Raw genomic sequence first — 57,671 nt, 5'->3', positions numbered from 1 at the left:
GCAGATCTGTCTGCTGAACCACGTCGGTTCCCCCTCGCGGGTGGCGGCTTTCGTGGACGCGGCCCGCGCGGCCGGCGTGACTCTCCCGGTGGTCGCGGGGGTCGCCGTCTACACCGACGAACGGTCGGCGCAGGCCCTGGGTCTTCCCGGTCTCGGGCTGGATCCGGTTGCGGTGCAGAGGGTTCTGAACGCGCCGGATCCGGTCGAGGCGGGGATCGCGGCGGCGGTCGCCGAGGCCAGGGCGCTCCTGCGGGTGGACGGGGTGGTCGGGGTGAACCTGTCGGGTCTGGCTTCGGGGCGGGGCGAGGTGCTGGGCGCGCAGATCAAGGCCGCGGTCGGGAACGCCCTGCGGGACCGGCCGTGAACGAGGCGATGGAGACCGAGTTCGGGCTGATGGCCGCCTGGACCGCCGACGCCGTGCGCGAGATCGGTTCCCGGCACGCGATTCCCGCGGCCTGCCGGGGCAGCGCCGGACCGGCGATGCTGCGCTGGCTGGCCCGCGAGTGCCGGTTGCGGGCGAACACCCTGATGGTGGACGTCGGGGGCGGCCTGGGTGGGCCCGCCGCCTTCGCGCAGCGGGAGTACGGGGTGCGTGCCCTGGTGCTGGAGCCGATGCCCGAGGCGAGCCGGGAGGCTCGGGTGCTCCTGGGCGTCCCCGGCTGGACCGCTCGGGGAGATGCCCTGCCACTGGCCGACCGGTCGGCCGACGCGGCGTGGTGCCTGGGGGTGCTGTGCACGACGCCGGACCGGACCGCGCTGCTCGCCGAGATCGCCCGCGTACTGAAACCCGGTGCCCGACTGGGTGTTCTGGTGTTCACCGCTGACGTGCCCCGCCCGCGCGGGGCCCCCGAGGGCAATGATTTCCCGCAGGAGGCGGAGCTGCCCGGGCTGCTCGGCGATCAGGGGCTGGAGATGGTCTCGACGATCGCCGGCGACCTTCTGCACGACCGCCAGGAGGGGGAGTGGCGTCAGCTCGCCGACGAGGTCGAGGCCCGGGTGCGGCAGCGGCACCGCGGCGACCGGCGGCTCGATGCGGCGCTGGAACAGGAGCGCCGCATCGGCCGCCTGCTGAAAGACGGTGTGGTGCGGCCGGTTCTGATCAGTGCCGAACGCCGGACCGATCAGAACCGGTGATCAGGCCGTCTGCCCCATGACCTCGGCGGTCATCTCGACCGCCCGCAGCCGGGCCGCGGCGTCGTTGTGCCCGAACGCCACGATGAGCTCGTCGGCGTCGGAGGACTTCTGGAACTGCTCGAGGTAGTCCTTGACCTCGGCCGGCGTGCCGACGGCGGAGTACTTGGCCATCTCCTCGAGCTGCAGCGCCTCACCGGAGTCGACGATCTGCTCGGCCTCCGCCTCGGTGATCGTGCGGCCCCGGCCGTAGAGCAGGCCGACCCGCTGGATCTTGGCCTGGCGCAGCGCGGCCAGCGAGGCCTCGGTGGTCTCGTCGGTGTACACGCTCAGCGCGGCGATGACGTGCGGCGCGGCCAGGTCGGCCGAGGGCTGGAAGTCGCGGCGGTAGATCTCGACGGCCTGGTGCAGCGCGGCCGGGGCGAAGTGCGACGCGAAGGCGTAGGGCAGGCCGAGAGCGGCGGCCAGCTGGGCGCCGAACAGTGACGAACCGAGGATGAACAGCGGCACGTTCGTGCCCTTGCCGGGGATGGCCTGCACCCCGCGGACCCGGGACTCGCCCTTCAGGAATCCCCGCAGCTCCTGCACGTCGGTGGGGAAGTTCTCGGCGGTGGCCGGGTCACGGCGCAGCGCGTAGGTGGTGGCCTGGTCGGAGCCGGGGGCGCGGCCCAGGCCGAGCTCGATCCGGCCCGGGTGGATCTCGGCCAGCGTGCCGAACTGCTCGGCGATCACCAGCGGCGAGTGGTTGGGCAGCATGATCCCGCCCGAGCCGAGCTTGATCGTTCTCGTGTTCGCGGCGACGTGGGCGATCAGCACGCTGGTGGCGGACGACGCGATCGCGGCCATGTTGTGGTGCTCGGCGTACCAGACCCGCTTGTAGCCGGTGCGCTCCGCGGTCTGCGCCAGGGCGACGCTGGCGGCGATCGCCTCGCCGGGACTCTGGCCCTTCGCCACCGGGGCGAGGTCGAGGATCGACAGGCCGGTCTGGGGAGTGGCCACGGTTGCTTGCCCTTCGTCGTGAGGTTCTTCCTCCAGGTGCCAACCGCGACCGTGCGGTGAGTAGTCCCGGATCCGGCCAAGTGTTTGACGGGCATCGATCACTCGCCGCCTGCCGCCCATCGGTCACAGAAGGTCCGGGTGACGTGCGCACCTGGTTCGTGGTGGCCCGGTCGGTGCCGACCCGAACCGGCCTAGGCCTCCACCGGCTCCCGCAGGTCGACGTCCGCCGACTCCAGGGCCTGTGCCAGCGTCTCCAGTTCGCGCGGGTCGCGCACGGCGTCGGCGATCACCTCGTCGAACGGCCAGTCCCAGGTCTGGCCGTCGCGGGTGACCAGCGTGATCCGCAGCGGGCCGCCGGGGGAGAAGTCGGGTTCGGCGCGCACCCGCCGTTCCTGGGCCAGCGCCACGATCACCGCGGCGCGCAGCGAACCGGGCAGGTCGTCGGTGAGGCGCTGGGCGCGGCCCGAGGCCACGGCCCGCAGCAGGCCGTCGAGGGTCGGCGGCGACCCGGGGTTCATCCGGTGGAGCGCGTCGAGCAGGTCGCCCGCCTTCTCCCGGGAGTCCTTCACCAGCTGCCGGGTGAGCACGGTGGCCCAGCTGGAGAACCGCTCGTCCGGATCCGGGGCGACCGCGTCGATCTCCACCTCGTCGAACAGGCCGGGCGCGTCGTTCAGCCAGGTCCAGGCCGGTTCGTGCGGATGCTCCAGCGGCAGCCGGGGCCGGTCGTGGAACCGCAGGCTGCGCAGCGTCGCGATGCGTTCCTCGTCGGGCGGGTGCGCGTCGTACTGCGACATGCCGAACAGCCGCCGGTGGGCCTCGGTCTCGACGAGTTCGCGGGAGTCGTGCATCAGCTCGGTCAGGGCCTCGGCGAGGCTCGCCCGGGGCCCGCGCGGCACCAGCGCCCGGCCGTACTGCTCGAGCACCCGCCGCCAGGCCTCGTCGACGAACTGCCGCTGCCGCAGGGCCTGCGCCGCCACCTCGGGCCCGGCCAGCCGGCCCGCCCAGATGTCGGCGCCGAGTTCGTGGTGGGCCCGCGCCGGGCCCGAGACCGCGCTGTACAGCTTGAGATACAGGGTGATCAGGCGGCGCAGAGGGCTGCGCCGCAGCGTGCCGACGGTGGAGCGCAGCCAGTACTGGGCGCGCAGCACGAACCAGGTGCCCCGGGTGGTGCCGTGGGCGAAGTGGGCCATCTCGTGCGTCATCAGCGAGCGCAGCTCCACCCGGCTGAGCCCGACGAGCAGCGGCAGGCCGATGACCATCTCGCGCAGGTCGTGCTGCTCGGTCACGGCGGTGCGGGGACGCCCGTCGATCACCAGGTGGTCGGGCGGGTCCTCACCGAGCACCTCGCAGATGTCCTCGATCTCGCCCCACAGGCCGGGTTCCTCCTCGGGGAGGATCTCCAGGCCCTCGGGCCGCGGCACCGGACGCCGCCCGGGCAGACCGTGCAGCACGACGAGCCCGACCAGGCCGAGCAGGAAGGCCGGGGCCAGCGCCTGCGGGCCGATGCCGGCGTTCTCGTAGCCCAGCAGAACGGTCGCCGCCAGGGCGCACAGCACCAGCAGCGTCCCGACCGGGACGAGCAGCAGCGTGAGCAGACTGGCCCAGACACGTAGCCGAACGCCCATCCGCCCTGGATGCTCCTGCCTCTGTCGCACCCGCATCCCTGACGCACGGATCGCGGAGTGACTCTAGAGGTTTCAGAGCGAATGTGACCAGTTCGCACGTGATTGCGGGACCGGACAAGTTTTATCCGTTACGCACAGGCACTCCACCCAGCGCTTCGGTGAGGTGCTCGGCCCGCACCGGCTTGGACAGGTACCCGTCCATACCGGCCTCGGCGCAGGCGTCCCGGTCCTCCTTGGTCACGCTGGCGGTCATCGCGATGATCGTGGGCTGCCGCTCGGCGGGCAGCTGGGCACGGATCGTCCGGGTCGCCTCCAGCCCGTCCATCACCGGCATGTGCATGTCCATCAGCACCACGTCGTAGTCGAACCGGCCGACCGCCTCCACGGCCTCCGCGCCGTTGGCCGAGACCTCCACCGTGTGGCCGAGTTTGGCCAGCATCAGCTTGCCCACCTTCTGGTTGATCTCGTTGTCCTCGACCAGCAGGATGCGCAGCTTCCCGGCGGTACTGAGGTCGCGGTCGCGAGGTGCGGTGCGGGTGCCCTGCGGGGGCACGACCGGCTTGCGGACGGGGTGGTCGCCCTCGTTCGTGAGCCCGGGGACCGGGGTGGTCGGCCGGGAGGCGACCACGTCGTCCGCCGTTGCCTCGGGAGCCAGCACCTGCCCCAGCACCTCGGCCAGCGCCGCACTGCGGATCGGCTTGGTGAGCACCGACGCGAAGACCTTCTCGTGGCTGCGGTCACGGCGCCCGATGCTCGACAGCAGCACCAGCGGCAGGTCCTTGCCGCCGGGCAGCTGGCGCAGGGCGAGGGCGAGCTGCACGCCGTCCATGACCGGCATCGCGTAGTCGAGCACGGCCAGGTCGAACTGCACCCCGCTGCCGATGAGGGCCAGGGCGGACAGCGGGGAGGCGCTGTCCTGGCAGGACATGCCGTAACCCTCGAGCTGCAGCCGCAGGACGCGGCGGTTGGTGTCGTTGTCGTCGACGATCAGCACGTGCCGCCCGGCGACGTTCGCCGGAGGCCGCTTGCGCAGCGCCTGCGGCCCGCTGAACCGGCCCAGGGCCACGGTGAAGGTGAACTGCGAGCCGACCCCGACCTCACTGGTGACCGTCAGCTGCCCGTGCATGGCCTCGACGATCGCCTTGCTGATGGCCAGACCCAGCCCGGTGCCGCCGTACAGACGCGTCGTCGACGCGTCCACCTGACTGAACGACTTGAACAGGCGTCCCATGTTCTCCGGGGAGATGCCGATCCCGGAGTCCGCGACCGTGAACCGCAGCCGCAGACGGGGACTCGGCTCCTCGGCGTCCCAGCTGGTCTCCTCGATGTCCACCGGATGCTGCGGGCCGTCGTCGAGCAGCTCGACCCGCAGCAGCACGTCGCCCTCGGGGGTGAACTTGATCGCGTTGCTCACCAGGTTCGTCATCACCTGGCGCAGCCGGATCACGTCACCGACCACCACCGCCGGGCAGTCCTCGTCCACGTGCGAGATCAGGTCGAGATTCTTGACCGACCCGGCGAACTGGGCGATCGCGCCCTCCACACAGTCCCGCAGCTCGAACGGGTGCTCCTCGAGCTCCAGGTCGCCGGCCTCGATCTTGGAGAAGTCGAGGATGTCGTTGATGATCGCCAGCAGCTGGTCGCCGCTCGAGCGCACGGTGTGCAGCAGCTCGCGCTGCTCGTCGTTCAGCGGGGTCTCCAGCAGCAGCCCGGTCATCCCGATCACGGCGTTCATCGGGGTGCGGATCTCGTGGCTCATCGTGGCCAGGAACGCCGACTTCGCCTTCGTGGCCGCGACCGCCGCGTCGCGGGCCCCGGTCATCGCCTCCATCGCCGCGGCCTTCTCGGCCTCGGCCCGGCGCCGTTCGGTCACGTCCAGCGCCACCGTGCAGATCGCGGTGACCTCACCGGCCTCGTCCTGCAGCGGGATCCGCACGGTCTCGTACCAGTGCCGGCCGTCGGGCAGGTCGGCGATCTCGTCGACCGGCACCGCGCCGTTCAGGCCACGCAGGTCGTTCGCCCGCCAGCGCGTGGCCAGCTGCGGGTCGATCAGGTCGTCGGTGGCCCCCACGATCTCGGCCTCGGGGATACCGAACGCGCTCTCGAAGGCCCGGTTCACCATCAGGTAGCGGCCGTTCAGGTCCTTCACGGTGATGATCGACTGGTTGTTCTGGATCACCGCGCGCAGCATGTGGCTCTGCGCGTCCCGCTCCTTCTCCGCGTTCACCCGGGCGGTGATGTCCGTGACCACGCCGATGTAACCGGTGACCAGGCTGGGGTCGCCGTCGTGCATCGCCCGCATGGTCACCGAGACCGTGCGCCTCGTGCCGTCCTTCGCGATGTACGTGCGTGGCCGCATCAGCGCCGGGTGCCCGGCGTGCTCGACGAACATGGCCAGCCCGAACGGCACCCCGATCTCGGCCGCGATCCGCTCCATCTCGGCCGGGTCGTGCCAGGTCAGGCCCTTCTTCGTGCCCAGGACCTCATCGGCCGTATAACCCAGCATCAGCTGCGCGCCCCGGTTCCACATGGTGATGTGGCCCTCCGGGTCGATCGCGATGAACGCGTGCTCGGTGGAGTCCAGCACCTGGGCGAACAGGTCCCGCGCGCTGCGCAGTTCACGCTCGGTGCGGCGCAGCTCGGTGATGTCCTGGATGGTGCCGACGATGCGGTGTGTTCCGCTGTCGCCGTCGGACTCGCGCCGCCCGCGGGCCAGCACGGTGCGCTCCTCACCGTTCGCCCGCACGATCCGGTACTCGATCTGCTCGGACGCGCCGCCCTCGATGATCCGGGCGGTGGCCTCGCGCACGCGCTCGCGGTCGTCGGGGTGGTTGTAGGCGCGGGCCTGCTCGATCGAGGGCGTCACGGAGTGCGGGTCGGCGCCGAACAGCCGGAACAGCTGCGGCGACCACCACGACTCGCCGGTGCCCAGATCGACCGTCCAGCTGCCCAGTTCGGCGATCTCCTGGGCCTCCTCGAGCTGGTTGCCGCGCCGGATCGCCTCCGCCGTGGCCGCGCCCAGGGCCTGCTGCACCACCATCTTCTCGGTGACGTCGCGCCCGGTCAGCATCACCTCGGTGACGGTGCCGTCGGCGTCCTGCAGGGGCAGCATCGTCACCTCCAGCTGGCGGTAGGTGCGGTCGGTGGTGCGCAGCAGCCGGGTGGTGAAGTCGCGGCGGTGCCCGGCCTTCACGTCGGCCAGGGCCTGCTGCGCGGTCTCGAGCTCGTCGGGGTGCACCAGGGTGTCGACGATGTCCTGGGTGGAGGTGGCCTGCTCCGGGCTCACACCGAGCACGGCCTGCAGCGCGTGCGAGGCGTAGCGCACGTCGCCGTCGGGCGAGAGACGGGCGATCACGTCGGGGGAGCTCTCGACCAGCATCCGGTAGCGGGCCTCGGACTCGGCGACCCGGCCCATCAGCCGCTGCCGCTCGGCCAGCTCCTGCTCGCGCTCGAACAGGGTGCGGCGCAGGGTGAGCTGGGCCATCACCTGGTCGGCGAGCACCCGCAGCAGTTCCAGCTGGTCGGCGGTGAGCTGCCGGGGCTCGTAGTCGATCACGCAGAGGGTGCCGAGGACCTCGCCGGTCGGGGTCTCGAGCGGGAAGCCGGCGTAGAAGCGGATCTCCGGCTCGCCGGTCACCAGGGGGTTGGCGGAGAAGCGGGGGTCGGTCGAGGCATCGGTGACGATCACCGGGGCCCGGTCCTGCACCACCCGGTCGCAGAACGCGGTGCGCCGGTCGCCCTCGCGGTTGGCCATCCCGATCGCGGCCTTGAACCACTGCCGGTGCTGGTCGATCAGGGTGATCGTGGAGCTGGGGGTGCGGGCGATCGACGACGCGACCTTGACCAGGGCGTCGAAACCGGGCTCGGGATCGGTGTCGAGCACGCGGTAGGTGTCCAGCTCGGCCAGGCGCCGGGCCTCGTCTTCGCTCGTCTGGTCGCTCACTCTGTGCCTATCGGCTGCCCTCCCGGTGTGCTGGACCTCCGGATCCGGAACCCCCGGTCGGTGACTTCCGTTTTCTTCCGAAAGCGTTCGCTACCCCAGGAGGCAAGACCGTGAGATCCCGGCAGACCGTGGCGGTTCGTTCTCTGGTGGTGCTGCCCCTGGCCGCACTGCTCCTGGCCGGGTGCGGCGACTCCGCCGACAGCGCGGCCGAGCAGATCAACCAGCTGAACGACACCGCGAACCAGCTCAACGACACCGCGCAGCAGCTGGAGGACGCGACCGAGAACCTCGACCTCGGGGAGGCCGAGAAGCAGCTGCAGGACGCGGCGGGCAACCTGGGCGAGGCCGGGCAGGCCAAGCTCGCCTGCTCCACGGTGAAGGCCGTCGTGGGCACCAGCGAGGGCGGCGACACCGAGGCCGCGGTGACGCAGCTCGCGGCCACCGTCTCCACCATCTTCACCACGATCGGTGAGGACGAGGGATCCAGCTTCGACCTCGACACGGTGATGAAAGAAGAGTGCCCGGCCGTACACGCCGACGCGCTCGAGCTGGTCGAACGGGACTCCCTGAACGAGCTCTACAGCAACTGACCGTTGCCCCGGGTAACTCATCGTTCAGGATTAACCGGTTGAGACCATCGGGAAGGGCGAGAAAGACGCGAACCGGGAGACGTACGGGTAGCCTGCGTATCGGCCGAGCGTGCGCTCGTCCTGGTCGACGGCGACGAGGCGGGCTGGCGAGCGCCTTCGGCCTACCGTCACGCACCCGGTCTCGATGTGTGGCGGTGGTTCCACACTGTCGAGACCGACCCTGGACGGCACGAGATGGCCGAGCCCGGAACGCTCGGGCCCGGTGCCTGACAGTCTGATCCTCCGGAGAGCTGATCGTGTTACCTGGTGTACGCAAAGCGGTAGTGGCGCTGGCCGTGGCCCCGCTGTTGGGCCTCGTCCTGGCCGGGTGCGGCGGTGGTGACGACACCGAGAGTTCGGCGGCGACGACCACCACGGCGTCCGTCGACGCCGAGACCAGTGCGGCCGCTGTGCCCACGCCCAAGTCGACCGTGCGCTTCGACATCTCCGCCGTGATGGTCTGCGGCGTGGTCGAGACCACCCTGGCCCAGGGGGCGAACGGCACGAAGCTGGCCTCCCAGCTGGTGGAGAGCCTCGAGGCGGCGTTCGACGGGTCCAGCACCCCCAACGCCACGATCCGGTCCGCGAAGGTGGACGCCCTGATGAACGACGGCTGCCCGGCCCTGCGCGCGCAGGTGCTGGAGTCGTCGGGTGTGCCCACGATGGCCGAGCTCGCCGAAGAGCCCTCCTGATCAAGGCAATGACGACGGCCCGGTTTCCCGGGCCGTCGTTCGTGCGTCCAGGACCTTGACGCGTCGAGCCCTGACCAGGGCCGGCGGCCCCGACCAGGGGCCTGCGACCCCGTTCAGACGCTGACGCTCTCCCGGGCCGGCGCGGCGGCCGCCGATTTCCTCCGCGGCAGCCAGGCGGTCTCGACGTAGCGGTGACCGAGCTCCGCGGCGATCAGCGAGCCGCTGACCGTGGCGATGATGACGAACGCGGACACCTTCGCCCCTCCGGTCTCGAACCCCCGCAGCTCCAGCAGCAGTTCGACCGTCATCAGGACGGGGCCGTGCAGGGCGTACAGCGCGAACGAGCGGCTGCCGAGCCACTGCGACACCGGCCGGTCGAGCACCCACTTCACCGGGCCGCCGCCGGGCAGGGCCAGGCTCAGCACCAGCAGCGGGGCGACCACGAGCATCGGCAGGAACCGCAGCTCGCGCACGACCTCCCGTTCCCAGACGGCGAGAACCAGCAGCCCGAGCGCGATCACGCTCACCGGCACGGCCCAGCCCGGGGCACCGGCACCGACGCCGACGCCGGAACTGGCCCGGTCGTGTCGGGACCGGCGCCGCATCAGCATCAGGAACAGCTCGTAGGCCACCATGCCCGCGCCGAGCCCGGCCAGACCGCGCCCGAACGCCGCCGCCCCGACGCTGTTCTCGGCCGCGGGGGGAGTCCAGGCCAGCAGCACCGCCCCGGCCAGCACCGCGGCGGGCCCGACCAGGCGCCGGTAGGAGGCGCCGGGCATCAAGGCGATCACGGCGACGATGAGGATGTTGCTCCACAGCTCGACCGACAGCGACCAGGCGGCCGGGTAGCCGGCGAACTGCGGCCCGAAGAGTCCCTGCAGCAGAACGAAACTCGAGGCCCAGGCGATCGGCCCGGTGTCCTCGCTGTCGAACGCGCCCCGCTCGGGCGTGTGCAGCAGGTCGAACTGCTGGCAGACCGCGAGCACCACGACCCCGGCCAGGGCCACGACCCAGCCGGTCAGGTGCAGCGGCATGAACCGCCGGATGCGCAGCTCGGAGAACCGCAGGGCCTCGCCGGCGCCGCGGGTGCGCAGCATGGTGCGGGCCAGCACGAAACCGCTGAGCACGAAGAACAGGTCGACCATGAGGTAGCCGCCGGTGACCAGGCGGTCGAGGTGGTCCGGCATCCCCACGTCCCGCAGTTCGCGCCGCAGGTGGAAGAAGATCACCGCCAGGGCGGCCAGCCCGCGAAGTCCGTCCAGCGCGGTGAAGCGCCGCGGGATCGCCGGGGCCGGGGTGGTGCCCTGCTGACCCCCGCCGAGCGGCCGGGCCGTGACTCCCGTCTCGAGGGGTGCCTCGGGGATCGGGGGCTGGGTGCGGTCGAAATCGTCCGACGAGATGTCGGAGGCGGGCATCGTCAACCTTTCACCGGAATTCCAACAAGATGGGAATGCTAGGTGAAAGCTTTGAAAATCGCAGGTTCAGCTGTGTGGCGAACAAGAATCAGAACGCGGATTTGACCCCCTTATAACGGAAAACACCGATCCGTGAGGGGTCAGTCACCGGCTGCTCGCAGCATCCGGTGACCGAGCCGCTGCACCGCGGCGGCCAGCTCGGGCGGTCCGAGCACCTCGAACTCGGCCCCGATCAGACCCAGCCACGGTGCCATCGACTCGGCGTCGGCGCCGCCGAGCATCACCACGCAGCGATCCGCGCCCTCGGCCTCCACCGACTCCGCGGCACTGCCGAGCCGCTCGCTCACGGTGGTGGCCGGTTCGTGCACCCGCACCCGCGCCATCACCGCCCACTGCACCGACCGGGTGCCGCGCCGCACGAACGCCGCGGCGTCACCGCCCGGCACCTCCCGGGCGCCGAACCGGGCGCCCACCGCCGCCGGGGCGCCGATCCGGTCGGCCCGGAAGGTGCGCCAGTCGTCGCGGTCGCGGTCCCACGCCACCAGGTACCAGCGCCGGCCCCAGCTGACCAGGCGGTGCGGCTCGACCGTGCGCTGCGTCGAGGTGCCCGCGTGGTCGGCGTAGGCGAAACGCACCCGTTCCTGGTCGCGGCAGGCCGAGGCCAGCAGCTGGAGCACCGACGCGTCCACCGCCGTGACCCCCGGCGCACCCGACCCGACCCGCACCGTCGAGGCGACCACCGCGTCCACCCGCCGCCCGAGCCGGGCCGGAAGCACCTGCTGCAGCTTGCTCAGCGCGCGCAGCGCACTCTCCTCCAGCCCGGCCACCGAACCGCCGGCCACCGATCGCAGGCTGAGGGCGATGGCGACGGCCTCGTCGTCCTCGAGCAGCAGCGGGGGCAGCGCCGCGCCCGCCCCGAGCCGGTAGCCACCGACCGAGCCACGCGTGGCGTCGACCGGATAGCCCAGCGAGCGAAGGCGTTCCACGTCGTGCCGGATCGTGCGGGTGCTCACGCCGAGCCGGCCGGCCAGCTCCGGGCCCGACCATTCGCGGGGCGTCTGGAGCAGCGACAGGAGCGTCAGCAGTCGCCTGGAGGTATCGGCCATACGTCGAGGGTGACACGGCATGCGGAAGGTTTCGTTCCGCATGGGTTCAGGGCTGGCCAAGGGGCGGCCAAGGGAGGGGCGGCCGGAGGGCCGCTCGGGTGCTCCACCAGGAAACCCACTGGTCACGGGGCTAGCGTCAAGACGTGGACCACGAGATCAGGGTGCTGACCGACGCCCAGGAGATCGGCCGTTCGCTCGAGGGTTTCCTGACCCCGGTGGAGCACGAGGGGTTCCGGACGCCGGTGGAGAGCGATGGGTTCCGGACGCCGGTGGACGACCCGTCCCGACCCGGTGGGCCCGCCCCCACCACCGGCGCGTACCGGCAGGCCCTGCGTCCCCAGGCCGCCCGCGCCTACGGCACCGCCTACGACCCGGCCACCCCGCAGAGCACCCAGACCCCGGAACGCCTCGGCGGACCGGCCACCTCGTTCACCAGCTGGATGGTCGTGCCCGGGGGCCGCAAGGTGCCGCAGGCCGCGGTCACCGACGTCGGTGTGCTGCCCACCCCCACCCGGCGCGGCCTGGTCAGTGCCCTCGTGCGTCACCAGCTCGAGCAGTGCCTGGCCCGCGGCGAGATCCTGGCCGCGCTGCGGGCCGACGAGGCCACCATCTACGAGCGCTGGGGTTTCGGCATCGCCAGTCAGGTGGCCTCGGTCGAGATCTCGGTGGACCGCGCCCGGTTCCGCGCGGGCGTGCCCCAGGGCGGTGACGTGCGGCCCGTGGACCTGCGGCAACGTGCCGACCAGGACCTGCTGGCCCGGATCTACACGGGCGCGAACTGGGTCGGGGCGGTCGACCGCCCCGGCTACTGGTGGCGCGCCCAGGCCCACATGCGGCACCTGAGCACCGAGCAGCACTACGCCGTGGTGCACGGGATTCCCGGCCACGAGGACGGTTTCGCGATCTACCGGCCCCAGGACGCGGCCACCTGGTTCCGCTCCACCGACCGCGGCATCGTGGTGAACGACTTCGTCACCACCACCTCCCGCGCCCACTTCGGCCTGCTCCGGCACCTGCTGGCGATCGAGAACGTGCAGCGCGTCGTGCTCGACCCGATGCCGGTCGACCACTCGATCGAGAAGCTCCTCACCGACGAGCGCGCCCTGACCACCCGGGGCGGGCGGGACGAGACCTGGCTGCGCCTCGTCGACGTGCAGGCCGCCCTGACCGCCCGCTCCTACCGGGCGCCCGGGGCGGTCACCCTGGAGGTCCGCGACGAGGTGCTGCGCGAGAACAACGGCCGCTACATCGTTTCCGCCGCCGGTCCGGCCCGCACCGAGCAGCCGCCCGACATCACGCTCGACGTGTCCCAGCTGGCCTGCGCCTACCTCGGTGGCACCGCGTTCTGGCAGCTGGCCCAGGCCGGGCGGATCGCGGTGCACCGCGACGCCGGGCTGGCCGCGGCCGACCACCTCTTCGGCCTGCGCCGGGCTCCCTTCAGCGGCACGGCGTTCTGATCACGAGCAGAACGACGGACGCGTCGGTCCCCTTCGGCTCCGGCCCTGCGGAAGTGGCTCCCGGGAGCGAAACCCGACCGACGCGTCCTCAATACACCTCAGTGAAGCCCGTGCACCGCGGCCCGGGCCGCCGCGAGCACCGCCCCGGAACCCACCGCCGCGCTCACCCAGGCGATCTCGGGCGCCAGGAACCGGTCCGGCCCGGGCCCTTCCACCCCCGTGCGCAGCAGGTCCCGCACCGCCGCGGTGCCCACCGCGGGCCGCAACGGCGCCCGCAGGTCCAGTGACCGCGCCGCCGTGAGCAGCTCGATCGCCAGCACGTCGCGCAGGCACTCCACCGACCGGCGCAGCTTGCGGGCGGCGTGCCAGCCCATCGACACGTGATCCTCCTGCATCGCCGACGACGGGATCGAGTCCACCGACGCCGGGGCCGCCAGCCGTTTCATCTCGGCGACCAGCCCGGCCGCGGTGTACTGCGCGATCATCAGGCCCGAGTCGACGCCCGGGGTGCCGGCCAGGAAGGGCGGCAGCCCGTCGTTGCGCTTCGCGTCGAGGTGCCGGTCGGTGCGGCGCTCCGAGATGCTCGCCAGGTCGGCCACCGCGATGGCCAGGAAGTCGAGGGCGTAGGCCACCGGGGCGCCGTGGAAGTTGCCGTTCGACTCGACCCGGTGATCGAGCGTGACCACCGGATTGTCGATGGCCGCGGTGAGTTCGCGCAGGGCCACCAGGCGGGCGTGCTCGAGGGTGTCGCGCACGGCGCCGTGCACCTGCGGGGCGCAGCGCAGCGAGTAGGCGTCCTGAACGCGGGTGCACGAGGGATCCCGGTGGCTCGCGATGATCGGCGAATCCTCCAGCAGCGCGCGCAGGTTCGCGGCCGAGGCCTGCTGCCCGGGATGCGGGCGCAGGCGGGCCAGGTCGGCGGCGAACACCGCGTCGGTGCCCAGCAGCGCCTCCACGCTCATGGCGGCGGCGAGATCGGCCACCGTGACCAGGTCGGCGAGGTCGTGCAGCGCGAGCACCAGCATGCCGAGCATGCCGTCGGTGCCGTTGATCAGCGCCAGGCCCTCCTTCTCGGCCAGCCGCAGCGGTTCGATGCCGGCGTCCGCGAGGGCCTCGGCGGCGGGGCGGGTCACGCCGTCCGCGTCCACCACGGGGCCCTCGCCCATGACGGCGAGCGCGCAGTGGGCCAGCGGGGCGAGATCTCCCGAGCAGCCCAGGGATCCGAACTCGTGCACGACCGGCGTGATCCGGGCGTTGAGAAGGGACGCGTAGGTGCGGGCGACCTGCGGGCGCACCCCGGTGCGGCCGGTCGCCATGGTGGACAGGCGCTGCAGCATGAGCGCGCGCACCACCTCGGTCTCCACGGCCGGGCCGGACCCCGCGGCGTGCGAGCGGATCAGGCTCGCCTGCAGCTGGGCGCGGTCCGCCAGGGGGATGAAGGTGGTGGCCAGGGCGCCGAACCCGGTGGAGATGCCGTAGTGCGGCTCCGGGTCGCCGGCCAGTTCCTCGATCACGGCCCGGGAGCCGGCGATCACCTCCAGCGCGGCTTCGGTGAGACGCACGGGGGCGCCGTGGCGCGCGACGGCGACCACGTCGTCCGTCGTCAGAGGACCGGTCCCGAGCTCCACCGGGACCTGCAGATCTTGCGGGGCAGGCGAATTCGTCACGGCGCGATTCGACCGCCTGGGGGGCGGGGCGGCAACTCCCGCCGCGGCCCGTCCACAGATTTCCGCTGTTCGGTGAGTGAGCTACCGGCGATTCGCAAGGGGACCCCGGGTCTCAGGGTGACATTCTGTAAGAATGTTGTGGCTGAGAGTGAGCGATGCGTGTCATGGGGTTCGGATGGCGGCGGCCGTCGGCGTCGCCGGAGCCGGTCTGGTTCTCGGGAGCGGAGCCGGAACGGCCTGGGCCGCTTCCGATTCCGGGGTCGTCGGGGTGAGTCCCGCGCGCGAGGTGGTGCAGTTCGCACCGAATGCCGTCTCGGTCACCTTCAGTACGGAACTGCGGGACGCGGGGGCGTCGATGAGCATCCACACGAAGGACGGCGAGGTCGGTGAGGGCGACGTGTCCACCGGCGCGAAGACGCTGCGCCGGTCGGTGGTGATGGGGGCGCCCAACGGGCAGTACACGGTGGACTGGACCGCGGTGGCGGCGAACGGCGACAAGCTTTCCGGGACCTTCAGTTTCACGGCCGGTCACCCGAACAACGACCCGCTGATCACCGGGGTGCCGCTGCCCGAGGTGTCGGCGGCGGCGACCCCCTCGGCCGCTCCTTCTGCCGGTGCGACGCCGTCGGTGTCCCCGTCTGTGTCCCCGTCGGTGAGTGCGCCCGCGGCGACGCCCTCGGTCAAGGACTCGTGGGCCCACGACGGTGAGGTCGTCACGGCCGTCCCGCGTCAGGACCCGCCCGCCGGTGGAGGCGTCTCGTACGGTTTCCCGCTGCTCGCGCTCGGTCTGGGGTCGGTGCTCGTGGTCGCGTCCGGACTGGTCAGCCGCCGGCACAAGCCGGTCGTGGCCGAGCGGCTGACCATCCGCACCCGCCGGGGCGTCTACTCGGTCTGAACCTTCCCGCTCTCCCGCTGCTCCTTCTGCCCCGATCGCCGGGGCAGGGGGAGCAGTTTCAGTTCGGCCGGGATGGCGTCGAGGTCGATGACCCGGCCGCTGCGGGCGACGTAGGTGCGGGGTGTGGGTTCGTCGGTGTCGGTGTCGGTGTCGGTGTCGGTGTCGGTGTCGGTGTCGGGGTTCGTGGGGTGGGTCTTCATCTCGGGGGCTCTCTGCTGGGGGACGTTCGGGCCGACGGGGGTGGTCGCGCCGGCTTCGGTGGGGGGCGGGGTGCGGACGTCGACCACGGTCACCTGACCGGGGTCCGGTTTCGTCGCCGTCTGGGTCGCCGTTTGGGGGGCCGTCTCGGTCACCTTCGTGGTCGTCGTGTGGGGCGCCGTCCTGGTCGGCTTGAGGACGTCGTGGTCGCCGGGCGTCTCACCGTCGTCCGGCGCCGTGGTCGGTTCGGGGGTGGCCGGTGCCGTGTCCGGCTGGGTGTCCGGCTGGGGGTCCGACTGGTTCTTCGGCCGGCTTTTCGGGGAGGTGCCGGGCGCGGTGGCCGGTGTCGTGGCTGGTGTCGTGTTCGGTGTCGTGGCCGGGTTCGCTGCGGTGTCGGTGTTCGCCGTGTCGGCCGTCTGTTCGCCTCCCAGAACCCGGGGGACACGCGTCCTTCGTGGGACCGTCCGGCCCAGGACACCGAGCGCCCGGGTGAGAGGGGAGTGCGGGGCGCGGATCAGGGTGGCGACGAGCCAGGCCGAGAACAGGTGCACGGGCAGGAGATAGGCGGCGGTGAGGGCGTCGACGCGGACGGCGCAGACCAGCAGGGCGATCAGGGCCAGCAGGGGAGCGGTGCGGGAGGTGCGCACGCGCTCGGGCCGTTTCGGGCTGTGGGCCGGGGGAGTCAGGGATCCGGTGTTCGCGCGCAGCCAGTAGACGGTCAGGGTGCCGGTGCCGGTCCCGGCCAGGATGCGCCCGGCGGCGGTGAGTGCGGCCACGACTGCCGTCAGTGGTTCGAGTGCGGTGATCAGGGCGGCGCCGCTGAGCAGGGCCAGGCCGGCCACCAGGGGGATCACGCCGAAACGCCAGAACCGGCGCCGGTCCGCGGGGTTGTGCCAGGCCAGGGTCACGCCGGCGAGCACCAGCAGGACGTCGAAGGCGACGGCGCAGCCCGCGAGCACCGACCCGGCGGTGCTCGTGCCGGTGGCGCCCGATCCGTCGATGCCCGAGCCGGGCAGGCCGGGGCCGGAGGTGAAGAGGGAGCCCACCTCGCCGGCTACCGCGAACGGCAGGCAGAGCACGGCCAGGCCGGTCAGGGCGGGGAGCAGGGGAGGTGGGGTGATCCGGCCGCTGACGGGCGAAAAGGGCGTAGTCGTGGGCGCTTCGGAGGTGGCACGGTCTGCCTCGGCGGCGTGGACCTCGGGTGGGGGCGCGGCCTGCGCGGGGAGAGGGTCGGGGCGGGTCGCGGCGCTCATCCGGGCAGACTAAGGATCAACGCGAAGTAATCACCGATCACACAGCGTTGACACGTGCGGAGGCGTGGATATCCACCGTTCGCCCCACCATTCCCTCCCGTGCTCACCCCGGGCGTCGGGCTTGATCGGGCCGGGGAACCCTGAGTGCGTTTTGAGCCGGCCCTGACTCGGGCCTGACCTGGCCCTGACCCAGAATGTCGGTGGGGGCGGTTAAGGTTTTGGGTATGAGTCCGGGGCGCGGTGCGATCCGGCTGGCCCGGGCGGCGATCTTCTCGCTGTCCGCCGTCAGCCTGGCCGTCGCTGCGCACGCGGCCGGGGGCGAGCGGGTGAGTCTGCCCGTCGCTGCGGCCTGTGTGCCCGGGGTCATGCTGGTGGTCAATCTGCTGGCGGCCCGCCGCCGGGGCCCGGTCTCGCTGGTGGTGGCCATGGCCCTCACCCAGGCCACCCTGCACGCGGTGCTGATGGCGGCGATCATGTCCGACGGTTGCCGCATGGCCGGTGGCCACGCGACCTCCGGCCACGGCGCCGTGGGCGTCACCCCCTGCGACCCCGCCATGGCCGGTCACCAGGCCTCCGACATGTTCGCCATGTCGCCGCGCATGTTCGCCGCGCACGCCGTCGCCGCGCTGGCGCTGGCGCTGCTGCTGGAGCGTGGTGAAGCCGCGGTCTGGGCCCTGACCCGCGTCGTGGCCCACCTGCTGGCCGGCGGCCTGGGCCTGGCCCACGCCCTGAGCCGCCCGGTCGCCCTGGCCCCGGCAGCGCGTCCGCTCCCGGTCCCGGTGCGCGAGGCACTCCTCCCGCGCGCCGACGTCCCCCGTCGCACAGTGCGCCGCCGCGGCCCGCCGGCGCTCGTCGCCTGTCCTGCCTAGCGGTCTGTCCTGCCTAGCGGTCTGTCCTGCCTAGCGGTCTGTCCTGCCTAGTGGTCTGTCCTGCCTAGTGGTCTGTCCCCGTCTAGCGGTCTGTCCCATCTAACGGTCTGCCCTGTCTAACGGTCTGCCCCGTCTAACGGTCTGCCCCGTCTAACGGTTAAGCCGGCTTGACGGTCTGATCCGTATGACGGTCAGTCCGGGCTGAGAGCCTGGCCTGTCTGATGGCCTGGCCGGTCTGACGGCCGGTCAGTGCTGAGGCCTGGTTCGTGTCACGGTCTGATCGTGTGACGGTCAGTCCGGCTCGATGGCCTGATCCGTGTGACTGCCAGTCCGGGCTGAGAGCCTGGCCTCTGTGACGGCTTGCCCGGTCTAAACGGCTGGTCGGTGCTGAGGGCTTGGTCCGTGTCACGGTCTGGCCGGTGCGATGGCCAACCCAGCCTGACGGTCTGATCGGTGTGACGGCCGATCCGGTCTGAGGGCCGGTCCGGTCTGAGGGGCGGTCTGGTCGGAGGGGCGGTCTGGTCGGAGGGGCGGTCTGGTCTGAGGGTCGGTCTGGTCTGAGGGCCGGTCCGGTCTGAGGAGCAGTCCGGTCGGAGGGCCTGATCCGTGCGACGGTCTGATCGGTGTGACGGCCAGTGCGGCCTGACGGTCTGACCGGTGCGACGGGCCAGCCTCGCCCAACGACCTGACCACCTGGCGGCACAGTGTCGCGGGAGAGGGCAGTTGTCTTCGTCCGGCCAGTCGTCCGACGACTCCGCCTCCGACGACAGACCAGGCTTCCGGCGGTATGGCTTCGCCCAGCTGGGCGGCTGGATTCGGCACGGCGGCGAAGGGATCCGTCACCGCGTAGTGACCCGGCCCGTTGTGGTGGGCCGTCTCTTCGCAGTGACTGGGCTCTTCGCAGTGACTCGGTCTGTCGCGGTCGGTCAGTTCTTCGTGGCGGTCCGGTTCCGAGAGTGGTCCGGCCGAGAGTGGTCCGGCCGACGTGGTCCAGCCGATGTGGGCCTGGTGACGATGCGCGCCGGTCTGCTCGTCCGGCCGTTGTGGTGGTCGGTTCCTCGAGGCAGCCGGGTTTCTCGGGGTGGCCCTGGCTCGGGTCTGCCCCGGTCTCATGATTCGTAGCTCCACCCGGCCACTCGTGAAGGGGCCGGACCTGGCGAACGTGTTCGTTCGTCCATCATTTTCGAACTTCAACAGAAAGACGCTTGAACTCATGTCGCAGTCACGCACCCCTCTGGCCCTGCGGGCCGGGGCCGCCCTCCTCGCCGCCGCCACGCTCACCGTCGCGGGCGCCGCCGCCGCGCAGGCGCACGTGCGCGTCACCCCCGACAACACCGCCGAAGGCGGCTACTCCCGGCTGACGTTCCGGGTGCCGAACGAGTCGGACACCGCGGGCACCACCGAGATCGAGGTCTCGCTGCCTACGGACACGCCCTTCTCGTCGGTCATGACCAAGCCGGTGAACGGCTGGACGGCGGAGGTCACCGAGTCCGACCTGCCGGAACCCGTCGACCTGGACGGCACCACCGTCACCAAGGCCGCGACCAAGGTGACCTGGACCGCGGACAAGGGCACCCAGATCAACCCGGGCGAGTACCAGGAGTTCTCGATCTCGGTGGGTCCGCTGCCGAAGTCGGGCACCACGATCGAGCTGCCGACCAAGCAGACCTACTCCGACGGCGAGATCTCGGACTGGAACGAGCCCACCGTCGAGGGCGCGGACGAGCCGGAGAACCCGGCCCCGACGTTCGAGGTCACCGCGGCCGACGCCACCGGTGGCCACGGCACCATGGCCGCGGGCGACACGACGGCCGCGACCACGGACAGCGCTGCTGACAGCTCCACCGACTCGGCCGCCCGCTGGCTCGGCGCCGGCGGCCTGGTCGTGGGCGTGATCGGCGTGCTGCTGGCCGCTGTCGCCTGGCGTCGGGTGGCCGCGCTGCCGAAGGCCGCCACGACCAGCGCGACCAAGACCGGGAGCTCGGTGTGACCACCGGTACCACGCGAAAGCTCGGCGTGCGGGGGCGGTTCGCCGCCGTCGCGGCTCTCGTCCTGGCCGGTCTGGTGGTCGGCGCCGGTCCGGCCCTGGCCCACGACCAGATCGACGAGTCCAACCCGGAAGACGGCTCGACCGTCGCCACGGTGCCCGACGAGATCACCATGACCTTCAACAACATCCCGCTGGCGATGGGGTCGGTGGCCAAGGTCACCGGTCCGGGCGGCGATGTCACCGAGGGCAAGGCCACGATCGTCGACCACACCCTCACCCAGCCGGTGGCGGCCGGGGCCCCGGCCGGTGAGTACACGGTGCAGTGGCGGGTGACGTCCTCGGACGGGCACCCGATCTCGGGCCAGTTCACCTTCACGGCCGAGGCCGGTTCCGAAGGGGCCGCGCCCGCGGCGACGGCGACCGCCGGCGCGGGGGAGACCTCGACCACGGTCACCACACCGGCGGACGCGGGTGCGACGGCGTCGGTGTCGGACGCCGTGGCCGCTGCCGACCAGAACGACGACAGCGGTACCTCGCCGGTTCTGATCATCACGCTGATCGTGCTGGCGGTTCTGGTGATCGGCGCGGTCGCCTACGTGTTCGTGCTCGCGCCGAAACGCTCGAGCGAGAACTGATTCCGGTGCGGCGCCCGTCCTGGGGCCTCGGGCTCAGGACTCTGGGCTCAGAGCTTGGGCCTTGGGCTCAGGTCTCAGGTCCTGGGACGGGCGCCGCGTCCCGGTCGGCCGGTGGCGTCCGCTGATGGTCGGGCCGGAGCGTACGGGGTCTCGTGTCTGAGATGGCGTGACGATCCGTAAAGTTGGGCCGGGTTCTCTTCATGGATCGTCCGGCCATCTCTCAACAGGTCCGGGCTGTCCTTCCGCCCTCGCGCTGAGGCCGATACCGCCGAGGGCTGCCCGACCTCTCCGGGAGCACGACTCACTCCGGGAGCACGACTCACTCCGGGAGCACAACGATGACGCGGCGGTTGAGGCGGCGTCCGTCGTCGGTGGCGTTGCTCTCGCGGGGGTTGCTCTCGCCGAAACCCTGCACCCGCAGCGTGACCTCGACCCCGGGCAGCTGCTCGCTCAGTGCCTCGGCGACCGCCTGCGCCCGCTGGCGCGACAGCCGCAGGTTGAGCGGCTCGCTGCCGATGCTGTCGGTGTAGCCGTTGACCTGGATCTGGCCCCGGACGCCGGTGTCGCGGATCTGGGCGGCGAGCTGGTCGAGGCGCCCGTGGGCCTGCCGGGACAGTTCGAACGACCCGAAGGGGAAGAGAACGTCCGACAGGAAGGTGATTTCGCGCCCGGCCTGAACCGTCGGCATCACGTCGGGCTCGGCGGTGGAGATGACGGGGGCGCCGGAGCGGCCGGTGGTGTCGGCCGAGCCGGAATCGGCCGAGCCGGAATCGGCCGAGCCGGAATCGGCCGAGCCGGAGCCGTCCGAGCCGGAGCCGTCCGAGCCGGAATCGGCCGAGCCGGAGCCGTCCGAGCTGCTTGAACTGCCCGAGCTGCTTGAGGACGACGTGGCGGAACCGTCCGCTGTGGTTCCGGAACCCCGTGCGGTATCGGCGCCGCGCAGACGCCCTTCGCCCGAGGACGAAGCCGAGGACGAACCGGAGCCGGTGTCCTGCCAGAGGGGCACCAGCACGTTCAGCCCGACCCAGCCGAGCAGCACCGCGGCGGCCAGGGCCATGACGCCACCGGCCAGTGTGGTGCGGTGCAGCTGCCACCAGACGGCGCCCCGGCTCATGGGTTCCGGGCGTTCGTGCGCTGCGTCGGAGGCCTCGGGCGGGGGCGGGATCGTCGGGGCGGCGGGGGTCTGGAGCACGCGCAGTCCTCGCTCGTCGCGGGAGCGGGCGACGGTGACCAGGGCCCGCGCCGTGCCCTCGGCCGAGCCGGTGCCGTGCGGGCCGGAGAGTGCGGCCCAGTCCAGCCAGAGGGTGAGCGCGCTGATCAGGCCGTCGGTGGTGAGGGTCGCGACGGCACGCAGCGGCACCCGCAGCTCGGACGAGCCCGGTGTGAGCGTGGTGCCTGGCCGACGGGTGGGGCCCGGCTCAAGGGTCGAGTCCGGCCCAGGGGTCGAGTCCGGCTCAGGGGTCGGCTCTGGCCGGGAGGCCGGGGCGGGTGGGGACACGGGCGCCCGGTCGGCCCGGGCGGTGCGGTTGACCCGGGCGGTGCGGTTGACCCGGCCTCCGCGAGCGGCGCGGCCGGGGGACCGGTGGGCGGTGAGCACGGCCTCCTCCGTCACCTCGCCGGAGGAGACGAAGCGACGGTGCGGGGTCCAGGAGACCTCGCGGATCATCAGCGTGAGGTCGCGGGCGGCGCGGGCGATCTCGTCGTGACCGGTGACGAGGATGTCGCCGTCGCGCCGGGGCACCCGCAGGCGACCGCCTGCCGTGAAGCACCGCACGAAGGCCTCGGTGTCGAGCCGGACCACGGCGTCACGCACCGGCTCGAGCGGGTCAGGACCGTAGAGGGCGAACGACGGCTCGTCGGCGGCGGGACCCGGGCCGCGGGGCGGGGCCTCGTTCACCGGCATGCACCATGCGCACGACTGGTCACGAATAGTGTCGGTGCGCGCACGCGTGAAGACTGCCCGTCGCCCCAAGAGTTCCGCAAGGGGGGTAGCACCTGATTGCGGCACCCTTGGGGTTTATGCCCGATAACTCTGGGGCCCAGGATCTTTCGGGTTCAGGAGCGGGCGACCGCCACGTCCACCCTTTCAGGCGTTCGTGACCAGCCCCAGCTCGGCCGGCGCCACCAGACCCTCGTGCCGGGGCAGCACCCGCACCGTGTAACCGAACGGCCCGGTGCGGCGCAGTCGCAGCAGCCCCTCGAAGACGTGACGCCCCTCGGCCGGGTCGTTGTCGGCCGGCCCCACGTACTGCAGGGGCTGCACCACGAAGTCGGTGATCCGGTCTTCGGGGGAGACCCGGCCGTGCACCACCTGCACCTCGACATCGTCGGCGGACAGGCCGTCGAGCGCGATCACCGCCCGGACCGTCATGCCGTCACCGACCTGCGGGGAGTCGGACAGACCGGAGGAGTCGACGTGCTCCACCCGCACCGACGGCCAGGCCCCCCGCACCCGGGCCTTGAACGCGGCCAGGTCGCGCGCCGTCTCGGGCGTGGTGGCCCGGCCGGAGGCGGCGGCGGGCAGGTACAGCTGCCGCACGTAGTCGGCGACCATGCGGCTCGCCAGCACCTTCGGCCCGAGCGAGGCGAAGGTGTGGGTGACCATCGACAGCCAGCGCTGGGGCAGGCCGTCGTGGTCGCGGTCGTAGAAGCGCGGCGCGACCTCGTTCTCGAGCAGGTCGTACAGGCCCGCGGCCTCGAGGTCGTCACGGTAGTTGGCGTCTTCGACCCCGTCGGCGGTCGGGATGGCCCAGCCGTTCTCGCCGTCGAACCACTCGTCCCACCAGCCGTCGAGCACCGACAGGTTGAGCCCGCCGTTGAGCGCCGACTTCATGCCGGACGTGCCGCAGGCCTCGAACGGGCGCAGCGGGTTGTTCAGCCAGACGTCGCAGCCCGGGTACAGGCTCTGCGCCATCGCGATGTCGTAGTTGGGCAGGAAGACGATGCGGTGCCGCACGTCGTTGGCGTCGGCGAAGCGCACCATCTGCTGGATCAGGCGCTTGCCGGTCTCGTCGGCGGGATGCGACTTGCCCGCGATCACCAGCTGCACCGGGCGTTCCGGGTGCAACAGCAGGCGCTTGAGCCGGTCGGGGTCGCGCAGCATCAGCGTGAGCCGCTTGTAGGTCGGCACCCGCCGGGCGAACCCGACGGTGAGCACGTCCGGATCGAGAATGCCGTCGATCCAGTGCAGTTCGGCGTTGCTCGCGCCCCGCTTGAGCCACGACGCCCGCACCCGCTGCCGGGCCTCACTCACCAGGTCGGCCCGCAGGTCGCGGCGGGTGGCCCAGAGCTCGGCGGGCGGGACCTTGGCGATCTCCTCCCAGGCCTTGGCCTCGGTGCGGATGCGCGGCCCGACGTGCTTCTCGGCCAGCTCGATCATGCGGTGGTCGACCCAGGTGGGCGCGTGCACGCCGTTCGTGATCGACGTGATCGGCACCTCCGGCGGGTCGAAGCCCGGCCACAGCCCGTCGAACATCTCGCGGCTCACCACGCCGTGCAGCTGGGACACCCCGTTGGCACGTTGTGCCAGGCGCAGTCCCATCACGGCCATGTTGAAGACGCCCGGGTCACCGCCGTCGTAGGTCTCCGAGCCGAGCCCGAGCACCCGTTCGACCGAGAGCCCGGGCAGCCCGCTCTCCGGCCCGAAGTGGCTCATGATCAGCTCGCGGGCGAACCGGTCGATGCCGGCCGGGACCGGCGTGTGCGTGGTGAAGACCGTTGCCGAGCGCACCGTTTCGAGCGCCTCGTCGAAGGTCAGGCCGGTGCCGACGAGCTCGCTGATGCGCTCCAGGCCGAGGAACCCGGCATGCCCCTCGTTGGTGTGGTAGACCTCCGGCGCCGGGGCCCCGGTGAGCCGGCTCCACAGCCGCAGGGCGCGCACCCCGCCGATGCCGAGCAGCATCTCCTGGTGCAGGCGGTGTTCCGGGGTGCCGCCGTAGAGCCGGTCGGTGACTGCGCGGAACGCCTCGTCGTTGGACTCGTGGTTGGAGTCGAGCAGCAGCAGGGGGACGCGGCCGACCTGCGCCTTCCAGACGTGGGCGACGAGGGGACGCCCGCCGGCGAGGGTCACGGTCACCTCGGCCGGGGAGCCGTCGGCCTCCCGCACCAGCGAGATCGGCAGCTCGTGGGGGTCCAGCACCGGGTACTCCTCGTGCTGCCAGCCGTCGCGGGTGAGCGACTGCTCGAAGTACCCACGCTGGTAGAGCAGACCGACGCCGACGATCGGGACGCCCAGGTCACTGGCCGACTTCAGGTGGTCGCCGGCCAGGATCCCGAGGCCGCCGGAGTACTGAGGCAGGACCGCGGTGATGCCGAACTCGGGCGAGAAGTACGCGATGGAACGGGGCGCCGGGCCACGGTTCTCCGAGGCCAGCTCCTCGTCGAGGGTCTGGTACCAGCGCGGCTGCGTGAGGTACTCGTGCAGGCCGGCGGCGGCCTCGCCGACCCGGGCGACGAACTGCCCGTCGGCGGCCAGGGTCTGCAGTTCCTCGGGTGAGAACGAGCCGAGCATCGCCACCGGGTCGCGGCGGGCGGCCTCCCAGCGCGCCGGGCTCAGCGACGCGAACAGCTCGAGCGTGGGTCTGTGCCATGACCAGCGCAGGTTGCTGGCGAGCTCGGCCAGCGGCGCCAGCGGCTCGGGCAGGACGGTCCGGACGGTGAATCGGCGGATCGCTCTCACCCGGATCACCCTAGGACACCCCGGCCCTGAGCACACGACGACGCTGTGAACCTCTTGCGGAACTCGCAAGAAGTTTCACCCCGGGCGTGCCGATAGGTTTTGAAGCACCGCAGTGATCACCCCGAAACTACCGTCTGGTTGGATCTGGGCCAGCGGCTGTCGTGGCGCGACCATGTTTCCTGGTGGTCACCGGCCGGCACCGTGAGCTCCCCGTCCACGACGGTGGCCGGGCAGAGCTGTCCGCAGCTGGGCCGGCTGACCTGGCCGGGCTGGACGCGGCCGGCCGCGTCGCGACGACCGGATGCGGCGGCTCAGATGAACTGTCGGGTACGGCTCGGGGGCGATCGGTGCGGTGGAAATGCGGGGACCCCCCGTCATGACCGAGTCTGGTACACGGCAGGCCGGGTTTGTCAGATGTCGTCAGCAGGATGTGGTGGGGGCCGAAGGCGCCCCGCCGGGAAGGACGTCGGAAGCGTCCTATGAGCCTCCACAGTGGCTTCGATCAGATCGACCGCACTTCGTCGGGCGTCGCGGGAACGGGTAAACGCATGGACACACAGACGAGCACGACACCTGAGTACAACGGCAGGGACGCCGCGCTCCCCACGGGTGAGCGCACCGACCTGACCGCGTACCTGGCGCAGGGCACGGGCGAGAGTCCGCAGGTCGTCCTCGGGCGTCCCGGCATCGGCCGCATCCCCGTCACCGGGGTGACCCCGAGCGTCGACGGCGGCCGCTGGCCGGCCAAGGCCGTGGTGGGTGAGGCGATCGAGGTCAGTGCCACGGTGTTCCGCGAGGGCCACGACGCCGTCGCCGCCACCGCGGTGCTCCTCGACCCCGAGGGCAACCGCCACTCCGAGGTCCGGATGACTCCCGGCGCCCCCGGGACCGACCGCTACCACGCCACTTTCACGCCCGACCGGATCGGGATGTGGTCGTTCGTGGTGGAGGGCTGGAGCGATCCCTACGGCACCTGGGAACACGACGCCGTGATCAAGATCGGCTCCGGCGTCGACGTCGAGCTGATGCTCGAGGAGGGCGCCCGGCTGATGGAGCGCGCGGTCAAGGAGACCAAGCAGCGCCGCAAGCCCGCCCTCAACCTGACCGAGGCCGCCGCGGTGCTGCGCAACAGCAACCGCTCGGTCTCCGAGCGGCTCGCCGCCGGTCTGTCGGTGCAGGTGAAGGGCGCGCTCACCGAGAGCCCGCTGCGCGACCTGGTGTCGCCGTCGCCGGTGCAGCGCCTAGAGGTGCAGCGCGAACGGGCGCTCTACTCCAGCTGGTACGAGCTGTTCCCGCGCTCCGAGGGCGCCCGCCTCGACGAGAACGGGCGCTGGATCTCCGGCACCTTCCGGCAGGCCGAGCCCCGGCTGCACGCGGCCGCCGCGATGGGCTTCGACATCGTCTACCTGCCGCCGATCCACCCGGTCGGCCGGGTCAACCGCAAGGGCCCGAACAACACCCTCACGCCGGGCGAGAGCGACCCGGGCTCGCCCTGGGCGATCGGCTCGGACGAGGGCGGGCACGACGCGATCCACCCCGACCTCGGGACCTTCGAGGACTTCGACCACTTCGTGGAGACGGCGCGCGGTCTCGGTCTGGAGATCGCTCTCGACCTGGCGCTGCAGTGCGCGCCCGACCACCCGTGGGCCAAGGCCCACCCGGAGTGGTTCACCACGCGCGCCGACGGCACGATCGCCTATGCCGAGAACCCGCCGAAGAAGTACCAGGACATCTACCCGATCAACTTCGACAACGACCCGGCCGGGCTGGGCGCCGAGGTGCTGCGGGTCGTCCTGCACTGGATCGACCGGGGGGTGAAGGTCTTCCGCGTCGACAATCCGCACACCAAGCCGGTGTCGTTCTGGGAGTGGCTGATCCGCACGGTCAACAACAGCCACCCCGAGGTGCTGTTCCTGGCCGAGGCGTTCACCCGGCCGGCCATGATGCACACCCTCGGAAAGGTCGGTTTCCACCAGTCGTACACGTACTTCACCTGGCGTACGACCAAGGAAGAGATCACCGAGTACGTCACCGACCTGGCGGGCTCAAGTGCCGACTACATGCGGCCGAACTTCTGGCCTAACACGCCCGACATCCTCCACGACTTCCTGCAGAACGCCGGGCCGTCGGCCTTCAAGCTCCGCGCGGTGCTGGCCGCCACGCTGAGCCCGAGCTGGGGTATGTACTCCGGCTACGAGCTCTGCGAGGGGGCCCCGCTGCCGGGCCGGGAGGAGTACCTGGACAGTGAGAAGTTCCAGTACCGCCCGCGGGACTGGGACAGCTACGAACCGGGCGGCTCGAACCACGGCCGCTCGATCGCGCCGTACATCACGCGGCTGAACGACATCAGGCGTGACCACAAGGCACTTCAGCGCCTGCGCAACACCGTGTTCCACGACGTCGACGACGAGCAGGTCATCTGCTATTCGCGGCGTCTGGAGTCGGGGGAGACGGCCGGTGGCCCCGAGGACGTGCTCATCGTCGTCGTCAACCTCGATCCGCACGCCACCCGAGAGACGCTCGTGCACCTGAACATGCCCGCCCTGGGCCTGGACTGGTTCGACGGCTTCATCGTCGAAGACCTGATCACCGGTACGACCTACCCGTGGCAGGAGCACAACTTCGTGCGTCTCGACCCCTACTTCCAGCCCGCCCACGTCCTCCACGTCAGGAGGCTCTGAGTTGCCCAGGAACATTGGCGCGGGTGTCCACCCCGGTCTCGACAACGACCCGAACTGGTACCGCAAGGCCGTCTTCTACGAGGTGCTCGTGCGCGCCTTCGCCGACTCGAACGGGTCGGGCTCCGGTGACTTCACCGGGCTGATCGGCAAGCTGGACTACATCCAGTCGCTCGGTGTCGACTGCCTGTGGCTGCCTCCGTTCTACGCGTCACCGCTGAAGGACGGCGGCTACGACATCGCCGACTACTGCGCCGTGCTGCCGGAGTTCGGCACCATGCCGGACTTCCAGGAGTTCGTGGCCCAGGCGCACGCCCGCGGTCTGCGGGTGATCACCGACCTGGTGATCAACCACACCTCGGACGCGCACCCCTGGTTCCAGTCGAGCCGCAACGACCCGGAGGGCCCCTACGGGGACTTCTACGTCTGGAGCGACACCGACGAGCTCTACCAGGACGCGCGGATCATCTTCGTCGACACCGAGTCCAGCAACTGGACGTTCGACCCGGTGCGGCGCCAGTACTACTGGCACCGGTTCTTCGGCCACCAGCCCGACCTCAACTTCGAGAACCCGGCCGTGCAGGAGGCCATCCTCGACGTCGTCCGGTTCTGGATGGACATGGGCATCGACGGCTTCCGCCTCGACGCCGTGCCCTACCTGTTCGAGGAAGACGGCACGAACTGCGAGAACCTGCCGCAGACGCACGACTTCCTGCGCAAGCTCCGGGTCACGATCGACGAGGAGTACCCGGGCCGGATCATGCTGGCGGAGGCCAACCAGTGGCCCAAGGACGTCGTCGAGTACTTCGGTACGGACGACGAGCCCGAGTGCCACATGTGCTTCCACTTCCCGGTGATGCCGCGCATCTACTACGCGCTGCGTGACGAGAAGGCCAAGCCGATCATCGACATCCTGGCCGAGACGCCGGACATCCCGGCCGGCGGTCAGTGGGGCACGTTCCTGCGTAACCACGACGAGCTCACCCTCGAGATGGTCACCACCGAGGAACGCGCCGCGATGTACGGCTGGTACGCCCCCGACCCGCGGATGCGGGCCAACATCGGTATCCGCCGCCGCCTCGCCACCCTGCTCGACGGGTCGCGGGCCGAGATCGAGCTGGCGCACGCGCTGGTGCTGTCGATGCCCGGCAGCCCGACGCTGTACTACGGCGACGAGATCGGCATGGGCGACAACATCTGGCTGCCCGACCGCGACGCGGTGCGCACCCCGATGCAGTGGACGCCCGACCGCAACGCCGGCTTCTCCACCGCCGACCCGGGCAAGCTCTACCTCCCGGCCGTGCAGTCGCTGCAGTACCACTACGCGGCCGTGAACGTCGAGGCGCAGATGGCCACGTCGAGCTCGCTGCTGAACTGGGTGCGCTCGATGCTCCAGATCCGGCGCGAGCACCCGGCGTTCGGCATGGGCTCCTACCAGGCGATCGAGGCCGACAACCCGGCCGTGCTGGCGTTCCTGCGGGTGCTGGCCGGAGACCCGGAGAACGGCATCGCGCCGGAGATCCTGCTGTGCGTCAACAACATCAGCCGCACCGCGCAGGCCACCACGCTGCACCTGCCGACGTGGGCGGCCGACCACGAGATCAGTGACATCTTCGGGGGCACCGGGTTCAAGCCGGTGCCGCAGACCGGTGAGATGACGCTGACGATGGGGTCGAGGGACTTCTACTGGCTCTCGATCACGCCTCCGATCGCGCCCCCGCAGTACTCGATCGACAATTCGATCGCGGACTCGATCGCCGCCGGGAACAACTCGCCGAACTCAGGAGGAGCCACGCGATGACCGACCAGGGCAGCCCATCGACCGGCGCCGTCGACATCGCCGGCCTGCTGGCCAGCTGGCTGCCCCGGCAGAGATGGTTCTCCGCCGGACACGGCGGGGTCAGTCTCACCCCGGCGGGCCAGATCACCCTGGTCCCGCTGGTGGCGCAGCCCGAGGTGGTGGAACCCGCCACCGGCGAGTTCCAGCTCCCCACCCGGGTTCTGGCGCCGGAGAAGGCGATCGAGCGTCCGGTCGGCATCGTGGTGCACCTCATCAGTGCCCTGCCGGCCGGGCAGCCCGCCTCCGGCTCCGGGGCCGCCACCTACCAGGTGCCGCTCACCTACCGGGCCCAGGCCCGCGAGGACCTGGCCCACGCCCTGCTCGGTGAGCTGCGCACGCCCGACGGCGTGCGGTACGTCTACGACGCGCCGCACGACCCGGACTTCGTCACCGCCTGGACGTCACTGATCGCGACGTCCACCGAGGCGATGTCCGAGGCCGGCACCCCGCGCAGCCGGGTGCGGGGCGTGCGCCGGGCCGGGGAGACCCCGCCCGACCCGTACCGCGCGGCCAAGGTGCTCTCCGGTGAGCAGTCGAACACCTCGATCATCGTCGGGGCCGACAGCCCGGACCCCGTCATGATCAAGCTCTTCCGCGTGCTCCAGCCCGGCCGCAACCCCGACGTCGTCGTGCCCGGCGCTCTCGCCCGGGCCGGCAACGAGCGGGTGCCCCGGCTGGTCGGCTGGGTCGAGGGCGAGTGGGTGCAGCCCGGCGGTCAGCCCGCCTGGGGGCACCTCTCGGCCGCGGCCGAGTTCGTCGCCGGCAGCGCCGACGGCTGGCGCGTCGCCACCGGTGCGGTCTCGGGCGGGGAGACCTTCGCCGGGCTCTCGGCCGAGCTGGGCTCGGCCACCGCCGCCGTGCACGCGGCGCTGGCGTCGGTGCTCCCGACCCGCCCGAGCACCCCGGCCACGCTCCGCGCGCTCGCCGACCACCTGCGTCAGCGCCTGAACTGGGCGCTCGAGGCGGCCCCGGCCCTGGCCGAGTACGCCGAGGCGGCCGGTCAGGTGGTGGACGAGGTGCGCGAGCTGAGCGAGGCCCCCGACCTCCAGATCGTGCACGGCGACCTGCATCTCGGCCAGGCCCTGTACTCGGACACCCGGGGCTGGGTCCTGCTCGACTTCGAGGGCGAGCCGCTGCGCCCGCTGGCCGAGCGGGGTGAGCCCGACCTGGCGCTGCGCGACGTGGCCGGAATGCTGCGCTCGTTCGACTACGCGGCCCGGCACTCAGTGCTCGGGCTGGCCGACGACGACCCGCGGGCGCTCGCCGCGTCGACCTGGGCGAACGAGTGCCGCGAGGCCTACCTGGGCGGTTACGCGGCGCAGGCCGGTCGTGATCCCCGGCAGGACGCGGTGCTGCTGCGGGCGCTCGAGCTCGACAAGGCGCTCTACGAGGTGGTTTACGAGACCCGGCACCGTCCCGGATGGGTCGAGGTGCCGCTGCGTGCGGTCGGCCGGTTGCTGGCCCGGGTCTCCCGGTAGCCGAAACGAACAATGGTGGACGCCCCGGGGCGTCCACCATTGTCGGTTCAGGAGGCGTTACTCGTTGTCGAGCGGCAGGCCCGCCGGGTTCACCTCGGACTGCTCCACGGCCTCGTTCTCCAGCTGGTAGGCCTTGAGCCAGGCCTCGTACTGCCCGTTCTCGATCAGGTAGTCGATGGCCTCGGCCACCGGCTCGGCCAGGCCGCTGCCCTTCTTGGTGGTCGCCGCGATCAGGCCCTGCAGCGTGTCGCCGGCACCCGACCAGCTGCCGGCGTTGCGGGTGGGCGTGCTGCCCGAGGCGCCGCGCGCGATCTGGTACTGGATCCCCGGGTTCGGGCCGAAGTAGGCGTCGATCTTGCCCGAGGCGAGGGCCAGCTGCACGGCGTTGTTGTCGGCGAAGTACTTGACCTCGAACGGCTTCCCGGCGGCCTTCAGCTTCTCCTGCCACTCCAGAAGGATCTTCTCCTGGTTGGTGCCCTTGCCCACCGAAACCACGAGCCCGGCCAGGTTCTCGTAGTTCTCGTCGAAGTTCCAGGTGCTGTCCTTCTTCACCTGGAACGCGAGGTCGTCGTTGCGGTACGAGGCGAAGTCGTACTTCTGCTTGCGCTCCTCGGTGACCGTGATGTTCGAGAAGCCGATGTCGTTGCGGCCGCTGTCGATGCCGACGAACAGGTTCTCCCAGGTCGAGTTGTTGATCTCGGGCTCCAGGCCGAGCACCGCGGCGACCAGGCGGCCCAGGTCGGGCTCGGAACCGGTGATCGTCTTGGCGTCGGTGCCGGTGAACGCCAGGGGCGGGAACCCGGCGGGCAGGGCGCCCTCGCCGATCACCAGCTTCCCGCTGTCGAGAACGTCTTTCGGGAGCTTGGCCCGGATGTCGGCCTGCACCGGCACGTCGATGGTGGTCTCGGTGTACGGGTCGCCGGTGGCCACGGCGATCTCGACCTGATTGGTGCCGCTGGTGGCGGCCGGGGCGGACGCGTCGGCGTCACCGCCGCAGGCGGCGAGCGTGAAGGTCAGGCCGGCGGCGACGGAGAGCAGGACGCCTCGGCGGGCGAGGGTGCGGGACACGGGTTTCTCCTGGGGTGAGATTGAGGACGACGCGAGGGCTTCGGGGGAAACGAGAAGGTTTGGGGTAGAAAGGATTTCAGAGCACCCGGGTTTTCAGAGCACCCGGGTTTTCAGAGCACCCGGGGTTTCAGAGCACCCGGGGTTTCAGGGCACCCGGGGTTTCAGAGCACCCGGGCGAGGAACTCACGGGTGCGCGGGTGCTGGGGCGAGTCGATGAGCTGCTTCGCCGGGCCGTGCTCGACGAGCCGGCCGTCGGCCAGGAAGTAGACCTGGTCGGCGACCTCCCGGGCGAAGGCGATCTCGTGGGTGACGATGACGAGCGTGGTGCCGGTGCCGGCCAGGTCCCGGATCACCGAGAGCACCTCGCCGACCAGTTCCGGGTCGAGCGCGGAGGTGGGCTCGTCGAACAGGATGAGCTCGGGCTCCAGGGCCAGGGCCCGGGCGATCGCGGCGCGCTGCTGCTGGCCGCCGGAGAGCTGACGCGGGTAGGCGTGGGCCTTCTCGCCGATCCCGACCCGCTCGAGCAGGGCCAGGCCCCGGGCCCGGGCCTCCTCCCGGGGGAACAGCCGGTGCGCCAGCGGCGCCTCGATCACGTTCTCCAGGATGGTGAGATGCGGGAACAGGTTGAAGTTCTGGAACACGAACCCGATCCGCGCGCGCTGGGCCCGGATCGCCCGGTCGGTGAGCTCGTGCAGCCGGCCGCGCTGCTCCCGCACGCCGACCAGTTCGCCGAACAGTCGCACGTAGCCGCGGTCGAGCCGGTCGAGGTGGTTGATCGTGCGCAGCAGGGTGGACTTGCCGGCGCCCGAGGGGCCGATCAGCGCGGCGACCTGTCCGGGGGCGAGGGTGAGGTTCACGTCGTCGAGCACGGTGTGCGTGCCGTAGGCCTTGGTGGCGCCGCGGATCTCCACGGCCGGACGCGGATCGGTCACGAGAAGCTCCGGGTGGCAACGAGTTTACGCAGACGCTGGAACGGGGTCGGGGGAACGGTGCGCAGGGCGCCGCGGGCGTAGTGACGCTCCACGTAGTACTGCAGCACCGACAGCACGCTGGTGAGGATCACGTACCAGACCGTGGCCACGAGCAGCAGCGGGATCAGGTCGCCGGGAAAGGTCGAGCCCAGGCTCTGCACGGTGCCGAACAGGTCGAGCAGGGACACGTAGAACACCAGCGAGCTGGCCTTGATCAGGTTGACGAGCTGGTTGACGTAGGCCGGCACGATCGCCCGCAGCGCCTGCGGCAGCACGATCCGGCGGAACTGACGGCCCTTGCCCAGGCCGAGCGCGGTGGCGGCCTCGTGCTGGCCCTGGTCGACGGAGTTGATGCCGGAGCGCACCACCTCGGCCGCGTACGCCGCCTCGTTCAGGCTCAGGCCGATGACGCCGATCGTCATGTAGCCGAGCAGGTCGGTGGTCCGGAACGACGCGAACCCCGGGCCGAACGGGATGCCCAGCGACAGCTCCGGATACAGAGCCGAGAAGTTGAACAGGATGAGCAGCAGCACGACCAGCGGGATCGAGCGGAACAGCCAGATGTAGGTCCAGCTGACCGCCTGCAGAAGGGGATTGGGCGACTGGCGCATCAGGGCCAGCACGATGCCGCCGGTCAGGCCGAGCAGTGCGCTCCAGGCCGCGACCTGCAGGGTGACGAGCAGGCCGTCGATCACGGCGCCCTGCAGGAACCAGTGCCGGAACCGGGCCCACTGGTAGAACTCGTTGGTGAACAGGCCGTGCAGGACCTGGGCGGTCAGCACGGCGACGACGGCGGTCGCGGCCCAGCGCCAGGGGTGACGCAGCTTCACGACCGTGCCGGCGGCCAGCGGGTCGGGTTCGCTCCGGGCCACCGCGGGCGGGGCGAGAGAGGGGTCGGCGCTCACAGGGAGGTCTCCTCGGGCAGGGGCGAGCGGGCCTGCGCCGGATCGGGGCAGGCGTCAGCGAAACGCGAGAGGTGCGGAAAGAACGCGGAGAGCGGTCAGTTTCGACAGAGTTCGAGAACGACGGGCTGACGCGGACACGGAGGATCGCAGATCGGTGCGGAGTGCATCGCTGGTTCCTCTCCTGGTGAGCGGGCCGGGCTTCGTCCGAAGGGCCTTCGAATGGCGTTGTCTGTGAAGCTAAAACGGCCACCACCTTTTGTCAACCAATCTGGTCATGATTACCTGTGGGTGGACAGAATCCTCGGGAGGGCAAGTGAGTGTGAAGAACGGGCTCGACGCGGACGTGATCGTCGTCGGCGGGGGAGCCATGGGATCGGCCGCGGCCTGGCAGCTCGCCGGGCGCGGGGTGGACGTGCTGCTGATCGAGCGGTTCGAGCCCGGTCACACCCGGGGCGCGTCGCACGGGGCCTCGCGGATCTTCCGGTTGTCGTACCCCGACGCGCCTCACATCGCGCTGGCCCGGGAGGCGCGGGAACTCTGGCGGGACCTGGAAAAGGCTTCGGGCACGTCACTTCTCACGGTCACCGGAGGTGTCGACCACGGGTCGCCGGTCTTCCTCGGCCGGCTGCACGCGGGGCTGGCGGAGGCCGGGGTGGAGAGCCACTGGGTCGATGCCGGCGAGGCGGGCCGACGCTGGCCGGGCCTGCGGGTCGAGGGCCGCGCGCTGTTCCATCCCGACAGCGGGCGCCTGCACGCCGACCGGGCCGTCGCGGCGCTCCAGGCGCAGGCCGCGAGGCAGGGGTCGGTGGTGCTGCACCACACGCGGGTGGTGAAGATCGAGGTGCTGGGGGACGACGCGGTCGCGGTCTCGACGGAGCAGGACTCCCGTCCGTTGCGGGCCCGACGGGTGGTGGTCGCGGTGGGGGCATGGACCGACCAGCTGCTCGGCGGTCTGGTGCCGCTCCCGCGGTTGCGGGTGACGCAGGAGCAGCCCGCGCACTTCCAGCCGTTCGAGGAGGGGCAGGACTGGCCCAGCTTCGGGCACTTCGCGGCGGGTCTCCCGGCCTACGGTCTGGCCACGCCGGGGGAGGGCGTGAAGGTCGGTCTCCACGCCGCCGGTCCGCGGATCGATCCGGAACGGCGTGACTTCCGGCCGCGTCCGGAGCTGAGCGCCGCGCTGGAGCGGTACGTGCGCGACTGGCTGCCCGGGCTCGACCCGGACACCGCGCAGACCGTGACCTGTACCTACACGAGCACGCCCGACGAGGTGTTCGTGCTCGACCGTTCCGGGCCGGTCGTGGTCGCCGCCGGGTTCTCCGGCACCGGCTTCAAGTTCGTGCCGGCGATCGGCCGGATCCTCGCCGATCTGGCCACCGACGGCCCCCGTCCCGACCCGCTGTTCTCGCTCGACCGTTCCCGTAAGGGCCTGACCGCCCCGTAAGAGCCTGACCGCCGCCGTAAGAGCCCGACCGCCCCGTAAGAGCCTGACCGCCTAGGAAGCCGCAGTCCATGACCACGATCCACCCGGTCGAGACGCACGTGCTCGACAACCCCGCCTGGTTCTCGCTGACCGGCCCGCACGCGTCCTTCGCCGAGGGCACCGACCAGGCCCGGCGTTACCCGGCCGACGTGTCGCCGTTCGTGGCCGTGCCGCCGGTGCCGACCGCGCGGACCTGGACCGACCTGGCCGAGCTGGTCGGTCCCGGGCAGACCGTGGCCCTGTCGGGCGGGCCGGAGCTGACCGGGTCGCTGCCGGAGCCCTGGCGGTACGAGATGCGGGGCGAGGGAGTGCAACTGGTGTCGACGTCACGCCTGGTGAGCGAGCCCGCGCCGGAGGCGGTGCGGCTGGGCGCCGACGACGTCCCGGAGATGCTCGACCTGGTGGCCCGCACGAAGCCGGGACCGTTCCGGCCGCGCACCTACCAGCTCGGCACCTACCTGGGGATCCGGCACTCCGGGGCGCTGGTCGCGATGGCGGGGGAGCGGCTGCACCCGGCCGGCTACACCGAGATCAGCGCGGTCTGCACCGACCCGGCCTATCGCCGGAGGGGTCTGGCGGCGCGGCTGGTGCGGGCCGTGGCGCACGGCATCCGCGAGCGCGGTGACGTGCCGCTGCTGCACGCCGCGGGCACGAACACCGCCGCGATCCGGCTCTACGAGGCCATGGGTTTCGAGCTGCGGCGGCGCACGACGTTCGTCGCCGTCCACATACCGCAGCCGTGACCGACGCCGGGGGCACCTCCCCGGGCCGAAGGTCTCGGGGCACCGTCGATGAGAAGCCCTACCGGGCGACGTAGAGCCGCAACGAGTCGGGCGAGGGCACGATCTCGGTGGCCGGGGGCAGCAACGGCGCGGAACCCGGGGCCGGGGGCCGGGGTTCGGCGCTGTCCCAGAGCAGCTCGTAGGACATGAGCGGCGGCACGTCGGGCAGCACGACGGTCGGGGGCTGCAGGGAACCGGCGATGACCAGCAGCAGGGAGCCGGTGGTCTCGCCCCTGCCGATCGCGGCGGGCGGCTCGGCGAAGAGCACCTGCAGCATGCGGCGCTGGGTGTCGCCCCAGTGCGCCATCGTCATCTCGGTGCCGTCCTCCGCGAACCAGGCCACGTCGCGCAGGCCGGTGGGGCCGGGCTCGCCGGTGAAGAAGTGCGACGGGCGCACGGCGCCGAAGCGGCGTCGCAGCGAGAGCAGGTAGCGGGTGGTGGCGAGCAGGTCGGACTGCCAGCCCTCGAGGTCCCAGTCGAGCCAGGAGACCGGGCTGTCCTGGGAGTACGGGTTGTTGTTGCCGTGCTGGGTGCGGCCGAACTCGTCGCCGGCCACGAGCATCGGCACACCGGCCGAGAACAGCAGGGTGCCCAGGACGTTGCGGATGTTGCGGCGGCGGGCGGTGAGGATGGCCGGGTCGTCGGTCGGGCCCTCGGTGCCGTGGTTCCAGCTGCGGTTGTTGTCGGTGCCGTCGCGGTTGTCCTCGCCGTTGTCGTGGTTGTGCTTGACGTCGTAGGCGGTCAGGTCGGCGAGGGTGAAACCGTCGTGGGCGGTGACGAAGTTGACCGAGGCCAGCGGGCCCCGGGCGGCGTCGAAGGTGTCGGCCGATCCGGCGATGCGGGTGCCGAGATCGCGCAGCCCGCCCGGGGTCTCGCCGTTCGCGACGCGGGCGGCGGAGGTCAGCCAGAAGTCCCGGACGTCGTCGCGGTAGCGGTCGTTCCACTCGGCGAACGGGGGCGGGAACTGGCCGGTGCGCCAGCCGTCGGGGCCCAGGTCCCAGGGCTCGGCGATGAGCTTGGCGCCGGCCAGGACCGGGTCGACGCGCATGGCGACGAGCATCGGGTGGTCGGCGTGGTACTCGTTGCGGCCGCGGGCGAGGGTGGGGGCGAGGTCGAAACGGAAGCCGTCGACGTCCATCTCCTGCACCCAGTAGCGCAGGGAGTCGAGGACGAGCTGCACGACGCGGGTCTGGGTGGCGTCGAGACTGTTGCCGCAGCCGGTGAAGTCGATGTCGCGGCCGTCGCCGTCGAGGCGGTAGTAGGTGGCGGCGTCGAGGCCACGGAACGACAGCGTGGGGCCGATGACGCCGGCCTCGCAGGTGTGGTTGTAGACCACGTCGAGCAGGACCTCGAGCCCGGCGGCGTGCAGGGCCTGCACCATGTCGCGGAACTCGGCGAGCACGGCCTCCGGGTCGTCGCTCGCGGCGTAGCCGGGGTTGGGGGCGAAGAAGCCGAGGGTGTTGTAGCCCCAGTAGTTGGTGAGGTCGCGGGCCTCGAGGTGCCCCTCCGACTGGGTGGCGTGCACGGGGAGCAGCTCGAGGGCGGTGACGCCGAGGCCGGTCAGGTACTCGACGGTGGCCGGGTGGGCGAGGCCGGCGTAGGTGCCGCGCAGGGCGTCGGGTACGCCGGGCAGGTTCTTCGTGAGGCCGCGCACGTGCGCCTCGTAGACCACGGTGCGGGCCCAGGGGGTGCGGGGTTTGGTGCTCTTCCGGGGGGCGCCGGGTTCGACGACCACGCCGTGGGCGGCGTGGGGCATGGAGTCGCGGTGGTCCTGGGTGCGGTGGTTGCCCTTGAGCTCGGCGTCGACCTGGTGGCCGTAGAGCTCGGGGACGAGGCCGCCGGGCGGGGGGACGAGGGCGCGGGCGTAGGGGTCGAGCAGCAGCTTGGCCGGGTTGTGGCGATGGCCGCGGCGGGGGTCCCAGGGGCCGTGCACGCGGAAGCCGTAGCGCTGGCCGGGCTGGACGTCGGGGACGAAACCGTGCCAGATGCCGTAGGTCCGGTTCGGCAGATCGACCCGCCGTTCACTGAACCGGCCGGGGACGGCCGGGTCGGGGTCGAGCAGGCAGAGCTGCACGCGGTCGGCGTTGGTGGCCAGCACGGCCACGTCGACGCCGTGGTCGCGGGGATGGACGCCGAGCGGGTACGGAAGAGACCTGGCCACTGACTCAGTGTGCCGGACGGGGGCGCCGGCGTCGGGGCGTGCACGAGTCCGTGTCCGGACGGGCGTCGGTTCGTCGCACGGATGGGGGGAGCGACTAGGGTTCTGACATGACCGATCCCACGTCCCTGCCCTCCTTCCCGCCCCCGCCGGACGAGCACCCGCTGCGCGGCAAGGTGCTGGACGCCCTGATCGACGAGGGGCAGCAGCCGCGGATCGACGAAGACGGTGACGTCGCCGTGTCGGTGCAGGAGCAGATGCTGTTCGTGCGCTGCCTGGACACGCAGCCGCCGATGATGCGGGTGTTCGGGCAGTGGCTGCTCGACGACACGATGGCCGGTGACGAGATCACCCGGCTGCGCGCGGCGAACGCCGTCACCAGTGCGCTGAACCTGGTCAAGGTCACGGTGAACGCCGACCGGCTGGCGGTGGCGGTCGACCTGATCGTGTCCGACGGCACGGAGCTGGGCCCCCTGCTCACGGCGACGCTCGAGGCGGTGCTCGGGTCGGTGCGGACGTGGCACCAGACCGTCACCCAGTTGCTCGAGGGTGGTCCGGCGGCCGACGACGAGGCCTGAGTCGCTCAGGGCTGGTTGACTGAATGGGTGACGAGCGTTCCCGGCGTGCGGGGGTACGGCACCGGCGCCGGGGGAGACCTCGCGGTGGCTCGGGTTCGTGGTCGCGGCGGTCTCCCGGCGGGCATCTGAGGTGTGGTCGAGAGAGGGAGTGCTGACGTGACCGAGCTCGTGCACCTCGACGTGGAGGACTCGATCGGGGTCATCCGGCTGTCGCGGCCGACGATGAACGCGCTGAACGCGGAGATGACCGAGGGCATCCGGAACGCCGCGGAAGACGCGGCGGCCCGGCCCGACATCGCCGCGGTGGTCGTGTACGGCGGGCCGGACGTGTTCGCGGCCGGGGCCGACATCAAAGAGATGCAGCCGATGGACTACACCGACGCCTTCGTGCGCGGGGCCCGGCTGCAGAAGGCGTTCGACGCGGTGGCGTCGATCCCCAAGCCGACGGTGGCCGCGATCACCGGCTACGCGCTCGGCGGGGGCTGCGAACTGGCGCTGGCGTGCGACTTCCGGGTGGCGGCCGACGACGCGCGGCTGGGCCAGCCGGAGATCCTGCTCGGCCTGATCCCGGGCGCCGGCGGCACGCAGCGCCTGCCCCGGCTGGTGGGCCCGTCGAGGGCGAAGGACCTCATCTTCAGCGGCCGTTTCGTCGATGCGGCCGAGGCCCTGACGATCGGCCTGGTCGACGAGGTGGTGCCGGCCGCCGAGGTCTTCGAGACCGCCCGGCGCCGGATGCGGATGTACGTGGGGGGTGCGGCCGTCGCGCTGCGCGCCGCCAAGGAAGCTGTCGACCGGGGCCTGGAGACCGACCTGGCCACCGGTCAGGAGATCGAACGAGGCTTGTTCTCAGGCCTGTTCGCGACCAAGGACCGCACCCTGGGCATGCAGTCGTTCATCGAGAACGGCCCGGGCAAGGCAAAATTCGAAGGACGTTGATGACTGACGAGACGGCAGCCGGCCCCACCGACGACGACGCGAAGGCGTCTTCGGGGGTGAACAGTCCGACGGAACGGGCGGCCGGTCCCGTCTCGCCCGGCAAGAGGCCCCCGCGGGCGACCCGTACCCCGCGGGCCGCCCGCTCGGCCGGCCCGCCCCGCCGCGCCGTCACACCCCCGGCCCCGGAGACTCCGGCCTCGCAGGCCCCGGCCTCGGAGACCCCGGCCTCGAAGGCCCCAGCCTCGAAGGCCCCGGAACCCGCTGCCTCGACCGCCGATTCAGCGCCCACCCCGGCCGTGACCGACGCGGCCGGCGCCCCCGAAGCCCCCGGCGGCGCTGACGCCCAGCCGAAGAAGGCCCCGGTCCGCAGGCCCCGGGCGGTCAAGGCCACCCCCGGCACCGACCCGGCCAAGCCCGCCGCCCCGCGCCGCCCCACCTCCAAGCGCGGCCCGGCCAAGAAGACCACCCCCCGCAAGACCCCGACCCCACCCACCGACCCCACCGCCGCGTCTGCGGAGTATCCAGCCCTGGCCAAGGATCCAGCCCTGGCCAAGGATCCAGCCCCTGCCCCGGAGACGATCCCGGCCGCCGAGATCTCCCCGACGGCAGTCGAGGCGGAGTCTTCGGTCACTGCTGCGTCATCCCCTGCCGCCGACCCACCCGCCACCCCCGTGGCCCCGACCCCCGAGGTCCCCGACCAGGTCCTGGCCGCAGCCACCCCGCCCTCGGACCGCTCCTCCTCGAATGCCGACGCGTCCGAAAGCGCCGCCTCGACAGCGATCCCGTCACCGGTGACCCCGGAGAGCGACCCGCTGATCAAGCCCGGAGTGGACCGTTCCGCCGCAGCCCGCCCAGCGGTCCCGGCAGCGCCCACCACCACCACCTCGAAGCCCGTCGCCCCGGCCGCGCCCGCCACGGTGGTGGAGCCCGCCACGACGGCTGCGACCACCACTCCAGCGAGGCGCGTGACTGCGGCGGAGCCCGTTGCTCCGGCTGGTGCCACCGACGCGTCGGCTGTGTCAGATCAGGCTCCGCCTGCCCCCGCCCCCGCCTCTGCCCCCGTCTCTGCCCCCGCCCCCGCCTCTACCCCTGCCCCCGCCTCTGCCCCTACCCCTGAGACGGAGGGTTCTGCCTCGGCCTCTGCTTCTTCCCCGGTCGCGGAGAGCGCCGGGGCGACCGATGCATCCGCCGGGTCGACCGACGCATCCGCCGGGTCGACCGATGCATCCGCCGGGTCGACCGACGCATCCACCGGCCGAGCAGCGCCGTCCGCTGCCTCTGCCGCTGAGGCACCTGTGGCGAGCGGGGAATCTGAGACGACCTCGCCCGCAACGCAACACACCCCCCTATACCGATCGGGTATAGAGGGTGCTGTTCCCCCTGGCTCTGCGGAATCCACAGGTGGGGGCTTATCCACAGGTGTCAGCGAGGCGGGCGACAGGGAGGCCATACTGGTGGAGGCGAGTTCGTCCTCGAGCGGTGAGTCAGCTGCTGGCGTGGGGAGTGGGAGTGAGCGCGCGTCCGCCGCGGGGAAGTCGGACGTGGGTGAAAATGAAGGCCAGCTGGTCGAGGTCACCGGTGCGTCCTCTGATGTGAAGTCGAGGACGAGGCTGACTGCGGGGGCGGTGCGTGAGGCGACGGGCGCGTCCGTTGCCGGGGAGTCGGGGACGGGCGGGACCGCGGGGGCGGGGCGTGAGGTGAGGGGCGCGTCCGTTGCCGGGAAGTCGGGGACGGGGTCGACCGGGGGGTCGGAGCGTGACGTGACCGGGGCGTCCGTTGCCGGGAGGTCTGCCGGGGGGCTTCGGGCGGGAGACAAGGGGGCTCAGGGGGCTGGGTATGCCCGTGATCGGTTCTCGGCGCTGGTCGGGGCGCGGGTGCAGCGGCATGAGAAGCAGCCGTACGGGGACGCGCTCGAGGTGGGGGCCGGTTCTACGTTCGGGTTCTCGCTGGGGTTGTTGCAGGCGGGGGTCGTGAAGCGGCTGTGGGTCAGTGATCTCGCGACGTCGGCTCTGACGGCGGCGCGGAAACGGGCGGACCAGCTTGGACTTCGGGTGGAGGGGGACGAGCTCGGGGACCCGGAGATGCTGCCGTTCGCGGACGGGCGCTTCGACCTGGTGATCGCGCACGCCCTGCTGCACCGGCGGATGGATCCGGCGGCGACGCTGACGGAGGTCCTGCGGGTGTTGCGTCCGGGCGGGCGGTTCGTCATCACCGGGGAGTCGACCCGCGTGCGGGACTGGGCGTCGCCCGGGTTCGCGCGGGCTCAGGGCAGCGTCGGGCGGGTCGGGATGTCGCGGGCGGGGCAGGCCCGCACCCGGCTGCCCGAACGGCTGCGCACCCTGACGGGCGCCCCCGACGCCGGGCCGGCCGTGCCCGACCGGCTGCGCGCCGTCGCGGCCGAGGCCGGGGCCAAGGACGTGATGGTCAAGCCCGAGGAGCTGCTCGCCACGGTGCTGCCGTACCCGGGTGCGGAGCCGGGGGCGGCGGTGATCCGCTCCCGCGAGCGGCTGGCCCAGCTGGACCGGAAGCTGTCGCAGTTCCTGCCTGCGGCCGCGTTCCCCACCGTGGGGCTGACCGGCCGGAAGTAGCCGACCGGGAGCTGGCTCACACTCAACGCGGCGGCAGATCGTGCCGATGCGGACAGCGTGAGCCAGCGCCCCGTGGAAGTACCCGACGACCAGCCGACCCCCGAGACGGCCCAGCCGACACGGAGTCTGGTCATGCCGGTACGCCCGGGCCAGATCCCGCCCAGCGTGCTGCGCGCCGACGGCCCCCCGCCGGAGGTGCTGCGGCAGTGGAGCGACGCCCTGTCGGCGGCGGGTCTGTACACCGAGGCGCTCGACGTGCACCCGGCCCAGGAACGCGTCGATGTCGTGCGCCAGGCCGAGCTGGCTGTGCTCGCGGGTCTGCACGCGCGGTCGCAGGAGCTGCTCGACGAGCTGGTCGAGGGGACGTCGGAGCGGACCCGGCGCAACGTCACGGTGATCAGCAAGTCCCGCCTGGCCCCGGCCAGTCCCTGGCTCGACCTGCTCGGACGGGTCTCGGAGCTGCTCGCCGGCACCGGCGACCTGACGGCGGTGCAGGAGGCCGCGTCCAAGGTGCAGCCGTCGGCCGGGCTCGACTGGATCGTCGCGCTGGCCGCGGTGTCGGTCGGCGACCTGGTCACGGCCGCGCCGCTGGCCCGCTCCGCCCGCGCCGGGGGCTGCCGCGACCTGCGCATGCTCACCATCGCCGCGGCCGACCTGGCCCGGCAGGAGGACTACGGCCAGGCCCTCGGCCTGACCGGTCAGGCCCAGCGGATCGCGCTGCCCGACGAGGACCCGGCCGCGCTGACCGTGCACGTGCTCCAGCGCTGCGGTTTCGGCGGTCCGGCGAAGGCCCTGGCCGCTGAGGGGATGGGTGACGCGTCGCTGCCGCCGTCGTTCCGCGCGGACTGGAAGGCCGCCGCGACCGGCGTCGGCGTGGGCGGCCTGGACATGTTCCGCCAGCGGGTGAGGGTTCACACCCGCCGCTCCCTGCGCCGCCAGGAGCGCCGCGCCCGCGAGGCCGAGGCCATCGCCGCCTACGACCTGACCTGCCGCTGCTACGGCTCGGGTGGCTGGATCGGCCCGGCCCGGCAGTTCTACCTGCAGCACCACCTGCACGAGCTGCTGCCCGCCCCGGTCGCCGGCCTCGACGCCCGGCTGATGATCTGCCGCATCACCAGCCTGACCTTCCTCGACCTGGTCGCCCGCGAGATCACGCTGCCGGTGCCCTCGAGCCCGCCCACCACGCTGCCCGTCCCCGATGTGAGCGAGGAGCGGCCGACGCCCGGGATGGGTGTCAGTCTCGGCCTGGCGCTGCCCGCCTGAGGTCCTCCGAACCCGCCGGAGGTCCTTCAATAAAGACACATCCGGGTGAGTTAATTCACAGGGGGGCGATGAGAGCGATCTCTCTCGACGGTTAGCGTGTTGGATCAGAACTGCCGCGGATGGCCGTGCCCGTGACGGGTGAGAAACTGACGCCAGACAAGCGGTCGTCCCACCAACGCGTAAGAAGTCGAGAGGCGCTCATGAACATCGTGGTGTGTGTGAAGTACGTACCGGACGCCCAGGCGGACCGGGCATTCTCGGCCGACGACAACACCACGGACCGTGAAAACGTCGACGGCCTGCTCTCCGAGCTCGACGAGTACCCGGTCGAGGAGGCCCTGAAGCTCGCCGAGGCCACCGACGGCAAGGTCACCGTGCTCACGGTCGGCCCCGAGGACGCGACCGACGCCGCCCGCAAGGCGCTGCAGATGGGCGCCCACGAGGCCGTCCACGTCGAGGACGACGCGATCCACGGCTCCGACGCCCTGGCCACCTCCAAGATCCTGGCCGCCGCGCTCGCCAAGCTCGAGTACGACCTGGTGCTCACCGGCATGGCCTCGACCGACGCCGCGATGGGCGTCGTGCCCGCGATGCTCGCCGAGCGCCTCGGCCTGCCCCAGATCACGCTGGCCAGCGAGCTCACGGTGGCCGACGGCAAGGCCACGATCCGCCGCGACAACGACGCCAGCACCGAGATCATCGAGGCGAGCCTTCCCGCTGTCGTCAGCGTCACCGACCAGATCAACGAGCCGCGCTACCCCTCGTTCAAGGGGATCATGGCCGCCAAGAAGAAGCCGCTGCAGACCTGGACCCTGGAAGACCTGGGCCTGTCCGCCGACGAGGTGGGCCTGTCCGCCGCCTGGACCGCGGTCTCCGCGGTGACCGAGCGCCCCGCCCGCACCGCCGGCCAGGTCGTGAAGGACGAGGGCGACGGCGGCACCAAGCTGGTCGAGTTCCTCGCCGCCGCCAAGCTGGTCTGACTCCCCTAAACCCCCCTAGAACGCAAAGGACGTCCATGTCCCAGGTACTCGTGCTGGTCGACCACGTCGACGGCGCCGTCCGTAAGACCACCAGCGAACTGCTCACCATCGCCGCCCGGCTGGGCGAGCCCGCCGCCGTGTTCATCGGCCAGGGCTACGACGCGGCCGCCGCCTCCCTGGCCGAGTACGGCGCCGCCACCGTGTACGTCGTCGAGGCCGAGGGCCTCGACGAGTACCTGGTCGCGCCCAAGGCCGAGGCCCTGGCCGCGGTCGTCCAGCAGGCAGCCCAGGCCGGCGACCCGGCCGCGGTGCTCCTCGCCAGCTCGGGCGAGAACAAGGAGATCGCGGGCCGTCTCGCCGTCAAGCTCGAGTCCGGCCTGATCACCGACGCCGTCGACGTGCAGGAGGGCCCGGTCACCACGCAGTCGGTCTTCGCCGCCGCCTTCACCGTCACCGCCTCGGTCACCCGGGGCACGCCCATCATCACCGTGAAGCCGAACTCGGCCGAGCCGGTGGCCGTCGCGGGCGTGACGCCGAACGTCGTCACCGTGCCGGTCACGGTGTCCGACGCGGCCAAGGGCGCGAAGATCACCGAGCGCCGCCCGAAGGAGAAGAGCGGTCGTCCCGAGCTCACCGAGGCCGCGGTCGTGGTCTCCGGCGGCCGGGGCACCAACGGCGACTTCTCCGCCGTCGAGAGCTTCGCCGACGCCCTGGGCGGTGCCGTCGGCGCCTCCCGCGCCGCGGTCGACGCCGGCTGGTACCCGCACAGCACGCAGGTCGGCCAGACCGGCAAGCAGGTCTCGCCCACGCTCTACGTGGCCAGCGGCATCTCCGGCGCGATCCAGCACCGGGCCGGCATGCAGACGTCCAAGACGATCGTCGCCGTCAACAAGGACCCGGAGGCGCCGATCTTCGAGCTCGTCGACTTCGGCGTCGTCGGTGACCTCTTCACGGTGCTGCCGCAGGCCACCGACGAGGTCGCGAAGCGCAAGGGCTGATCCGGTCCCGGGCCGTGGAACCGCGCCGGCGCGCGGCTCCACGGCCCGGACGGGTTTGAACCGCCCCAGCCCTTTCGTGCACTCGGAATGCCTACACTCGACACTGTGACTGCTTACCTCGACCACGCGGCGACCACGCCGATGCTGCCCGAAGCGGTGGCGGCGATGGCCGAGGAGATGACGTTCGCGGGCAACGCCTCCTCGCTCCACTCCTCCGGCCGCCGCGCCCGCCGCGTCGTCGAGGAGGCCCGGGAGCAGCTGGGCGTGGCCCTCGGGGCCAGCCCCAGCGAGGTGGTCTTCACCGCGGGCGGCACCGAGGCCGACAATCTGGCCGTCAAGGGCCTGTTCTGGGCCCGTCGCGCCGCCGACGAGCGGCGCCGGGTGGTCGTGGCCTCTCCCATCGAGCACCACGCGGTGCTCGATCCGGTCGAGTGGCTGGTCACCCACGAGGGCGCCGAGGTGGTCTGGGCCCCGGTCGATCACGCGGGTCGCGTCGATCTCGACGGCCTCGAACAGCTTCTGGACGCGCGGCACGAGTCGGTCGCGCTGGTCACCGTGATGTGGGCGAACAACGAGGTCGGCACGATCCAGCCGGTCGAGCGGATCGCGGAACTGGCCCACCGGCACGGCATTCCGGTGCACACCGACGCGATCCAGGCGGTCGGGCACCTCGCGCTCGACTTCGCCGCGAGCGGGGCCGACTGCCTCAGCGTCAGCGGCCACAAGCTCGGCGGCCCGGTCTCGACCGGCGCCCTGCTGGCCCGGCGCGGCCTCGACCTGGTGCCCGGTCTGCACGGCGGCGGGCAGGAACGCGGCATCCGCTCGGGCACGCTCGACGTGGCGGCCCTGCGGGCGTTCGCGGTCGCGACCACGCTGGCCGTCGAGGCGCAGCCGGCCGAGAGTGTGCGCGTCGCCCAGCTGCGCGACGACCTGATCCGCGCCGTCTGGAAGGCCGTGCCCGACGCGGTGCTGAACGGTGCCGTGCCGCCCGAGGTAGACGGTCTCGGGCCCGCACTGGCGGCGGCCGACGGCACCGCACGGCTCCCGGGCAACGCGCACTTCACCTTCCCCGGCTGCGAGGGTGACTCCCTGCTCTACCTGCTCGACGCCCGCGGCGTGGAGTGCTCGACCGGTTCGGCCTGCCAGGCGGGAGTACCTCAGCCCAGTCACGTGTTGCTCGCCATGGGCGTCGCCGAGGCGACCGCCCGCGGGGCTCTGCGCTTCAGCCTCGGCCACACCTCGACCGCCGGTGACGTCGCCGCGCTGGCCGAGGCGATCGGCCCGGTGGTCGAGCGGGCCCGGGGTGCCGGGCTGAGCTTCTGAACTCGGCGACGACGGTTCTGACAAGGGGTATGCACTGATGCGAGTACTGGCTGCGATGAGCGGCGGCGTGGATTCCGCCGTGGCTGCCGCGCGCGCCGTCGACGCCGGTCACGAGGTGGTCGGCGTGCACCTGGCGCTGGCCCGCAACCCGCAGACCCTGCGCGCCGGGGCCCGGGGCTGCTGCACGATCGAAGACGCCGGCGACGCCCGCCGGGTCGCCGACATCCTCGGCATCCCGTTCTACGTCTGGGACCTGGCCGAGCGCTTCCAGCAAGACGTGATCGACGACTTCGTGGCCGAGTACAAGATCGGCCGCACCCCCAACCCGTGCGTGCGCTGCAACCAGAAGATCAAGTTCGCCGCGCTGCTCGACAAGGCCGTCGCCCTCGGGTTCGACGCCGTCAGCACCGGGCACTACGCGCAGATGCTCGACGGCCCGCACGGCCCGGAGCTGCATCGCGCCGTCGACATGGGCAAAGACCAGTCGTACGTGCTGGCGGTGCTCCCGCCCGACCGGCTGGCCCGTTCGCTGTTCCCGCTGGGCGACACCCGCAAGGAAGACGTGCGCATCGAGGCCGCCGAGCGCGGTCTGCGGGTCGCGAGCAAGCCCGACAGCCACGACATCTGCTTCATCTCCGACGGTGACACGCAGGGTTTCCTGGCCAAGCGGCTGGGGGAGAAGCCCGGCCCGATCGTCGACTCCGAGGGGCAGCAGCTCGGTGAGCACTCCGGCGCCTACGGTTTCACGGTCGGGCAGCGGCGTGGCCTGGCGATCGGCACGCCGGCCGCCGACGGCAGGCCGCGCTACGTGCTGTCGATCGAGCCGGTCTCGAACACCGTGGTCGTGGGTTCGGCCGAGGAGCTGAAGGTGCGTGCGATCACGGGGGCGGAGGCCACCTGGTGCGCGCCCGTGCCCGAGCCCGGGGCGGCGGTTTCGGTCCAGGTCAGGGCGCACGGACGCGAGGTGCCGGCGCGCGTGGTGTCGCTCGGCTCGAGCACGGGGCCGGGTTCTGGGGCCGGTTCGCTGCAGACCCTCCCGGCCACTGTGCACGTGGAGCTCGACGAGCCGATCAGCGGGGTCGCCACCGGGCAGACCCTGGTGCTGTACCGGGGCACCCAGGTGATCGGCTCGTCCACCATCAGCGCCACCGCCTGAGGTTCACGCCGGCCGGAAGGCCACCGCGCCGACCGGAAGGCGACCGAGTCGACCGGGAAGGCGACCGAGTCGACCGGAAGGCGACCGACGCGTCCTCAGGCACCGTGGTTCGCGCTCAGAACCGCCCTCTATGCTGCCGGACCATGCGGTATCTCCCCGGCGGCCTCGACCGGTTGCGCACGTCCCGTGACGTGCTGCTCGTGCTGGTGCTCACCGCGCTCGCCCTGACCACGGGCGACACCTTCGCGGCCGTGCTCGGCGACCAGGCGCGCCGGGACCGGCCGGACGACCTGCTGTGGCTGCTTCTGGTTCTGGCGCAGTGCCTTCCGCTGCTGGTGCGGCGCACGCACCCGGCACCGGCCCTGGGCGTGATCGGGGTGGCCTTCGGGCTGTACCAGGTGCTGGGCTACGAGGGCAGCGCGGCCGGGCTGGCGCTGTACATCGCGCTCTACAGTGTGGGCGCGCACCTGGACCGGCGGCGCTGGGAGACCGCTCTGGCCGCCGCGATCGGCTACCTGGTGCTGGCCGTGGCGATGGACCGGACCCCGTACCGGCAGCCGCTGGTCATCGATTACGTCACGTTCGTGCCCGTGCTGGTGCTGTTCTGGCTGATCGGCGAGGGCGTGCGGGCGCGCGCCCGGTCGGAGGCGGCCCGGCGAGCGGCCCAGGAGCGGGAGGCGGTGGCGTCCGAACGGGCCCGCATCGCCCGCGAACTGCACGACGTGGTGACGCATCACGTCACGGCGATGGTGGTGCAGGCCGAGGCCCTTCCGTTCCTGCTGCCGGGCAACCCGGACAAGGTCACGGACGGGCTCGGGACCATCAGCGCCACGGGGCGTTCCGCGATGACCGACCTGCGCGAGCTGCTCGACGTGCTGCACGACCCGGGCGAGAGTGCACCGGACCCCGACCGCGTCCCGGCTCGCGAGCCACTGGAAACCCTGGTGGAGCGCGCCCGTTCGGCAGGGCAGGACGTCACCCTCACCGAGCGGGGCACGCCGCACCCGCTGCCCACGGGCCTCGGCCTGGCACTGCAGCGGGTGGTGCAGGAGTCGCTGACGAACGCCCTGAAGCACGCCCCCGGTCGTGCCACGACGGTGACGCTGGTGCACGGTGACGACGACCTTTCGGTGGAGGTGGTGACGGCCGGAACCGGTTCTCCCGCCCCCACGCCCCGCCGGGCCTGGGCCCGTTCGGGACGCGGGATCAACGGAATGCGCGACCGGGTAGCCGCTTTCGGTGGCGAGCTGACCGCAGGGGCGGAGAGCGGCGGTTTCGCCGTGCGGGCCCGGTTGCCGCGAAAGGCCGAGTCCCGGGTCGGGGGCCGGCCGGGCGGGGCCGCGGAGGGCTGAGAGGACCCGGCCCGCGAGCGGCCGGGTGCCTCGGCAGACCGCCGGATTCAGTTGGCGGACGGCTCCATCAGCCAGAACCGGTTGCCGAACGGGTCGCGCAGCGCGGCCATCCGGCCGAACTGGGTCTCGAAGTCGCGCTGGTCGATGTGGGCGCCGGTGCTCTCGGCGAACTCCAGGGCGGCGACGATGCTGCGCACCTGGAAGTACACGAGCCAGTAGGGCGCGGACTCGAGGTCGCCCATCATCGGGCCCATTCCGCCCAGCGGCCAGGACTGGTCGGGGAAGGAGTAGGTCTGGTAGTCGTCGCCCCCACCCATCTCGGCGGGCAGCGGGGCGTTCGCGAAACCGAAGACCTGCGAATAGAACTCGCGGGCCACGGACGGGTTCGGCGTGCGAAGGTCGTCCCACACGAACGACCCGGGCGCGCGGGTGTGCTCGCCGCCCACGGCGTCGCCCGCCTGCCAGAGCCCGAACGGCGCACCGGTCGGGTCGCAGGCCACGGCCCGGCGGCCCCGGGTGCCGGCCGCCTGCGGCGGCAGCAGGACCTGCCCGTCGTGCGCCACCACGGAATCGGCGGTGGCCTGCAGGTTGTCGGTGGCGAAGTGCACCAGCCAGCCGGTCGGCGTGTCTTCGTGGACCTCGGTGATGCCCGCCGCCTCGGCGCCCTCGACCGTGGCCACGACGAGCCGGTGCTCGGACACCGACCGCTCGAACGACCAGCCCAGCAACGGGCCGTAGAACGCCTTGGCCACCTCGACGTCGTCGGCCGCGAGCTCGGCCCAGCAGGGGGTGCCCGCGCGCCACTTCTCGGTTCGGACTGCCATCTGAGCCTCCTGAATCAACGATGATCCGGCGCCCTGGCCCGGACGCCCCCGTGTGGTTCCCGCTCCGGTGTCACCACGTGCGACCCGACGGAGCGTGATCTCGCGATCACCGTACTGCCCGCCCCCGACAGAATCGGCGAAGTCGTCCGGCACCCGGCCCGTCGCGTGGGCGCCGTAGGCTCGGCGGGTGCCCTCCTCGAGCAACCTGCCTCCGCACGACCTGCCCACCACCACCCCCGACGAGGTGACGATCGGCCCCGGGGCGGCCACCGGCGTCGGGTCGTGGCCGGGCACCGACGTGCTGGACACCATGCGGGTCACGTTCGGCGAGCTGGGCGATCCGCCCGCGTTGCCGTACCTGCCCGAGCTGCCCGCGCGCGGGCCGGGTGCCGACATGGTCGGGCGCGCGGCGGGGCTGCTCGTGGACATGCCGGTGGATCTTCAGCCGTCCGGGTGGCGCCTGGTCGACCACCCGGGCCGCGACCACCACCGCACCCGGTCGTGGCTGCGGCAGGACCTGGACGTGCTCGCGGAGGTCGCCGACGGCTACCAGGGGCTGCTGAAGGTGCAGGTCACCGGCCCGTGGACGCTGGCGTCGAGTCTGTGGCTGCCGCGTCTGGAACGTGCGGTGGTCGATCCCGGAGCCTGCCGGGACCTGGTGGCCTCGCTCGCCGAAGGGGTCTCGCAGCACCTGGCCGAGGTGAGCCGTCTGGTGCCGGGGGCCCGGCTGGTGCTGCAGCTGGACGAGCCCGGGATCCAGGCGGTGCTCGACGGCTCGCTGCCGACGGCGAGCGGGTTCGGGCGGCTGCGGGCGATCGAGGAGCCGCTGCTCGTCGAGGGGCTGCGTGCGGTGCTCGACGCGGCGACCGGGGCCGGGGCGGTGCGCACCGTGATCCACTGCTGCGCCTCGAAACCGCCCGTGGAGCTGCTGGTCCGCACCGGTGCGTCGGCGTTGTCGCTCGACGTGTCGCAGCTCGGGCAGCAGCGCTGGGAGCAGATGGCCGAGGCCACCGAGAACGGCACGGCGCTCTGGGCGGGCGCGGTGCCGACCGCCTCCGGCGTGAAGCCCCAGGTGGTGGCCGACTCGATCGCGAATCCCTGGCGGCGGCTGGGTCTCGCGGTCCCGGGGCTTGCGGACGTGGTGGTCACCCCGGCCTGCGGGCTCGCCGGATCGTCGCCCCAGCAGGCCCGTTCGGCGCTCGGGGTGGCCCGGGAGGCCTCCCGGATCCTGAGCGAGCGGGCTCAGGAGTAGCCGGTTCCGGGGTGCGCCGCCGTCCGGTGACCCGAGACGGTCGCCGGCCGGTGCGTCCCCCGTCGATTCGCTCGTGATCATGCGCCTTCCGTCCGGCGGGCGACCCCGGAGCGTGCTGACGCGAAACTGTCGGTGGTGCGCGGTTGAATGGGGTCGTGGCTGAGGCAGAGGGCAGGACGGCGGGCGAACTCCCCGAGGGCGCGGTGACGGCTGAGCAGGGGGCGATCCCTGAGCAGGCGCGGCACCGCTGGGCGGGTCTGGCCGACCAGATCCGGGAGCACCGGTTCGCCTACTACGTGCGGGATGCCCCCACGGTGTCCGACGGCGAGTTCGACGCCCTGATGCAAGAGCTCCAGGGCCTCGAGGAGCAGTACCCGGGGCTGCGCACGCCCGACTCGCCCACGCAGCAGGTCGGCGGGGGTTTCTCCACCGACTTCGAGCCGGTCGACCACCTCGAGCGCATGCTCAGTCTCGACAACGCCTTCAATCACGACGAGCTGCGTGAGTGGGCCGCCCGGGTCGAGCGCGACGCCGGGGCGGTGAGGTACCTGTGCGAGCTGAAGATCGACGGGCTGGCCGTCAATCTGCTCTACGAGCAGGGCCGGCTGGTGCGCGGCGCCACCCGGGGCGACGGGCGCACCGGTGAAGACGTCACGCTGAACGTGCGCACGGTCGGTGGCATCCCGCACACGCTCACCGAGGTCGAGGGGGTGCCGTTCCCGCAGCGCGTCGAGGTGCGGGGCGAGGTGTTCTTCCCGATCGCGGCGTTCGCCGAGCTGAACGCCCGGCTGGTCGAGCAGGGCAAGCCGCCGTTCGCGAATCCGCGCAACGCCGCGGCCGGTTCGCTGCGCATGAAAGACCCGCGCCTCACCGCGACCCGCCCGCTGCACATGCTGGTGCACGGCCTGGGCGCGCGCACCGGGTTCGACATCACCTCGCAGTCGCAGGGGTACGACCTGCTGAAGGCGTGGGGGCTGCCGACGTCCGAGACCTACCGCGTGGTCGGCAGTATCGACGAGGTGGTGCGGTTCATCGATCACGTCGGTGAGCACCGGCACGACCAGATCCACGAGATCGACGGCGTGGTGGTCAAGGTCGACGACGTGGCCCAGCAGCGCCGGCTCGGGGCCACCAGTGCGGCGCCGCGCTGGGCCATCGCCTACAAGTACCCGCCCGAGGAGGTCAACACCGAGCTCCTCGACATCCGGGTCAACGTCGGGCGCACCGGCCGGGTCACGCCCTACGGGGTGATGCAGCCGGTGCTGGTGGCCGGTTCGACGGTCGCGATGGCCACGCTGCACAACGCTTTCGAGGTCCGGCGCAAGGGCGTGCTCATCGGCGACACGGTGGTGCTGCGCAAGGCGGGCGACGTGATCCCGGAGATCGTCGGGCCGGTCACCGACGCCCGTGACGGCACCGAGCGTGAGTTCGAGATGCCCACCCACTGCCCGGAGTGCGGCACCGAGCTGCGCTACGAGAAGGAGGGCGAGAAAGACATCCGCTGTCCCAACGCCCGCACCTGCCCGGCCCAGTTGCGGGAGCGGCTCTTCCACGTGGCCGGGCGCGGGGCGTTCGACATCGAGGCGCTGGGCTGGGAGGGCGCGATCGGGCTGCTGCAGGCCGGGGCGGTGCGTGACGAGGGCGACCTCTTCGACCTGACGCCCGAGGTCGTGCGCACGGTGCCGCAGTACACCCGTAAAGACGGCGAGCTCTCGGCCAACGGCACCAAGCTGCTCGAGAACCTGCAGAAGGCCAGGAACCAGCCGTTGTGGCGGGTTCTCGTGGCCCTGTCGATCCGGCACGTGGGGCCGACGGCGGCCCGGGCGCTGGCGCAGGCGATGGGCTCGATGGAGCGGATCCGCTCGGCGCCGGCCGAGGAACTGGCGGCGGTCGACGGGTGTGGCCCGGTGATCGCGGTGGCGGTGCGGGAGTGGTTCGAGGTCGACTGGCACGTCGAGGTGGTGCGGCGCTGGGCCGAGGCCGGGGTGCGGATGGCCGACGAGGTCGACGAGTCGGTGCCGCGCACGCTGGAGGGGCTGACGGTGGTGGTGACCGGGTCGCTCGAGGGCTTCAGCCGCGACGAGGCCAAGGAGGCCATTCTCAGCCGGGGTGGCAAGGCGTCGGGCAGTGTCTCGAAGAAGACGAGTTTCGTGGTGGCGGGTGAGAGCGCGGGCAGTAAATACGACAAGGCCGTGCAGCTGGGGGTTCCGGTGCTCGACGAGGCAGGGTTCCGGCTCCTGCTCGACGAGGGGCCGGGCGCGGTGATGCCGGCGGAGGCGGTGTCCGACGAGGGCGCCGCGGCCGGGGAAACCGCAGAGGCGGAGTAAGCGCGGTCACATGCACACGACGACACCGCCCGTCCGCACGTCGCGTGATCACGATGCGGTGAACGGGCCTGGGCGAATCCGGGCGGGCGTGATGGGATTCGTCGATGGACGCTGACGTCATCGTGGTGGGTGCGGGCCTGGCGGGACTGGTCGCGACGGCCGAGCTGGCCGACGCCGGCCGGCGGGTGATCCTCGTCGACCAGGAGGGCGAGCAGAACCTGGGCGGGCAGGCGTTCTGGTCGTTCGGCGGCCTCTTCCTCGTCGGCACCCCCGAGCAGCGCCGCATGAAGATCAAGGACTCGCACGAGCTGGCCTGGCAGGACTGGCAGGACACCGCCGGTTTCGACCGCGACGAAGACCTCTGGCCGCGTCGCTGGGCGCAGGCGTACGTCGACTTCGCGGCGGGGGAGAAGCGCTCGTGGCTGCAGGAGCGGGGGCTGAAGTGGTTCCCGCTGGTCGGCTGGCCCGAACGTGGCGGAGGTCGTCCCGGCACCCACGGCAACACGGTGCCGCGCTTCCACATCACCTGGGGCACCGGGCCCGGCGTGGTCGAGCCGTTCGCCCGGCGCGTGCGTCAGGCCCAGGCCGACGGGCTGGTCACGTTCGCGTTCCGGCACCGGGTGGACGCGCTGCTCACGGACGCGGGAACGGTCACCGGGGTGCGGGGCCGGGTCCTCGAGAACGACCGGCGCCCGCGCGGAGTCGCCAGCAACCGCACCGAGAAGGGCGAGTTCAGCCTCACCGGGCAGGTGATCGTCACCTCCGGCGGTATCGGTGGCAACCACGACCTGGTGCGGGAGGCGTGGCCGCAGCGGCTCGGGACCGCCCCGTCCACCATGGTCACCGGCGTTCCCGCCCACGTCGACGGCCGCATGATCGGCATCACCCGCAGCGCCGGCGGCACGGTGATCAACCCCGATCGCATGTGGCACTACGTGGAGGGCGTGCACAACTGGGACGCGGTCTGGCCGAGCCACGGCATCCGCATCCTGCCCGGCCCCTCGTCGCTGTGGATCGACGCGCTCGGTCACCGCCTGCCCCCGCACCTCTACCCGGGCGCCGACACCCTGGGCACCCTCGAGCACCTGCGCACCGCCACCGGCCACGACCACAGCTGGTTCGTGCTCCACCAGAAGATCGTCGAGAAGGAGTTCACGCTCAGCGGTTCCGAGCAGAACCCCGACCTCACCGGCAAGTCAATTTCGAAGCTGCTGGGCCGGGTGCGGCCGGGGGCCACGAAGCCGGTGCAGGACTTCCTCGACAACGGCCAGGACTTCCTCACCGCCGACGACCTGCCGTCACTGGTGCGCGCCATGAACGCCACCACCGACCAGCCCCTGCTCGACCTGCCCACGGTCGAGAAGGCGGTGCTGGAGCGCGACCGGCAGATCGTCGATCCCTCGTCCACCGACGACCAGATCCTCGCCATCCGCGACCTGCGCGGCTACTTCCTCAACCGGCTGATGCGCACGGCCGCCGAGAAGCGTCTGCTCGACCCGTCGGCCGGTCCGCTGATCGCCGTGCGCCTGAACGTCCTGACCCGCAAGACCCTCGGCGGCCTGCACACCGATCTCGAGTCCCGCGTGCTCGGGGCCGACGGCACGCCGGTGCCCGGGCTCTTCGCGGCCGGGGAGGTGGCCGGGTTCGGAGGCGGCGGGATGCACGGCTACCGGGCGCTCGAGGGCACCTTCCTGGGCGGATGCCTCTTCAGCGGCCGGGCCGCGGGAAGAGCGGCGGCCCAGCAGGCCCGGTAGGGCGCGAGCCCGGCTGGCCAGGTAGGGCGAGCCCGACAAGGCCAGGTAGGGCAAGCCCGGCAGGCCAGGTAGGGCGAGCCCGGCAGACCCGGTGAGCCAAGGCACCGGCGTGCCCGGCGACAAGAACAGGAGTCCCGGAGCACCAGTTGCTCGAGGTCACCGGTTTACCGGTCTGTCGCAAGGGTCATGCAGGATGGCGACCATGGCCGTCAGTCTGCGACCGGGACCCCCGCTGCGCTTCGTCACACCTTCCATGACCCCCGCGGTGCGCCGTTACATCGACAACGAGGCCAGCAGCGCCGCCGTGCTGCTGGTCGCGAGTGTGGTGGCGCTGATCTGGGTGAACTCCCCGTGGAGCGAGAGCTACCACCACCTCTGGGAAATGCCGGTGCGGCTGGGCATCGGCGACGGCGTCTTCGAGCTCGACCTGCACCACTTCGTCAACGACGCCGCGATGGCCGTGTTCTTCATGGTCGTCGGCCTGGAGGTGTCGCGCGAGACCACCGCGGGCGAGCTCAGCGACCGCCGGATCATGAGCGTGCCCGCGATCGGGGCGATCGGCGGCCTGACCATCCCGATCGTGCTCTACCTGGCCATCAACGGGATCTTCGGCGACGGCGGCGAGGCGATGCACGGCTGGGGCATCGTGATGTCCACCGACACCGCGTTCGTGCTCGGCGTGCTGGCCCTGTTCGGCCCCAAGTGCCCCGACCGGCTGCGGATGTTCCTGCTGGCCCTGGCCGTGGTCGACGACATCGGCGCGATCGCCGTGATGGCCGTCTTCTACTCCGACGACATCCAGATCACCCCGCTGCTGGTCATGGTCGGCATCGTGATCGCGTTCCTGGCCCTGCGCTGGATGGGCCACTGGAAGCTCACGCCGTACGTCTTCCTCACCCTGGCCCTGTGGTTCGCCGCCTACGAGTGCGGCGTGCACCCCACGCTCGCCGGTGTGCTGGCCGGTCTGCTGATTCCGGCCTCGACCCCGGCGGCGAGGGGCCGTGAGCTGTTCGTCTTCGGCCGCGCGCTGGTCGAGAGCCCGAGCGCGCAGGGCGTGCGCCTGGCCAATCTGGCCGCCAACTCCACGGTCTCGGCCAACGAGCGGCTCCAGGCCTGGCTGCACCCGTGGTCGGCGTTCGTCGTGATCCCCGCGTTCGGCCTGGCCAACGCCGGCGTCGAGCTGAGCGCCGACACCCTCGACGCGGCGCTCACGTCCACCGTCACGATCGGTGTCGCGGTCAGCCTGCTCGTCGGCAACGGCGTCGGCATCACCCTGTTCGCGATCGCGGCCCTGCGCAGCGGCGTCGGCGTGCTGCCCGGCGGCGTGCGCTACAGCCACCTCTTCGGCGCCGCGCTGCTGGCCGGTATCGGGTTCACCATCTCGCTGTTCATCACCGACCTGGCCTTCGACGACCAGCTCCTGCGCGACGAGGCCAAGATCGGCATCCTGGTCGGCTCGCTGGTGTCCGCCGTGGTCGGTGCCTGGGTGCTGCGGGTCATGGGTGAGCGCATGCCGCTCTGCTCACCGGCCGGCGACACGGCCCCGCCCGAACTGCCCGGGCTGCCCTGGACCGCGCCGCAGTTCCCCGGGGCTCCCCAGCGATGAACCAGCGATGGTGGACGTCGTGGTCACCGGACCACAACGTCCACCATCGAGGTGCCGGCGGTTTCAGAGAAGACCGAAGAACCGCTTGCGGGGCGCCGAGGAGAGGCCGCCGGCGGCCCGCCGCAGCGACGGCACGTCGACCACACCCTGGTACGGCGCGCCGTCGATGAAGATGGTCGGCGTGCCGACCAC

At 71.9% G+C, this 57,671-nt stretch carries 42 protein-coding genes (2 of these 42 cut by a window edge); 27 read left to right on the top strand and 15 right to left on the bottom strand.

The window, feature by feature from the left end; all coding sequences use genetic code 11:
- On the top strand, positions 1–364 hold the end of the coding sequence (locus J2S57_RS03040; protein WP_370882557.1) for a methylenetetrahydrofolate reductase. The gene continues 593 nt to the left of window position 1, outside the view; the window shows 364 of its 957 coding nt (coding positions 594–957); its start codon lies off the left edge, out of view; it ends in the stop codon at positions 362–364.
- Entirely contained in the window at positions 361–1,134 is a 774-nt protein-coding gene (locus tag J2S57_RS03035; RefSeq protein ID WP_307238023.1) for a class I SAM-dependent methyltransferase, read from the top strand. Before J2S57_RS03040 ends, J2S57_RS03035 begins: the two co-directional genes overlap by 4 nt.
- On the opposite strand, the gene J2S57_RS03030 is transcribed toward J2S57_RS03035, so the two are convergent.
- From J2S57_RS03030 to J2S57_RS03020, 3 genes are all read right to left on the bottom strand, one after another.
- Positions 1,135–2,130: an LLM class flavin-dependent oxidoreductase gene (locus tag J2S57_RS03030; protein WP_307238021.1), complete on the bottom strand. Its 996-nt coding sequence runs from the start codon at positions 2,128–2,130 to the stop codon at positions 1,135–1,137. It lies immediately after the preceding gene.
- Positions 2,131–2,321: 191 nt separating this feature from the next.
- Positions 2,322–3,755, bottom strand: coding sequence for a M48 family metallopeptidase (locus J2S57_RS03025; RefSeq protein WP_307238019.1), 1,434 nt, complete (start codon positions 3,753–3,755; stop codon positions 2,322–2,324).
- Between the two features lie 121 nt (positions 3,756–3,876).
- Positions 3,877–7,698 (bottom strand): PAS domain S-box protein, encoded by a 3,822-nt coding sequence (locus tag J2S57_RS03020; protein ID WP_307238017.1) that lies wholly within the window; start codon positions 7,696–7,698, stop codon positions 3,877–3,879.
- A 110-nt stretch (positions 7,699–7,808) separates the two neighbouring features.
- Between J2S57_RS03020 and J2S57_RS03015 the strand changes: the two genes are divergently transcribed.
- Both J2S57_RS03015 and J2S57_RS03010 read left to right on the top strand, forming a co-directional pair.
- On the top strand, positions 7,809–8,288 hold the full coding sequence (locus J2S57_RS03015) for a hypothetical protein (protein ID WP_307238015.1): 480 nt from the start codon (positions 7,809–7,811) through the stop codon (positions 8,286–8,288).
- Positions 8,289–8,623: 335 nt separating this feature from the next.
- Positions 8,624–9,019: a hypothetical protein gene (locus J2S57_RS03010; protein WP_307238013.1), complete on the top strand. Its 396-nt coding sequence runs from the start codon at positions 8,624–8,626 to the stop codon at positions 9,017–9,019.
- Between the two features lie 113 nt (positions 9,020–9,132).
- On the opposite strand, the gene J2S57_RS03005 is transcribed toward J2S57_RS03010, so the two are convergent.
- Both J2S57_RS03005 and J2S57_RS03000 read right to left on the bottom strand, forming a co-directional pair.
- Positions 9,133–10,434 carry an acyltransferase family protein gene (locus J2S57_RS03005; protein ID WP_307238011.1) on the bottom strand — a complete coding sequence of 434 codons (1,302 nt, stop codon included), beginning with the start codon at positions 10,432–10,434 and terminating at the stop codon, positions 9,133–9,135.
- A 140-nt stretch (positions 10,435–10,574) separates the two neighbouring features.
- A complete protein-coding gene (locus J2S57_RS03000) occupies positions 10,575–11,540 on the bottom strand; it encodes a helix-turn-helix transcriptional regulator (RefSeq protein WP_307238008.1) in 966 nt (321 codons plus the stop codon).
- 143 nt (positions 11,541–11,683) lie between these two features.
- On the opposite strand from J2S57_RS03000, the gene J2S57_RS02995 reads away from it, so the two are divergent.
- Complete coding sequence (locus J2S57_RS02995; protein ID WP_307238006.1) at positions 11,684–12,997, top strand: GNAT family N-acetyltransferase; 1,314 nt, start codon at positions 11,684–11,686, stop codon at positions 12,995–12,997.
- A gap of 98 nt (positions 12,998–13,095) precedes the next feature.
- Here the strand turns inward: J2S57_RS02995 and hutH are convergent, their stop codons facing one another.
- The gene (gene hutH / locus J2S57_RS02990) at positions 13,096–14,664 is read right to left on the bottom strand and encodes a histidine ammonia-lyase (protein WP_307238004.1); all 1,569 of its coding nucleotides are present in this window, start codon (positions 14,662–14,664) and stop codon (positions 13,096–13,098) included.
- 175 nt (positions 14,665–14,839) lie between these two features.
- Between hutH and J2S57_RS02985 the strand changes: the two genes are divergently transcribed.
- A complete protein-coding gene (locus J2S57_RS02985; protein WP_307238002.1) occupies positions 14,840–15,559 on the top strand; it encodes a copper resistance CopC family protein in 720 nt (239 codons plus the stop codon).
- Here J2S57_RS02985 and J2S57_RS02980 read toward each other — a convergent pair.
- Positions 15,547–17,010: a RodZ family helix-turn-helix domain-containing protein gene (locus tag J2S57_RS02980; protein WP_307238000.1), complete on the bottom strand. Its 1,464-nt coding sequence runs from the start codon at positions 17,008–17,010 to the stop codon at positions 15,547–15,549. The two genes, J2S57_RS02985 and J2S57_RS02980, sit on opposite strands and share 13 nt — an antisense overlap.
- A gap of 224 nt (positions 17,011–17,234) precedes the next feature.
- On the opposite strand from J2S57_RS02980, the gene J2S57_RS02975 reads away from it, so the two are divergent.
- The 3 genes from J2S57_RS02975 (at position 17,235) to J2S57_RS02965 (ending at position 20,504) form a co-directional block, all read left to right on the top strand.
- Positions 17,235–17,879, top strand: a complete 645-nt coding sequence (locus tag J2S57_RS02975; RefSeq protein ID WP_307237998.1) for a hypothetical protein — start codon at positions 17,235–17,237, stop codon at positions 17,877–17,879.
- A gap of 1,213 nt (positions 17,880–19,092) precedes the next feature.
- Entirely contained in the window at positions 19,093–19,869 is a 777-nt protein-coding gene (locus tag J2S57_RS02970; RefSeq protein WP_307237996.1) for a YcnI family copper-binding membrane protein, read from the top strand.
- A complete protein-coding gene (locus tag J2S57_RS02965) occupies positions 19,866–20,504 on the top strand; it encodes a copper resistance CopC family protein (protein WP_307237995.1) in 639 nt (212 codons plus the stop codon). The genes J2S57_RS02970 and J2S57_RS02965 overlap by 4 nt, the downstream gene beginning before the upstream one ends.
- A gap of 319 nt (positions 20,505–20,823) precedes the next feature.
- Here J2S57_RS02965 and J2S57_RS02960 read toward each other — a convergent pair whose 3' ends face one another.
- Both J2S57_RS02960 and glgP read right to left on the bottom strand, forming a co-directional pair.
- On the bottom strand, positions 20,824–22,401 hold the full coding sequence (locus tag J2S57_RS02960; protein ID WP_307237993.1) for an OmpA family protein: 1,578 nt from the start codon (positions 22,399–22,401) through the stop codon (positions 20,824–20,826).
- Positions 22,402–22,590: 189 nt separating this feature from the next.
- The gene (gene glgP / locus J2S57_RS02955) at positions 22,591–25,182 is read right to left on the bottom strand and encodes an alpha-glucan family phosphorylase (RefSeq protein WP_307237991.1); all 2,592 of its coding nucleotides are present in this window, start codon (positions 25,180–25,182) and stop codon (positions 22,591–22,593) included.
- Positions 25,183–25,730: 548 nt separating this feature from the next.
- On the opposite strand from glgP, the gene J2S57_RS02950 reads away from it, so the two are divergent.
- From J2S57_RS02950 to J2S57_RS02940, 3 genes are read left to right on the top strand one after another with little or no spacing between them, the layout of a single operon-like run.
- Complete coding sequence (locus J2S57_RS02950; protein ID WP_307237989.1) at positions 25,731–27,863, top strand: alpha-1,4-glucan--maltose-1-phosphate maltosyltransferase; 2,133 nt, start codon at positions 25,731–25,733, stop codon at positions 27,861–27,863.
- A 1-nt stretch (position 27,864) separates the two neighbouring features.
- Positions 27,865–29,661, top strand: coding sequence for a maltose alpha-D-glucosyltransferase (gene treS / locus J2S57_RS02945; protein WP_307237987.1), 1,797 nt, complete (start codon positions 27,865–27,867; stop codon positions 29,659–29,661).
- Positions 29,658–31,178 carry a maltokinase N-terminal cap-like domain-containing protein gene (locus tag J2S57_RS02940; RefSeq protein WP_307237985.1) on the top strand — a complete coding sequence of 507 codons (1,521 nt, stop codon included), beginning with the start codon at positions 29,658–29,660 and terminating at the stop codon, positions 31,176–31,178. Before treS ends, J2S57_RS02940 begins: the two co-directional genes overlap by 4 nt.
- A 57-nt stretch (positions 31,179–31,235) precedes the next feature.
- Here the strand turns inward: J2S57_RS02940 and J2S57_RS02935 are convergent, their stop codons facing one another.
- The 3 genes from J2S57_RS02935 to J2S57_RS02925 all read right to left on the bottom strand — a co-directional run bounded on the left by J2S57_RS02935 (position 31,236) and on the right by J2S57_RS02925 (position 34,122).
- Positions 31,236–32,246: a transporter substrate-binding domain-containing protein gene (locus tag J2S57_RS02935; RefSeq protein WP_307237983.1), complete on the bottom strand. Its 1,011-nt coding sequence runs from the start codon at positions 32,244–32,246 to the stop codon at positions 31,236–31,238.
- Between the two features lie 161 nt (positions 32,247–32,407).
- Positions 32,408–33,178: an amino acid ABC transporter ATP-binding protein gene (locus J2S57_RS02930; protein WP_307237981.1), complete on the bottom strand. Its 771-nt coding sequence runs from the start codon at positions 33,176–33,178 to the stop codon at positions 32,408–32,410.
- Entirely contained in the window at positions 33,175–34,122 is a 948-nt protein-coding gene (locus tag J2S57_RS02925) for an amino acid ABC transporter permease (RefSeq protein WP_307237979.1), read from the bottom strand. The genes J2S57_RS02930 and J2S57_RS02925 overlap by 4 nt, the downstream gene beginning before the upstream one ends.
- A gap of 313 nt (positions 34,123–34,435) precedes the next feature.
- Between J2S57_RS02925 and J2S57_RS02920 the strand changes: the two genes are divergently transcribed.
- Positions 34,436–35,563 carry an FAD-dependent oxidoreductase gene (locus J2S57_RS02920; RefSeq protein WP_307237977.1) on the top strand — a complete coding sequence of 376 codons (1,128 nt, stop codon included), beginning with the start codon at positions 34,436–34,438 and terminating at the stop codon, positions 35,561–35,563.
- Positions 35,564–35,631: 68 nt separating this feature from the next.
- Complete coding sequence (locus tag J2S57_RS02915; RefSeq protein ID WP_307237974.1) at positions 35,632–36,345, top strand: GNAT family N-acetyltransferase; 714 nt, start codon at positions 35,632–35,634, stop codon at positions 36,343–36,345.
- 58 nt (positions 36,346–36,403) lie between these two features.
- On the opposite strand, the gene glgX is transcribed toward J2S57_RS02915, so the two are convergent.
- A complete protein-coding gene (glgX, locus tag J2S57_RS02910; RefSeq protein WP_307237971.1) occupies positions 36,404–38,545 on the bottom strand; it encodes a glycogen debranching protein GlgX in 2,142 nt (713 codons plus the stop codon).
- A gap of 107 nt (positions 38,546–38,652) precedes the next feature.
- On the opposite strand from glgX, the gene J2S57_RS02905 reads away from it, so the two are divergent.
- The 9 genes from J2S57_RS02905 to J2S57_RS02865 all read left to right on the top strand — a co-directional run bounded on the left by J2S57_RS02905 (position 38,653) and on the right by J2S57_RS02865 (position 49,716).
- The gene (locus J2S57_RS02905; RefSeq protein ID WP_307237969.1) at positions 38,653–39,120 is read left to right on the top strand and encodes a T3SS (YopN, CesT) and YbjN peptide-binding chaperone 1; all 468 of its coding nucleotides are present in this window, start codon (positions 38,653–38,655) and stop codon (positions 39,118–39,120) included.
- A 156-nt stretch (positions 39,121–39,276) separates the two neighbouring features.
- Complete coding sequence (locus J2S57_RS02900; protein WP_307237967.1) at positions 39,277–40,056, top strand: enoyl-CoA hydratase/isomerase family protein; 780 nt, start codon at positions 39,277–39,279, stop codon at positions 40,054–40,056.
- Between the two features lie 1,874 nt (positions 40,057–41,930).
- The gene (locus J2S57_RS02895) at positions 41,931–42,644 is read left to right on the top strand and encodes a class I SAM-dependent methyltransferase (protein WP_307237965.1); all 714 of its coding nucleotides are present in this window, start codon (positions 41,931–41,933) and stop codon (positions 42,642–42,644) included.
- A 132-nt stretch (positions 42,645–42,776) separates the two neighbouring features.
- Positions 42,777–43,907, top strand: a complete 1,131-nt coding sequence (locus tag J2S57_RS02890) for a hypothetical protein (RefSeq protein WP_307237963.1) — start codon at positions 42,777–42,779, stop codon at positions 43,905–43,907.
- A gap of 200 nt (positions 43,908–44,107) precedes the next feature.
- Complete coding sequence (locus tag J2S57_RS02885; protein WP_307237961.1) at positions 44,108–44,887, top strand: electron transfer flavoprotein subunit beta/FixA family protein; 780 nt, start codon at positions 44,108–44,110, stop codon at positions 44,885–44,887.
- A 35-nt stretch (positions 44,888–44,922) separates the two neighbouring features.
- Positions 44,923–45,885: an electron transfer flavoprotein subunit alpha/FixB family protein gene (locus J2S57_RS02880; RefSeq protein WP_307237959.1), complete on the top strand. Its 963-nt coding sequence runs from the start codon at positions 44,923–44,925 to the stop codon at positions 45,883–45,885.
- A 105-nt stretch (positions 45,886–45,990) separates the two neighbouring features.
- A complete protein-coding gene (locus J2S57_RS02875) occupies positions 45,991–47,208 on the top strand; it encodes a cysteine desulfurase family protein (RefSeq protein ID WP_307237957.1) in 1,218 nt (405 codons plus the stop codon).
- Positions 47,209–47,245: 37 nt separating this feature from the next.
- Positions 47,246–48,364 (top strand): tRNA 2-thiouridine(34) synthase MnmA, encoded by a 1,119-nt coding sequence (gene mnmA / locus J2S57_RS02870; protein ID WP_307237954.1) that lies wholly within the window; start codon positions 47,246–47,248, stop codon positions 48,362–48,364.
- 143 nt (positions 48,365–48,507) lie between these two features.
- The gene (locus J2S57_RS02865) at positions 48,508–49,716 is read left to right on the top strand and encodes a sensor histidine kinase (protein WP_307237952.1); all 1,209 of its coding nucleotides are present in this window, start codon (positions 48,508–48,510) and stop codon (positions 49,714–49,716) included.
- Between the two features lie 47 nt (positions 49,717–49,763).
- Here the strand turns inward: J2S57_RS02865 and J2S57_RS02860 are convergent, their stop codons facing one another.
- Complete coding sequence (locus J2S57_RS02860) at positions 49,764–50,540, bottom strand: VOC family protein (RefSeq protein ID WP_307237950.1); 777 nt, start codon at positions 50,538–50,540, stop codon at positions 49,764–49,766.
- Positions 50,541–50,727: 187 nt separating this feature from the next.
- Here J2S57_RS02860 and J2S57_RS02855 point away from each other — a divergent pair, with 187 nt between their 5' ends.
- The 4 genes from J2S57_RS02855 to nhaA all read left to right on the top strand — a co-directional run bounded on the left by J2S57_RS02855 (position 50,728) and on the right by nhaA (position 57,479).
- Positions 50,728–51,792: a methionine synthase gene (locus J2S57_RS02855; RefSeq protein WP_307237948.1), complete on the top strand. Its 1,065-nt coding sequence runs from the start codon at positions 50,728–50,730 to the stop codon at positions 51,790–51,792.
- A gap of 155 nt (positions 51,793–51,947) precedes the next feature.
- A complete protein-coding gene (ligA, locus tag J2S57_RS02850; protein WP_307237946.1) occupies positions 51,948–54,119 on the top strand; it encodes an NAD-dependent DNA ligase LigA in 2,172 nt (723 codons plus the stop codon).
- A 104-nt stretch (positions 54,120–54,223) separates the two neighbouring features.
- A complete protein-coding gene (locus tag J2S57_RS02845) occupies positions 54,224–55,873 on the top strand; it encodes an FAD-binding dehydrogenase (protein ID WP_307237944.1) in 1,650 nt (549 codons plus the stop codon).
- Between the two features lie 202 nt (positions 55,874–56,075).
- The gene (gene nhaA, locus J2S57_RS02840; RefSeq protein WP_307237942.1) at positions 56,076–57,479 is read left to right on the top strand and encodes a Na+/H+ antiporter NhaA; all 1,404 of its coding nucleotides are present in this window, start codon (positions 56,076–56,078) and stop codon (positions 57,477–57,479) included.
- 63 nt (positions 57,480–57,542) lie between these two features.
- On the opposite strand, the gene J2S57_RS02835 is transcribed toward nhaA, so the two are convergent.
- A protein-coding gene (locus J2S57_RS02835) for a DsbA family protein (protein ID WP_307237940.1) crosses the window boundary here: on the bottom strand, positions 57,543–57,671 show its final stretch. Its footprint extends 525 nt past the window's final position; only the last 129 of its 654 coding nucleotides appear in the window; its start codon lies off the right edge, out of view; its stop codon occupies positions 57,543–57,545.

It is taken from the genome of Kineosporia succinea, assembly GCF_030811555.1.
Lineage (GTDB): Bacteria > Actinomycetota > Actinomycetes > Actinomycetales > Kineosporiaceae > Kineosporia > Kineosporia succinea.
This window is presented reverse-complemented; position numbering and strand designations above follow the sequence as displayed.

Coding starts and splice junctions, on each gene's coding strand:
- J2S57_RS03025 (WP_307238019.1), bottom strand. CDS start 3,755: ATGGGCGTTCGGCTACGTGTCTGGGCCAGTCTGCTCACGCTGCTGCTC.
- J2S57_RS03005 (WP_307238011.1), bottom strand. CDS start 10,434: ATGCCCGCCTCCGACATCTCGTCGGACGATTTCGACCGCACCCAGCCC.
- J2S57_RS03000 (WP_307238008.1), bottom strand. CDS start 11,540: ATGGCCGATACCTCCAGGCGACTGCTGACGCTCCTGTCGCTGCTCCAG.
- J2S57_RS02985 (WP_307238002.1), top strand. CDS start 14,840: ATGGCGGCGGCCGTCGGCGTCGCCGGAGCCGGTCTGGTTCTCGGGAGC.
- J2S57_RS02980 (WP_307238000.1), bottom strand. CDS start 17,010: ATGAGCGCCGCGACCCGCCCCGACCCTCTCCCCGCGCAGGCCGCGCCC.
- J2S57_RS02975 (WP_307237998.1), top strand. CDS start 17,235: ATGAGTCCGGGGCGCGGTGCGATCCGGCTGGCCCGGGCGGCGATCTTC.
- J2S57_RS02970 (WP_307237996.1), top strand. CDS start 19,093: ATGTCGCAGTCACGCACCCCTCTGGCCCTGCGGGCCGGGGCCGCCCTC.
- J2S57_RS02950 (WP_307237989.1), top strand. CDS start 25,731: ATGGACACACAGACGAGCACGACACCTGAGTACAACGGCAGGGACGCC.
- J2S57_RS02940 (WP_307237985.1), top strand. CDS start 29,658: ATGACCGACCAGGGCAGCCCATCGACCGGCGCCGTCGACATCGCCGGC.
- J2S57_RS02915 (WP_307237974.1), top strand. CDS start 35,632: ATGACCACGATCCACCCGGTCGAGACGCACGTGCTCGACAACCCCGCC.
- J2S57_RS02905 (WP_307237969.1), top strand. CDS start 38,653: ATGACCGATCCCACGTCCCTGCCCTCCTTCCCGCCCCCGCCGGACGAG.
- J2S57_RS02890 (WP_307237963.1), top strand. CDS start 42,777: ATGCCGGTACGCCCGGGCCAGATCCCGCCCAGCGTGCTGCGCGCCGAC.
- J2S57_RS02885 (WP_307237961.1), top strand. CDS start 44,108: ATGAACATCGTGGTGTGTGTGAAGTACGTACCGGACGCCCAGGCGGAC.
- J2S57_RS02880 (WP_307237959.1), top strand. CDS start 44,923: ATGTCCCAGGTACTCGTGCTGGTCGACCACGTCGACGGCGCCGTCCGT.
- mnmA (WP_307237954.1), top strand. CDS start 47,246: ATGCGAGTACTGGCTGCGATGAGCGGCGGCGTGGATTCCGCCGTGGCT.
- J2S57_RS02865 (WP_307237952.1), top strand. CDS start 48,508: ATGCGGTATCTCCCCGGCGGCCTCGACCGGTTGCGCACGTCCCGTGAC.
- J2S57_RS02860 (WP_307237950.1), bottom strand. CDS start 50,540: ATGGCAGTCCGAACCGAGAAGTGGCGCGCGGGCACCCCCTGCTGGGCC.
- J2S57_RS02845 (WP_307237944.1), top strand. CDS start 54,224: ATGGACGCTGACGTCATCGTGGTGGGTGCGGGCCTGGCGGGACTGGTC.
- nhaA (WP_307237942.1), top strand. CDS start 56,076: ATGGCCGTCAGTCTGCGACCGGGACCCCCGCTGCGCTTCGTCACACCT.